The following is a 55,479-nucleotide window of genomic DNA, read 5'->3' as shown; positions in this document are numbered from 1 at the left end:
ACCAGGCGTCCACGGCTGGTGGCCAGGCGATCCAGAACCTGGTGATCACGGGTTCGCTGATCACGATCATCCCGTTGGTGATCGCGTTCCTGTGTTTGCAGAAGTACTGGCAGTCCGGCCTGGCGGCGGGCGCCGTCAAGGAGTGACCGGTCCCGGGAAGTGAGCGGACCCCCGTAGCCCCTCTCGCGAATATGTCTCTGTGACTTGTCGTCAGTGAGTCATTTTCACGGGAGGGGTGAGGAGCACTGGCGAGGGCCGGCTGCAGAGGACAGGGGATGCCGTGAAGCGGGTGGGGGAGAGAAGCCTGAGCAGCGCGTGAGCTACTGCGGGTCATACCGCATTGGCCAAAGGTCGATTCCGATCTGTCCGCCACAAAATCGTTATAAAGGATTCAAGCATTATGGAACATAGAGCGTTCAACTGGCCGCAGCCTCTTGCCGGCAAAAGTCCGCGCATCTGGTACGGCGGTGACTATAACCCCGACCAGTGGCCTGAGGAAGTCTGGGATGAAGACATCGAACTGATGAAGAAGGCCGGAGTCAACTTGGTCTCCGTAGCCATCTTCTCCTGGGCCAAGCTTGAGCCGGAGGAAGGCGTCTACGATTTCGACTGGCTCGACCGGGTCATCGATAAGCTCGGCAAAGCCGGCATCGCAGTGGATCTCGCCACTGGTACCGCATCCCCGCCGATGTGGCTCACCCAAGCTCACCCGGAGATTCTGTGGGTGGACTACCGCGGTGACGTATGCCAGCCCGGTGCCCGCCAACATTGGCGTGCCACCAGCCCGATCTTCCTGGATTATGCGCTGAATCTCTGCCGCAAAATGGCCGAGCATTACAAAGACAACCCGTACGTGGTCTCCTGGCATGTGAGCAACGAATATGGCTGCCACAACCGCTTCGACTACTCCGAAGACGCCGAGCGTGCATTCCAGCAGTGGTGCGAGAAGAAGTACGGCACCATTGACGCCGTCAACGACGCTTGGGGCACCGCCTTCTGGGCGCAGCGCATGAACAACTTCTCCGAGATCATCCCGCCGCGCTTTATCGGCGACGGCAACTTTATGAACCCGGGTAAGCTGCTCGACTGGAAGCGATTCAGCTCGGATGCGCTGCAGGACTTCTACAAGGCCGAACGTGATGCGTTGCTTGAGATCACCCCCGGCAAGCCGCAGACCACCAACTTCATGGTGTCCGCCGGCGGCACCGGTCTTGACTACGACAAGTGGGGCTACGACGTCGACTTCGTCTCCAACGACCACTACTTCACCCCGGGCGAGGCGCACTTCGATGAGCTGGCCTACTCGGCCTCCCTCACCGACGGCATCGCTCGCAAGAAGCCGTGGTTCCTGATGGAGCACTCCACGTCGGCCGTCAACTGGCGTCCGATCAACTACCGTGTGGAGCCCGGCGAGCTCGTGCGCGACTCGCTGGCACATCTGGCCATGGGTGCCGACGCCATCTGCTACTTCCAGTGGCGTCAATCCAAGGCCGGTGCCGAGAAGTGGCACTCCTCGATGGTGCCGCACGCGGGCCCGGATTCCCAGATCTTCCGCGATGTATGCGAACTGGGTGCCGACCTGAACAAGCTTGCCGACGAAGGCCTGTTGGATACGACTCTGGTCAAGTCCAAGGTCGCCGTCGTGTTCGATTACGAGTCCCAGTGGGCCACGGAGCATACCGCCACGCCTACTCAGGAGGTACGCCATTGGACCGAACCGCTCGCATGGTTCCGTGCGCTTGCGGACAACGGTCTCACCGCCGACGTGGTGCCGGTTCGTGGTCCCTGGGACGAGTATGAGGCCGTGGTGTTGCCAAGCCTGGCCATCTTGTCCGAAGAGACCTCGCGCCGCGTGCGCGAGTATGTGGCGAACGGCGGCAAGCTGTTCGTGACGTACTACACCGGTCTGGTGGACGAGAAGGATCATGTCTGGCTTGGCGGATACCCCGGCTCCATCCGAGACGTGGTCGGTGTGCGCGTGGAGGAATTCGCCCCGATGGGCAACGACTTCCCGGGTGCCATGGATCACTTGGATCTGACCAATGGCGCGGTGGCGCATGATTTCGCCGACGTAATCACCTCGGTTGCGCCGACCGCTCACGTGGTGGCTTCCTTCAAGGCCGATAAATGGACCGGTTTCGATGGTGCTCCCGCCATCACCGTGAACGAATACGGCGACGGCAAAGCTGCATATGTCGGTGCTCGCTTGGGTCGTGAAGGCTTGGCCAAGTCCCTGCCTGTTTTGTTGGAAGAGCTTGGTATCGAGACTCCGGCCGAGGACGATCGTGGCGAGGTGTTGCGCGTCGAGCGCGCGGACTCCACTGATGAGAACCACTTCGTGTTCCTGTTCAACCGTACGCATGATGTTGCTGTCGTTGATTTGGAAGGTGAACCTTTGGTTGCGTCCTTGGCTCAGGTCAATGAGTCGGAACACACGGCCGCCATCCAACCGAACGGCGTACTGGTGGTGAAGCTGTAGGCCGTAGTCGGTAGCTTAGCGCCAGCGCAACAGCCATACAGAGCCTCGTCAGACAATTCGTCTGGCGGGGCTCGTTGCGTTGTTGGACGGTATGGCAGAGCGTCGAGATCGTTGTTCGTTGTCACCGACGTCGTGCCATGCGATGTGGGTGTAATTGTTTGCGATAACACGCCGATTGGTTGCGTTTGCGATAGGAAACAAACTGTGTATACTTATAAATGTTATCGCAATCATAGGTTTTGGAAATGGCGAGAGGAGCCACTTCTCGAAGTTGAGGAGAATTCCAAGGAATTTGAATCAACTGGAAACGATGATTACGAACGACATAGATATTTGAATCGTTCTGGACGATTCGAGGAAGGAGAACAGAACGATGAAGTTCACCACCGCCAAGAAGGCCGTCGCGCTCACGGGTGCCGTCGCCATGCTGGTTTCCGTTGCCGCCTGCGGTTCCGACAACGCGAGCAGCCAGCCGGCTCAGGAAAAGGACGTCACCGAAATCACCGTCTGGGCTTGGGAGCCTACGCTGACCCAGGTTGCCAAGGACTTCACGAAGAAGACCGGCATCAAGGTCGACCTCAAGAACGTCGGCACCAACACCAAGGAATACACCCAGCTTGATAACGCCATCGAGGCCGGCAACGGCGCTCCGGATGTGGCTCAGATCGAGTACTACGCCATCCCGCAGTACGCCATCAAGAACAACCTGCTGGACATCACCGACAAGACCTCCGGCTTCTCCGATTTCTACACCCCTGGCCCGTGGGCCTCCGTGCAGTTCGCCGGCAAGGTCTATGGTCTGCCGATGGATTCCGGCCCAATGGCCTTCTTCTACAACAAGGAAGTCTTCGACAAGGCCGGTGTTGACGCCGAGCAGATCAAGACTTGGGACGACTACTACGAGGCCGCCAAGAAGATTCACGCCCTTGGCGACAACTACTACATCACCTCCGACACCGGCGACGCCGGCTTCTACGACTCCATGACCTGGCTTGCCGGTGGCCAGCCGTTCAAGACCTCCTCTGATGGCTCCGAAGTCACCATCAACCTGACCGGTGACGAGAACGTGCAGAAGTTCAACGAGTTCTGGCAGAAGATGCTGGACGAAGGCCTGCTCGACACCAAGACCGCCGGCTGGTCCGAGGATTGGTTCAAGGGCATGGTCGACGGCACCATCGCCTCCCTGCTCACTGGTGCTTGGATGCCTGCAAACCTTGCTAACTCCGCTGCTGGCGGTGCCGGCAAGTGGCGTGTGACCCAGATGCCGACCGCTGACGGTTCCGCAACCAACTCTGAGAACGGTGGTTCTTCGCTGGCTGTGCTCGCCTCCTCCAAGAAGGCCGATGCCGCCTATCAGTTCATCGAGTACGCCAACCACGGTGATGGTGTAGCCACCCGTGTGGCCGGCGGTGCATTCCCGGCTGACAAGGCCTCCATGGAATCCGATTCCTTCAAGAACGCCACCACTGTGAAGAACGCCGATGGCGAGGATGTGGACTACTTCGGTGGTCAGAAGTACAACGAGGTCCTTGCTCAGGCTGCTGAGAACGTGTCCTCCGACTACCAGTTCCTGCCCTTCGAAGTCAAGGCCCGCACCATCTTCGGCGACTACGTCGGCAAGTCCTACACCGGCGACCAGAAGCTCTCTGATGGCGTGGCTGCTTGGCAGAAGGCCCTGCAGGATTACGGCAAGGATCAGGGCTTCACTGTGAAGTAAGTCAAGTAGGTCACGACTGACTCAAGATTGACTACGGCATAGTCAACCGGAACCCCGCTCGCATCCGATTGTGAGCGGGGTTCCTTGTTTTCCACCTTCCATACCCGGCAACTAGTACACTCGGCACCATGCGCATGATTGGACGGCACATCAGAAGAACGGCGGCTGCGGCACTGGCCGCTATCCTGACCGTGGCTCTGGCTGCCTGCGGACAGGCCGAGACGGACAACCGTACCGTCATCAGCGTGTGGAGCTGGGAGCCCAGCATGGGCAAAGTCATCCAGCAATTCGAAAAAGCCAATCCGGACATTCGTGTCGAATGGACCAATATATCCGGCTACGACAACCTCAACGCGGCCATTCAGGACGGATACGGAACGCCGGATGTGGCGCAGATTGAGTACTATGCGTTGATGCAGTACGCCGTTTCCGGACAGCTGCTCGATCTGACCGATCGCATCGGATCCGATTATCCCAACTTCTATACGTTGGGTACCTGGTCTTCCGTGCAGCTTGCAGGGCGCACATACGGCTTGCCGATGGATTCCGGCCCCATGGGCTTCTTCTACAACAAAGACGTGTTCGATCAGGCCGGCGTGGACGCCAATCAGATCAAGACTTGGGACGACTATTACGAAGCCGCCAAGAAACTCAAGCAGATAGGCGTATATATCGCCGCCGATGCCGGTGATGGTAGCTTCTATGACGCGATGATCTGGCTCGCCGGCGGTCGCCCTTTCCATACCTCGCTCGATGGCAAAACGGTGACCATCGATTTGGACGAGGACGCCGGTACGCAACGGTTCACTGAATTCTGGCAGAAAATGATCGATGAAGATCTGGTGGACACCACGACTGCCACATGGTCCGACCGATGGAAGCGACGAGTGGGCACCGGCACCATAGCCTCTGTATTTTCAGGTGCATGGATGCCTTCGCTGTTGCTGGCCAATGTGCCCGGTGCCGCAGGCTTATGGCGAGTGGCTGCCATGCCTACCCATGACGGGACTCCCACCAATGCTGAGAACGGCGGTTCGGCGCTGGCCGTGTTGCAACGGACACGCAAGCCTGATGCGGCCTATCGATTCGTGGATTTCGTATCCCATGATGCTCAGGGCATCGCCACCCGTGTGGCCGGCGGCGCATTCCCCGCGGATTACACCACGCTCAATTCATCGGAATTCCTGAATAAGACCACGATCACCAATGAAAACGGTCTGGAGATCCCTTACTTTGGTGGGCAGAAATTCAATCGTGTGCTTGCCGAGGCGGCTGAAGACGTGTCCGCCGGCTATCAGTATCTGCCGTTCGAGGTATACGCCCGTTCCGATTTCAAAAATACGGTAGGCAAGGCCTACAGCTGGGCGTCGAGCTTCCAGGCGTATCAGCGCCGGGAAGCTCAGATTGAGCAGGGCATGAAAGACGCGAAAGGCAATCCGCTCAAATCACTGGATGACCCCGGTGCAAAGGTCGCTCTTGCCTCAGGTTTGGCGCGATGGCAGAAAGACCTCAAGGAATACGGTTTCAATCAGGGCTTTACCATCAAATAGCCTGCCATTGGCATAGCCAGCCCGATCTACTGCACGTTGCACCTGCTGCACCTACTGCACGTTGCGCGAATAAATATGCGCCATACCTTTGAAAATAAGGTCCGGGTCGTACACGTCGATGAGATCCGTATCGTTGGCGAAGACTCGTCCAAGGCCTCCGGTGGCGATCACCTTGAACCCTTCGTCGTCCAATTCCTTGCGGAATTGCCGAATCGTGCGCTCCACTCCGCCAAGGAATGTGTAGTACAAGCCGGCCTGCATGCATGTTTTGGTGTTCGTGCCCAGGATTGTGCTCGGACGGGTGATCTCCACCTCGGGCAACTGCGCGGTATCTCCCCACAATGCGGCCGCTCCGGTCCGTATGCCGGTGGTGATCACACCCGAGTCGATGACACCGTGTCCGTCCACGTGAGTAAACGTGGTGGCCGTACCGAAATCAGCCACAAGAGCGGGCCCACCATATTCGTAGTATGCGCCGGCGCAGTCGGCGAGAATATCGGCACCCAACGATTTGGGATCATCAATACGCACGTTCATACCGGTTTTAATACCCGGCCCGATCACCATCGGCTCCAGATCGAGGAATTTGATAATCGAAGAGCGGAAGGAGTGCATAACTTTAGGCACCACGGAACAGATGATCACATCATCCACATCGTCGGGAGTGAACCCGCTCATTCGCAGAAATTCAGTGAGAAACAGTCCGTATTCGTCGGACGTGTGATTGGCCTTGGTGGTGATTCGGTAAGTGCCGGCAATCTCACCGCCGTCATCCAGAAAACCAAGCACGATATTCGTATTGCCGATGTCAACAGCGACCAGCATGATAACCCTCCCTAAGCCAAGATGGATTTCACCGGCCATCCTACCGCAATGCAGGATGCGTCTGATGCAACAGAAGCCAAGAATTACAGTCCCGCGTCTATGATTGGGCTCTGGTGGTCGACCCGGTTCGGGCGGCCAACCAATCGCAACAATACATGCATAAGGAATCACAGAGGAAGAACCATGTCTCAAGACAATGGTGCGCACGCTGAAAGCGGCGCAACCGGTGCAACTACGGACGCGAGCCTGGCCTCGCGCGCCAAGAATCCAAAGAAGAACGGCCCGAAGTGGTGGCTGATTTCACTGATCGCCGTCATCGTGGCGGTCGCCGTCGTGATCGGCGTCACGCTGGCCTACGCGAAAAAAGACAACGGCACTGCTTCCGGCAACGGCGCTGCACAGGCAAGCACCGTCACCATCGGCCTTAAACTGGCCCCCACCAACCTTGACATTCGCAACACCGCAGGCTCCGCACTCGATCAGATCCTGATCGGCAATGTGTACGAAGGCATTGTGGCCCGCGACTCGAAGAACCAGGTGACCCCGGCCATCGCCTCCAGTTGGGAGGAATCGAAGGACGGCCTGACCTACACTTTCCATCTCAACAAGAACATGGTCTTCTCCAATGGCGATACGCTCGACGCTGAGGACGTGGCCTGGTCCATCAACGAGCTGATCGCCAAGCAGTACCACGACGCCGACGCGCTTGAAGCCGTCAGCAAGGTGGAGGCCAAGGACGCCGACACCGTGGTCATAACGCTCAAGACCCCGAACTCGAACCTGCTGTGGACCCTGACCGGCCGCGCCGGCTTGGTATTCGACAAGGATGCCAAGTATGACTTGAAGACTCAGGCCGTAGGCTCCGGTCCGTACACCGTGGCCAAGTTCGTCGAAAACGATTCGATCACGCTCAAGGCCAATGAGAAGTACTGGGGCAAGAACAAGGCCAAGACCCCGACCATCGTGGTCAAGTATCTGGCAGACGATAACGCTGCGGTGAACGCGCTGAAGTCCGGCGACGTGCAGGTGCTCGCGCCGATCACCGAGAATCTGGCCGAACCGTTCACCTCCGACCCGTCCAAGTACGTGGTCAAGGCCGGCGATGGCACCGACAAGTACGTGCTCGGCTTCAACAACGCCTCCGGTTCCAAGCTTGCCGACAAGCGTATCCGTCAGGCCATCCGCTACGCCATCAACCATGATGAGCTCATCGCTTCCCGCGGCGGCGCGGATAAGGCCTTGGGCGGCCCGATCCCGTCCCTGGACCCCGGTTACGAGGATCTGACCGACCTCTACCCGTACGATCAGGACAAAGCCAAGTCGCTGATGGCCGCAGTGGGGTACTCCGAAGACAAGCCGCTGGAACTCACTCTGACCTACGCCAACATCTACGGCACTGAACTCGGCGACCAGCTGCGCTCGCAGTTGAAGCCCATCGGCATCGACCTGAAGGTTAACGTGGTGGAGTTCTCCACGTGGCTGCAGGACGTGTACACCAACCATGACTTCGACATCTCGCTGGTGGACCACAACGAAAGCCATGACTTCTACACGTGGACCGACCCCACCTACTACTTCGGCTACGACAACAAGGACGTGCAGAAGCTGTACGCGGAAGGCATCGCCGCCACCACCGACAAGGAACGCGACGCCAAGTTCGCCGAGGCCGCCAAGCTCATCTCCGAGGACGCGCCCGCCGACTGGCTGTTCAACTACCGCATCACCACAGCCACGGCCAAGGGCGTGGAAGGTTTCCCGTTCGATCTGAACCAGACCGTTCTGCCGCTGTATAACGTGACGTATACGAAGTAGGTCTCCCTCGGCTCCCCTCCCTGAGGGGAGCTGTCCACGACAGTGGACTGAGGGGAGCGAGAAACGTACTCCAAGGGGAGCCGAGGTCATCGGCGACTGGCAAGCCCAATAGAAAGGAGCTCAGCGATGCGATTCGTCGTCCGCCGACTGCTGCTGTTCGTGGCGGCGCTGTTCGGCCTGTCCGTCGTGGTGTTCGCGGCGCTGCGCATCCTGCCCGGCGACGTGGCCTCCATCATGGCCGGCGTGAACGCCCCGCCCGAGAAGGCGGCCCAACTGCGCGAGCAACTGGGACTCAACCGTCCGCTCGCCATCCAATACCTCGACTGGATGGGCGCGCTCCTGCACGGCGACTTCGGCACGTCGATCCTGACCGGCCGCTCCGTGACCTCGCTGGTCGCCTCCCGCGCCTCCATCACCTTCCCCCTGATCATCCTCGGCCTGCTCATCGCCCTCGCCGTCGGCCTGCCGCTCGGATGCGCGGCCGTGCTGGCCCGCTCGGCCCGCGTGCGAGCGGCGTTCCACGTACTCGCCATCATCGGCGGTGCCGTGCCCGCGCTCTGGAGCGGACTGCTGCTCATCCTCCTGTTCGGCAAGGGAACGGGCCTCGTCGGCATCCTGCCCTCGCAGGGATTCCCGATGGACGGCTGGACCACGCCTGGCCGGGCGCTGCTCGCATTGATCCTGCCGGCCCTCTCGGTCGGCATCATCGTCGGCGCTTCCCTGATGCGTTACACGCGCGCGGTGTTAGGAGATCTGGCGAACTCCGGCTACATCGACATGGCGCGTTCCTGCGGCATGACCCGCACCCAGGCCGTGCTGCGCGTCGGATTGCGGCTCGCCACCCCGCAGCTCGTCTCGGTGATCGGCCTGACCTTCGCTTCGATGATCACCGGGGTCATGGTCATCGAGAACCTGTTCGCCCTGCCCGGCATCGGCAACGGGCTCGTGACCGACGTGGGCAACCGCGACCTCATCGCCGTGCAAAGCGAGCTGTTCCTGCTCGCCGCGTTCTTCCTGGGCGTGGGCCTTGTGGTGGACGTGCTGCACCGCATCCTCGACCCGCGGCTCAAATCCGCGGATACCGTATCGGAGGTGGCCGCATGAGCAACACCATGCGGAAAGTCCGCTCGCCCGGTGCCGGCGAAACCGCTGCGCACACCGTTGCACACAAGCCCCTGCGTCGTTTCTCCATCGTTCTGCAGTCCATCTGGCGGCGCGGCGAAGGCAAATTCACGCTTATCGTGCTGACGTTGTGGCTCGCCGTGGCGCTGGTCTCCCTCGTCTGGACCCCGCAATCCCTATGGACTACGGACGGATACCACGTGTGGGCCAAGCCCTCCGCCTCGCACTGGCTCGGCACCGACGGCACTGGTGCCGACGTATTCAGCTGGCTGATGGCTGGCTCGCGCACCAACCTGCTCATCGTGGTGCTCACCGTGGTGCTGTCCGCTGTATGGGGGCTGGCCCTGGTCGCCGCGATGGTGGCCCGCACCCCCGCGCTCGCCGGCACGTCCGTGGTGGTGGTCGACGCGCTCATTTCCATCCCCACCGTGCTCATCGCCCTGATTCTGGCCGTGCCGCTGGGCGCATCCATCGCCGTGATCGTGGTGGCCTGCGGGTTCGGCTACGGACTCAACCTGGCCCGCGTGGCGCGTCCGGCCGCCCTGCTCGCCGCCCGTTCGGCGTACGTGGAATCGGCGAGGGCCAATGGCGCGAGCGGCTGGCGCGTGCTCGTCAGCCACATCATCCCCAACATCCTGCCCGTGCTGGCCGTGCAGCTTTCGCTGTCCGCGGGAACGGCGGTATTGGCCGAATCGGGCCTGACCTACCTCGGCATCGGCGTGCCCTCCGGCGTGCCGAGCTGGGGCCATTCGCTGGCCACGTCCGTCAAGCTCATCAACGTGTTCCCGCTGACCGTGCTGTGGCCGGGTCTCATCGTCACCATGGTGGTCGTGGCCCTCAACGTGTTCGGCGACGTGCTGCGCGATGCCGTCGATCCGGTGGCCAGTCCCGCGCTGCGTCAGACCGTCGCCGTCGCATCGGACGCGCGGAATACGGGCGTCACGGAAACCGCTGAAGCTGATGGGGAGGAAGACGAACGATGACCATCGCGGTACACGGCCTGACCATCACCATCGGCGGCAGGCACATCGTCTCCGGCGTGGACCTCGACATCGCGGACGGCGAGCGGGTGGGCCTCATCGGCTCGTCCGGTTCCGGCAAATCCATGATTTCCAAGGCGATGCTGGGACTGCTGCCGCGGAACGCCACGGCATCCGGCTCCATCGTCATGGGAGATACCGACGTGATCGGCCTGCACGAACGCGCGCTCGCTGACCTCCGTGGCCGGTATGTGGGCACGGTGTTCCAGAATCCGGCTGCCTCGCTGAACCCGGTGATGACTGTGGGCCAGCAGATCGCGCTGCCCCTGAAACTCCACTACGACCTCACCGAGGCCGAACGGGCCGAGCGCGTGGCCGCGATGCTCGCCAAGGTCGGCCTTGACGGGGAGGTGGCGGGCAAATACCCGCACGAGCTGTCCGGCGGACAGCAGCAGCGCGTCGGCATCGCCACAGCCCTGATCACCTCGCCCCGGTTCATCATCGCCGATGAACCGACCACCGCGCTCGATTCCGTCACGCAACGCCAGATCGTGGACTTGCTGACCTCGCTGGTGGACGACGCCGGCGCTTCGATGCTGTTCATCACGCACGACTTCTCTGTGCTCGCCCGCGCCACCACGCGCTGTTACGTGCTGGACGCCGGACGTATCGTGGAATCCGGACCGACCGCGGAACTGCTGGCCTCGCCCGCGACCGCGCAGGCCCGCGAGCTCGTCTCCGCGGCCCGTCTGCTCACCCTCCGTGCCGGCGGGAAGGAGGAATCCCATGACTGACCGTGCTTTGACCGCTTCCGTCGAGACTGCTGACGGCCGTAGGCTGACCGGGAGAGCGGCCGCCGTGACGGAACGCCGTGATACCGGGACGGCCGAACCGTTGCTCGTCGCACATGACATCAACGCATCCTTTGCCGACCGTGCCATGCATCGCGCCCTGTTCGACTTCGGCCGGTCCCATGTTTCCCGACGTCAGGTGCTGTTCGGCGTCTCCGCCGAAGTGCATGCGGGGGAGTGCCTGGCCGTAATCGGTGCTTCCGGCTCCGGCAAGACCACGCTCACCCGCATCATGCTGGGCTTGGCCGCCGCCGATTCCGGCAGCATCGAATACCGCGGCGAGGAGGTCGGCCGCGGTTCGGCCGGCAGCCGCGCGCTGCGCGCCGAATCGTCCATCGTGTTCCAGGACCCGTTCGGCTCGCTCGACCCGCGCTGGACCGTGGAACGTTCGGTGTCCGAACCATTGTGGCTGCGTCGGCGCGCCCTCGGGTTCGCCGTGGACGAGGTGGAGGGCAAGACCGCGCAGGCGCTCGCCCGCGTGGGACTTGACCCGCGCGATTTCCTCGGCCGGTACCCGTGCGACCTGTCCGGCGGCCAGGCGCAGCGCGTGGCCATCGCCCGCGCCATCGTGGCCAACCCGCGGCTCATCCTGGCCGACGAGCCGATGAGCGCCATCGATGTGGCCGCCCGCGTGCAGATTCTGGAAACCTTCCAATCAATTCTCTCTGGAGCGGGTGCGCGAACTGTAGACCCAACTACCGACCAGCCCGTCAAACCGGCCATTATCATGGTTTCCCACGATCTTGGTGTGGTGCAGCACATCGCCGACCGCATTCTGGTGCTGCGCGAAGGCAAAATAGTCGAATCCGGTACCGCCGCAGCCGTGCTCGGCCATCCCCAGTCCGACTACACCCGCCAGCTCATCGCCGCCGCATCGCTATAGTCGGTGCTGGAACAGAACCAGCGCACGCGTCGTATATCCGTATCGTTTCTGTTCTGGGCATATCCGTACCACGAAGCGGCTGATTCATGCCTCCTCGTGGTGGGTATATGCCCAGAACCTGCTTTATGGTGGCCTTATGCCCAGAATATCTGGTGGGTATATGCACAGAATCGGTTTCTTCGGCCGTCCGTGGCGGCCATATCCGAGAAAGCGGAGCGAATCGGCTCAGGAACGGGATTCGGCCGCCGCATCTTCCGGCATATGAACGCATGCGACACGCGGATGTCCAGAGGCGTGCTATGGTATGAGGCATGCAGATTTTCTCATGTTGTTGTCGCTAACCGACGCCCCCGGGCGCACGGTCAGTGACGCATAACTTGAGAGAAGAGCATTCGAATCGCGGTGGTTCTGCCGCGAATCCTCCATGAATCCGATGTACCGCGGAGTCGACGCGACCGCGGCGGGTTGCCAAACCGCATAAGACACTGCATCGGATGGTTCGTAACACATGGAACAGCGCATAGCCCTTGAGCAAGTGAAGGGTCGGGTGCTCCAATCAATCACAGGTCAATGGCCGCCCGTCCGGGAACGTCGGTTCACGAAAACAAGAGATCGCATCATCAGCCCAATCAACCCCGGACAAAGGACTTCACTATGACCGTGTACAACAGCCTCGCGGAAATCATCGGCAACACCCCGCTCGTCAAGCTGAACCACATTCCCCAAGCAGCCGGTGTCAAGGCCACCATCGCCGTCAAAGTCGAATACTTCAACCCAGGCGGCTCCTCCAAGGATCGTATCGCCGAACGCATCATCGATGCCGCCGAACGTTCCGGACAGCTCAAGCCCGGCGGCGTCATCGTCGAGCCCACTTCCGGCAACACCGGCGTCGGTCTGGCGCTCGTCGCCCAGCAGCGCGGCTATCGTACGATTTTCACCCTGCCGGACAAGGTCTCCGAATCCAAGCGTGCAGTGCTGCGCGCCTACGGTGCCGAAGTCATCGTGACCCCCACCGATGCCGGCCCGGACGACCCGCGTTCCTACTATCAGGTTGCCGAACGCCTCGCCAGCGAAATTCCCGGCGGTTTCCGACCGAACCAGTACGACAACCCGAACGGTCCGGAAAGCCACTACTACACCACCGGTCCGGAAATCTGGGAGGCCACAGACCACAAAGTCACTCATTTTGTTGCCGGCATCGGAACCGGCGGCACCATCTCCGGCACCGGCAAGTACCTGAAGGAAGTCTCGAACGGCGCGGTCAAGGTGATCGGCTCCGATCCGGAAGGCTCCATCTACTCCGCCGACTCGCTCGCCGACGTCCACCAGTATGACATCGAAGGCGTGGGAGAAGACTTCTACCCCAAGGCCTTCGACCGCAACATCACCGACGACATCGTCAAGGTGGGCGACGCGGAAGCCTTCGAAATGACTCGTCGGCTAGCCGGTGAGGAGGCGCTGCTCGTGGGCGGTTCCTCCGGCATGGCCGTGGCCAGCGCCATCAAGTACGCGCTCGCCAACGATCTCGACGAAAACCAGCTCGTCGTAGTGCTCGCGCCGGATTCCGGCCGCAGCTATCTGGAGAAGATCTTCAACGACGATTGGATGCGCGCCAACGGTTATGGTGATGTGGTGGATCGCACCACCAAGCCTTCGCTGGCCGAGCAGTACTTGTAAATCGCCGTTATGCTACTGCTGTTATTGCGCCGTAGCTCGTCGACGTATCATCCGACCCATTCAACCAACGACCATCAACCAATAGCAGGAAGGAATACTCATATGTCCGCTGAATACAACGCCAAGTTTGCATCCGCCGCTCTCGCCACCCGTGCCATTCACGCCGGTCAAGAGCCCGATCCCACCACCGGTGCCGTGGTGACTCCGATCTTCGCCACCTCCACCTTCAAGCAGGATGGCGTTTTGGGCCTCAGAGGCGGCCACGACTACTCGCGCTCCATCAATCCCACCCGCACCAGCTTCGATGAGCAACTCGCTGCCGTGGAAGGAGCCAAATACGCATTGAGCTTCTCCTCGGGCCTGGCCGCCATCGATGTGCTGCTGCGTTCCACCATCCTGCCCGGCGATAACATCCTGCTCGGCAACGACGTGTACGGCGGTACCTACCGTCTGCTCGCCAAGGTGTTCGTGCCGTGGGGCGTAGGCCTTGACGTAGTGGACATCACCGACACGGCCGCTGTAGAGCAGGTGCTGGCCGCCAAGCAGTACAAGTACGTGTGGGTCGAGACGCCATCCAACCCACTGCTCAACATCACGGATATTGCTGCAACTGCGGAAGTGGCGCACAAATACGGCACCAAGGTGGTGGTGGACAACACCTTCGCCTCGCCGGCGCTGCAGCATCCATTGGACGAGGGGGCGGATGTGGTGGTCTACTCCACCACCAAATACATCGGCGGACACTCCGACGTGGTGGGTGGCGCCGTGGTGTTGAACGACGAGGAGACCCGCGAGAAGGTGGCCTTCCTGCAGAATGCCGCCGGTGCCGTACCCTCCCCGTTCGATTCCTGGCTGGATATCCGCGGCCTCAAGACCCTGGACTTGCGCGTCAAGCGTCACAGTGCCAACGCGCTGAAGGTGGCCGAATGGTTGGAATCCCAGCCGGCTGACGTGATCGAGCGCGTCTGGTACCCAGGTCTTGAATCCCATCCGGGCCATGAGATCGCCGCCCGTCAGATGCACGGCGGCTTCGGCGGCATCGTGTCCGTGCAGTTGGCGGCGGGTGCCGAAGCCGCCAAGCGGTTCGTGGACCACACCGAGATCTTTACGCTGGCTGAATCGCTCGGTGGCGTGGAAAGCCTGATCGAAGTGCCCGCGGCCATGACTCATGCCTCTGTGTCCGGCACCACGTTGCAGGTGCCCGCCAATCTGGTGCGCATCTCCGTGGGCATCGAAAACGCGGACGATCTCATCGCCGATCTCAAGCAGGCGCTGGATCGACTGTGAAGTAAGCCGTACAGCAACGTACAGCAAATTGATGTGAGATTTCTGATATGAAAAATCCCTTGTCCCACATGGAGCAAGGGATTTTTCATGGTCCGCTCTAAAGGTCAGGCTCCCTGCCAGTTGGTCGCATCCGCGCCGGCCGCACGCAATGGCTGACCAGAGGTAGGCGTCGTGCCATCGACCACTACTCGGGTGCCGATCACCGCCCAGTCATACATCCACTTGGCGTCGGCAATCTGCATATTGATGCAGCCGTGTGAACCGGGGATGCCCTGCTGCACGTAAATCGGGTGATCGCCCCACATGTACGGGGGAACGGCATGCAATGCCTCACCGCCGTTGTAGTAGGAGATCCACGGGGTGGGCTGGGAGTAGCCGGGGCCGGTCATCGTCTGCTGTTCGTATTTGAGATACACATAGAATGTGCCGGTGTCGGAAATACGATCCGGCGTGGGCAGACCAGAGGCGATGAGGAACGTCTTGACCGGCGTAGTACCCTGATAAGCGGTGGCGGTCTGATTGGTCAGATCCACGTGGACCCATTTGTCGCCGTTGGCCACATCGAAGTTATGCGGCACCTCGACTTGCTTGACGTCATATGGATCATCCTTGACCGCTACGGTCGAATCGGAAGATTGATTGGATTCGATGGCGCCGGCCAGCTGGTCTGGGGCATTGCCCGGGCCGGTCACCGTAATGCCATCTACGCCGAGTGTCTTATCGGCGCCGATTTCCACACCGCCTTCGGACTTCGGGGTGATGTAGGTTTCGCGGGTCACCTTGCTTACTGTCAGTTCCTTGGTCACCGCTTCGCTGGACACGTATTGGGTGATTGCATCGCGATTGATCGCCAGGCTCATCGCACCGGTTTTCTTGTCAATGTTCGTGGTGATGAACGAGGCAATGGTTTCCGCCGGGATCGTAACGCTTCTGTTGACACCATTATCCACGGTCAGATTGAGGGCTAGCTTGGCGTTGGCGTCCGCCTGAGCCTGTTGTGCGCTGGCGTCATCTACCGGATTTTGCGCGGTTACCAGTTTCGCGGAGACCGCATGCGTCTCTCCCGGAGCGGCTATGGCCTGCTCCACAGCGGACTTGACCGTAGAGGGATTCGGCTCCTGACCATCCTTGCCCTCCACCACGTCGAACTGTCCGGATTCCCGATTGTATGACAGGCTGGTATTCTGCGCGCGCTCGGCCTCATCGACCAGACTATTGGTGGCGAACTGTTCGGCGGTGTCGTTGTTCGTGGTTGCGACAAGCGCCACATGCGCACGATTGAAGACGTTCAGCTTCGCCACGTCGCCGGTTTTGGCGTTCAGCAGCGAGTCCACGGTTTTGTTCTCGTCTACGCTTACGCCAAGGTCTTTCAGCGATGCGGTCACCGTCTTGCCGTTGGCGCTGAACGTCACGGACGTGCTTTTCATCTGCTTGGCGACCGTATCCTTGAGCTCCTCGCGAGTCTGACCGGTTACGGAAACATTGCCCAGATATACGCCGGGTGCCGCCTTGTCTTGGAAATACCAGCGGCCGACGAAGAAGTAGGTCACCAAGGAGGCCAACAACAGTGCGAAGATCGCGGCGGCGGTGATTACGCCGACCTTGACCCCGCTGCTGCGACCTTTGCCGCGTCGTGCGGCGTGTGCGCCGACATATGGGGCGTCTTTGGCGTTGGCGTCTGCAATGCCGGATGCTCCGGTGAAAACGGCGTCGGCGATCGCACTCATGCCGTCCGCCTGAATCGGCTTGATTACCGCAGTTTCCTGATTATCCGGGAGATCGTCCGGAAATGAGAATGAAGTTGTTTCGCTGGCCATAGGTGCCCCACTAAACTCTCTTTTGACTGCATGTCCTTTGCCGCATCATAATACCTGCAGGCTACGAGGTCGGCGGTTTTGTTTGGCCACGCGCGGAAATCGGTGAGCATGACGGGCTTACGTTACGCATACACTGGACAGTTATGACATCGCAACAGGCGGCGCTGGGGGCGCTCAAACGGTATTTCGGCTACGATTCGTTCCGGCCGGGGCAGCAGGGGATTGTCGAATCCTTGCTGGAAGGCCAGGATGTGCTGGGCGTCATGCCGACAGGTGCAGGCAAATCGGTGTGCTATCAGGTGCCTGCCGCCTTGTTGCCGGGTATCACTATCGTGGTTTCTCCGCTGATTTCGCTGATGCGTGATCAGGTGGACGCCCTCAACGATCTTGGCCTTACCGCCGCTTTCGTCAACGCGACCCAAACGCCGGACGAGCAATCGATGGTGTTGGCCCAAGTGGCCGCAGGTCAGGTGAGGTTGCTGTACGTGGCTCCGGAACGTTTGGAAACCGGACGATTCCGCGATTTCGCCGTGCGCACGCCGATTTCGTTGATCGCCGTGGATGAGGCGCACTGCGTTTCCCAATGGGGGCAGGATTTTCGCTCATCATATTTGGGTATCGGTGGTTTCATCGCTTCGCTGCCGACTCGACCGACGATCGGGGCGTTCACCGCCACCGCCACCGAGCGCGTGCGCCAGGATATCATCACGATTCTGGGACTGCGTAATCCGACCGTGACCGTGACCGGTTTCGATCGGCCGAATCTGTACTTTGACGTGGTCAAGCTGGAATCAAAATATAAGGCCGCATGGATTGCCCGATACGTGGCCGATCATGAGGACGAGTCCGGCATCATATACTGCGCCACCCGAAAGGAGACCGAGGCGTTGGCTGCCGCCCTGAATCAGATGGGGCATCCGGCAGTCGCCTATCACGGCGGCATGTCGCCGGAAGTACGGGAACAGGCGCAACGTGACTTCATTACGGACCGGGTGCCGGTGGTAGTGGCTACGAACGCTTTCGGCATGGGCATCGACAAATCCAATGTGCGGTTCGTAATCCACCACAATATGCCTGAATCCATCGAAGCCTACTATCAGGAAGCCGGGCGTGCGGGGCGTGACGGTGAACCCAGCCGTTGCACGCTGTTGTGGAATGAATCCGATATCGTCACCCGACGCAGACTGCTGGACACTGATTATGAGAACGAACGATTGACTCCTGAAGAGCAGGAGATCGTACGCCAGTCCAAGCGGCGTCTGCTTGACGGCATGGTGGGGTACTGCCGTACCACAGACTGTCTGCACCGGTATATGACGCGGTATTTCGGGCAGGAGTTGGAGGATTCGTTCGATCGCACGGATCATGCGGTAGGTGGCGATGCCCATTGTGGCGATGCGGATCGTGATACTGGCGGTGATCGTGGGGCGGCGCCACATAAGTGCGGTGCCTGTTCGAATTGTGAAAGCACATTTGAAACCATTGACGTGACTCGCGTGGCGCGAGCCATCAGCCGTTGCGTACATGACGTGAACCAGCGCGTGGGTTCCGGTAAGATCGTCAAGATTTTGCGTGGCTCCAAAGCTCAGGATTTGGCGTGGCTGAACCCTGAGCAGATGCCCACGTTCGGCATGTTGAAGGATGTGAATGAGGCGCGTATTCGTGATGTATTGAGTCAGATGGCCACAGACGGGTTCCTGTTCATCGCGGAGGGGCGTTTGCCCATCGTGATGTTCGGCAAACGTGCCGCAGAAACCGCCGCAGCCGATTTCCATTATGAAATCAAACGGGTGGAGCGTAGGAGCGTGGCGGCTGGCAGCAGCGCTGGGGCGAAACGGAATCGTCTTCACGGCGGCGCTTCCGTCATATCCGCTGATGCGTTGGCCGGTTCGGCGCTGGGCTTGTACGTCCCGGATGATGACGAGGAGGCGCTGTTCCAGAAACTGCGCGACTTGCGCCGTACCATCGCCCAAGAGATCGGCAAGCCGCCGTACATCGTGTTTTCGGATAAAACTCTGCGGGATATGGCTCGCATCAAGCCGGTCACCAACGCTCAGTTCCTTGCCGTCAACGGCGTGGGCCAGCATAAGCTTGATCTCTACGGTCAACGATTCATGCAGACCGTTGCCTTGTTCAATGCAGGGAATATGCAATAACTATCTTGTATAGCGGTTTACGGGGTGTTTCCGGACCTTCCTATGGAACCCGACTACGATTGCTTACCATATCCGCAATACTGGGATCCGCAATACCGGACAGATCGGTTCATCATATTGATCAACCATACAGAACCCATGCGGAATACGGAAAGGAATGAAGGAATGGCAGACGAGACGAGTGCGCAGCCGGCCGGCAAGCCGGTGGTGGAAAGCTTCCAGCTGGACCACACCAAGGTCAAGGCGCCGTATGTGCGCTATATCGATACGGAAAAAGGGCCTCACGGAGACGTGATTTCCAATTACGATCTGCGACTGACCCAGCCGAACAAGCAGGCAATTCCCACTGGCGGCTTGCATACCATCGAGCACACGATTGCCGTGTTGCTGCGCGAACGCATCCCCGGTTACATTGATTGCTCGCCGTTCGGATGCCGTACCGGTTTCCACCTGCTCACCTGGGGCGAGCACCCCACCGAGGAAGTGGCCCGTGCGCTCAAGGAATCGTTGGAATTCATCGCCTACGAAGCCACTTGGGATGATGTGCCTGCTACCACCGAAGTCAGCTGCGGCAACTATCGCGATCACAGCCTGTTCACCGCCAAGGAATGGTGCAAGCAGATTCTTGAGGAAGGCATCAGCTCCGACCCGTTCGAGCGCAAGGTGGTGTGAGTCTTTTTCTCTCCCCGTCTCGTGGCTCGTCGTTCCTCGCGCTCTCCCTCCGTCCTGTGGTTCGTCGTTCCTCGCTGTTGTTACCGTCGGTTGTTCCTTGGTTGTTCCTCGGTTGTCCCTCGGTTGTCCCTCGGTTGTCCCTCGATCGTTCCTCCCCGTCGCGTGTTCCTCGCGAATATGTTCCACTGCGGTTGTATCAGTGAGTCATATTCGCGGAAGGGGGGCATCCCAGCGAAGGGGGATGACCGTATCTCGCGAATATGTTCCACTGGGTTCGAATCAGTGAGCCATATTCGCGAGGGTGTCCGTTCCCTGCGAAGGAGATAGACGTCCTTGCAACGGGGGATTGACCATACCCCACGAAGGGGAATGACCGTATCTCGCGAATATGTTCCACTGGGTTCGAATCAGTGAGCCATATTCGCAAGGGGGAGACGAGGAGCCGTAGCTTTGTGCCTATGACATGGTAGGTTTGCCGTCAGTTGTGCGTCAGTTATTATTGGCTGGCAGCCGTCATTGTCGAGAGGTGGAGATGACTCATACCACAATGGTTCAGTCCAATGATGCAGGCAAGGCCGCGAACCGCCGCTTTCGCCACGCCACCATGCGTGATTTTCCTCAGATGCAGCGCATCTATGCGCATGCTCGTGCATTGATGGCCTCCAATGGCAACCCGACGCAATGGGGCACTCAGTTTCCCCGCGAGTCCGTAGTATTGGACGATATCGTCAACCAGCGCGCCATGCTGCTGGTAGATGAATATGATGGCCATGAGCGCATTCTGGCGCAGTTCGCGCTCTGCCCGGGGGAGGATCCCACCTATCTCAACATTGATGGTGCTTGGCTGGACAACAACGCATATGTGACTATCCACCGCATCGCATCCGCAGGACTGGTACGCCATGCCGCTCGCGACTGCATCAAGTGGGCATTAAAGCATTATGGCAATGTGCGCGCCGATACCCATCCCAACAACAAAGCGATGCAGCATGTACTGGAATCGGCGGGATTTGCCCGTTGCGGGCTGATTCAGCTGATTGACCGACCGACTGATACCACTAGAATCGCCTATCAGCGCCACGAATGGTGAGTTGAGCGCGGAGTAACGGAGCGTCTTGATTGGTGCCGCGCGTGTTATTCCACGTTCAACTGGCGGATATGGGAAAGGCTCCTCGTGAAGAGGAGCCTTTCCCATATGCAATGCCTGTATGCTCTATGCAACAGACCAGTTCGGTCTGATCAGGCCTTGACCTCAGCGTTGACGTTCACTGGGTCAAGCTTGGAACGCTTGCGGCTGTAGCCGAAGTAGACCAGAAGTCCCAAGCCGAACCAAATGGCGAATCGTACCCAGGTCTCCCAGTTGAGGCCTGCGATCAGCACGAAGCAGAACACAATGGAGATAATCGGCGTGAACGGCACGAGCGGAGCCTTGAAGCCGCGGTGGGCGTCCGGCTGAGTCTTGCGCATCCAGAGAATACCGGCGGACACGATGATAAACGCGGAGAGCGTACCGATGTTCACCAGCTCGAACAGCACATTGATGTTGATGAATCCACCGGCGATGGCGGTCAGGATGCCGAAGAACCAGGTGCCCTTGAACGGTGTGCGGTACTTCTTGTGTACGTGGCCGAAGAACTCGGGGAAGAGGCCGTCGCGGCTCATGGCGTAGCAGATGCGGGACTGACCGTAGAGCTGCACGAGCATCACCGTGGTCATACCGATCAGAGCGCCGAGGTTCACGATCACGGCCAGCCAGTTCAGTCCAGTGGCCAGAATCACACCGGCGACCGGGGCATCGATAAAGTTGGCGAACTCCTTGTACGGCACCACGCCGGTCATGATGAGCGTCATCACGATGTACAGCACCGTGGAGATGGCCAGGGAAAGCAGAATACCCTTGGGCAGTGTCTTGTTCGGGTTCACGGTTTCCTCAGCGGAGGAGGAGACGGCGTCGAAGCCGATGAAGCTGAAGAACACAATAGAGGCGGCCGGCACAATGCCATATGGCTGAGTGGAACCGGGCTGGAAGGTGTAGATGCCGTACGGGGAGAACGGATGCCAGTTGGCTGGGTTCACAAACCACACGGTGCAGACGATGAACAGCACGATAATGATGAGCTTGATCATCACCATGATGTCGTTGGTGCGCTTGGTCTGGTTGATGCCGATGGACAGCACCCAGGTGATCAGCAGCACAATCACGAAACCGGGCAGGTTGAAATACGTAGTGACGCCGGGGGTCGTGCCATAAGCGGCGGTCAATTCAACCGGTAGATGCAGACCGAAGTCTTCAAGCAGTTTGTTGAAATAGCCAGACCAGCCGGCAGACACGGTAGCTGCCTGCAGAGCGTATTCCAAAATCAAATCCCAGCCGATGATGAAGGCGATCAGTTCGCCGAATGCCAGATAGGCATAGGAATAGGCAGAACCGGAAACCGGTGCCATGGAAGCGAATTCGGCGTAGCACAGACCTGCAAAACCGCAGCAGATGGCGGCGAGCAGGAACGAGACGGACAGTGCCGGGCCGGCGGTAAGCGCACCCTTGCCGGTAAGCACGAAGATACCGGTACCGATGATCGCACCGATGCCGAGCATCGTCAGATCAAAGGTGTGCATGGTGCGCTTGAGCGGAGTGGATTCGGATACGAGCTGATCCACGCTTTTTTTGCGGAAGAGATCCATAGTTCTTCTCTCATGAACTTGGTTTATGGGGCTAAACCGGACGGATTTCCGGGATCCCGGCACGCCTCAACGCCGGGAATCAGACAACAGTTCGCGTAATCAAGCAATTATGCTTAAGAGCTGTATAGTTCGGATAGTCTACGCTTGACTTGCGGACAACAATGCCTCAAGTCCGCGATAAGAGCCGCGTATGTGTAACTTTTGGGTTACTTTTCGTTCAAAGTTCGCTGGAATGTGGCCTCTTCGTTCACACGTCACATTGTCGCGCAAGAATAGGGAATCATGAGCATGAATGCAGCACCCGAAATTAGTTTCTCCGGCGAACAGGGCAAGGCCAATTACGCGGCCGCCCTGCGGCAATACCCCGCGCAGGCCATCGTGGATCTTAAAGCCATGCGAGACAATATGGCACATTTGGTTTCCGTGGTCGGTGGCCCTCATTCTGGTACGGCGGTGATGGGTGTGGTCAAGGCCGATGCTTACGGCCATGGTCTGCTGCCCTCTGCGCTGGCTGCGCTCGCCGGTGGTGCCACATGGCTTGGTACCGCGCAGTCTCATGAGGCGTTGCTGCTGCGCAAGCTCGGCATCGGTCCGGAGCGTTGCCATATTTTGACTTGGGTCTACAACGGTACACAGGTGCCGTTCGATGAGTTGATCGCTGCCGACATTGATGTGTCCGTCGGCTCACTGCCCGGTATTGATGCCGTGGCCGCTGCCGCGCGTAAGCTTGGCAAGCCGGCTCGTGTGCATGTCAAGGTCGACTCCGGTTTCGGACGTAACGGGTTCACTCCGGCCGGGTTTGATGCGGCGCTCGCCAAGCTGGTGCCGCTCGCTAAGGAAGGCGTGATTGAGATTATCGGCCAGTGGAGCCACTTGGCTGTAGCCGATTCGCCGGATGTCCCTGAATTCGTGGCCTCCACCGACCGTCAGATTGAAACGTTCAAAGACTTCACCCGGCGGATGGAAGCGGCCGGCATTGCGCCTCAGATTCGTCATCTGGCGAATACCGCTGCCACGCTGGACCGTCCGGAAATCCATTTTGAACTGACTCGTCCTGGTATCGGGCTGTATGGTTATGAGCCTGATCCCGCCATGGGCACTCCGCGTGACTGGCATTTGACGCCGGCCATGCGTCTCCAGGCGCAGCTGGGCACAGTCAAGGATGTGGAGGCCGGTCATGGCATTTCATACGGCCGTACGTACCTCACCCCCGACAACACCTCTACCGCCATTGTGCCGCTCGGCTACGCCGACGGCATCCATCGTTCCGCCTCTGGTTTCGATATGGAAGGTGCCAAGCATGTGGAGAAGCACGGCGGTCCGGTACGTATCATGACCACGCAGGGGCCTCGTCTGCTGCGCGTGTGCGGTCGTGTGTGCATGGACCAGTTCATTGTGGATCTGCACGGTTCCGCCGATGAACTTGGTGTACACGAGGGTGATACGGTCGAGCTGTTCGGCCCGGGGCGTGGCGAGGACTTCGCTGAACCTACCGCCGACGATTGGGCCCGTGCTGCCGACACTATCAGCTACGAGATCTTCACCTGCCTGAGAAACCGTATCCCGCGCCTTTACGAGCATGCCGCCGAAGTGTTGCCGCCCGAGGATTTGGCCAAGCTTGACGCTTCGACGCTACTGTGAAGCCATGAGATGAGGTTCCTGAGAAAAAGCCGCGCTGACAACTGCTCAGCGCGGCTTTTTCTCGAAATGGGGCTTGAGCGCGAGAATTTGTTGCACTGAGAACCGATCAGCGCGGCTTTTTCTCGCGATGGGGGATCGTTTCGTACTATGGTCTTATGGAAATGACGCGGGATGGGGAACCGGTATTGGTCAACGAGGGGTATAACGCCTGTGATGAGGAGCGTTGGGCTCCAGAGCCGCCGAAGTCCAAATCGCGCACCGCTTTTGAACGCGATCGCGCTCGTCTGATTCATTCCTCGGCGCTTCGCCGCCTCGGGGCAAAAAGCCAGATCTTGGTGGCCGGCACCGATGATTTTGCCCGAACCCGTCTGACGCATACGTTGGAAGTCGCTCAAATCGGCCGCCAGATCGGCGCTCTGTTGGGCTGTGACCCGGACGTGGTGGATTGCTCTTGCCTGGCCCATGATCTGGGGCATCCGCCATTCGGGCACAACGGGGAGCGCGCGCTCGCCGAAATCGCCAAAAACATTGGTGGATTCGAAGGCAACGCCCAGACCATGCGTATCCTGACCCGATTGGAGCCCAAGATCTTTCATCCGGATGGTCGTTCGGCCGGCGTGAATCTCACCCGTGCGGCATTGGATGCAGCGGTCAAATATCCATGGACCTTGGCCGAAGCCGACCAGCATCCCAAAGGGGAGCGGTCCAAGAAATTCTGTGTCTATCCGGACGATGAGCCGGTATTTCGCTGGCTGAAGCAGCATGCACCCAAGGCGGCCAAGCCAATGGAATGCCAGATCATGGATTTGGCGGACGACATCGCCTACTCCGTGCACGATGTGGAGGATTCCATTGCCACAGGGGCGTTCGATCCGATTGTCCTGAGCGATCCGAAAGTGCTGGATCATATCGTGGAAGCCACGCGTGCCTGGTATGGAACACGGTGGAATCCGGACGAATTGCTCGCCGCCTACCGCAGATTGCGTCAGGAACGGCTGTTCCCCGCTCACTTCAACGGGTCTCGTTACGCGCTCGCACAGTTGAAGAACATTACCTCCGACCTGATCGGACGTTTCTGCTGGTCCGTTGAAACCGCCACGCGCGATACATACGGCGCCGGCCCGTTAACACGGTATTCCGCGAATGTGGTGATTCCCGAAGCCACCTCATACGAAATTGTGGCACTGAAAGGCATCGCCGTGTACTTTGTGATGGAGCCGAGGGAGCGAGAGCCGTTCCATGAACAAGAGCTGAAGATCGTGGAAGATTTGGTGGATGTGCTGATGGCCGCTTCGCCTCGGCCGTCTGATGCGCTGGAGAATCAGTTTTTGGATGACTGGCATGAGGCGACTAATGATGACGAGCGCTTGCGCGTGGCCATCGATCAGGTCGCATCGTTGACTGATAACTCGGCACTGGCACTGCACTCGATTCTGTGTTGAGCCGACAGCCGGAAACGGCTTGCCTGTGTCGCTGACGGTAAAATTTTACCGTGTCCCGGTTCTGGCGGTAGTCTAGTGAGCTATGGTCGGGATGATTAAGAAAGAAGACGTTGAGAAGGTGCGCGCCGCCGCGGACCTGTATGACATCGTATCCGCGACCGTGACGCTCAAGCCTTCGGGCACCGGCACCTATGTGGGGTTATGCCCATTCCATGATGAAAAGACCGGCAGCTTCAATGTGCGGCCTTCCTTGGGGGTGTGGCATTGCTTTGGTTGCGGCTTGGGCGGCGATGTGTTCAAGTACGTCGAACAGGTTGAGAACATCGACTTCCGTGAAGCTGTAGAGCTTCTGGCGGATAAATACCACATCGAGCTGCATTACGAGAATTCCGGCAATGCCTCTGGACGGCCGGACGGCACCGGCTCCAAACGCACTCGACTATTGGAAGCCTGCGAGGAAGCCCAACGCTTTTTTGTCGCCCAGATTTTCACCAAGGAAGCGCTGCCAGCCCGAAAGTTGCTCGGAGGCAGGAATTTTTCGCAGGCGGATTGCGAACGATTCGGTTGCGGATATGCGCCGCAAGGTTGGGATAATCTGGTCCGGCATCTGTCGTCCAAAGGCTTTACACAGAAGGAGATTCTGGATGCTGGACTCGCCCGGCAGGGCCAGCGGGGCATCTACGACTATTTCCGCGGCCGTGTGACATGGCCGATCCGCGATTCGACCGGCCGCACGCTCGGTTTTGGCGCTCGCAAGCTGTATGAGGACGACCAGATCGCGGCGAAGTACATCAATACGCCTGATACGCAGCTGTATCGCAAAAATCAGGTGCTGTACGGCATTGATTTGGCCAAGTCCGCCATTGTCAAGAAACGTCAAGTGGTGATCGTCGAAGGTTATACGGATGTGATGGCCATGCATTTGGCCGGTATCGACACGGCCATCGCCACCTGCGGTACGGCGTTCGGTGCCGAGCACGCCAAAATCGTGCGCCGGCTCATTGCCGATGATTCGCTGGGGGCGGTGCAGCTGGTCGGTCCTCTGAAGGTCAAGGATCAGCCGCTGAGCTCGCGCATCGTGTTCACGTTCGACGGTGATGCGGCCGGGCAAAAGGCGGCATTGCATGCTTTCGGGCTGGATTCGGCGTTTCTGTCACAGACCTTTGTCGCGGTGGCGGACGGCAACCTCGACCCTTGCGATTTACGTATCGAGCGCGGCAACGAAGCGGTGCGTTCGTTGATCGCCGGTGCCAAGCCGCTGTACGATTTTGTCATTGATGCGGCCATCAATCGTTTCGACCTGACCTATACTCCCGGCCAGGTGGGTGCCATGAAGGCCGTGGCGCCGCTGGTGGCGCAGATTCGCGATCGCTCACTGTGGGACGCTTATGCGCGCAAGGCCGCTGGACGCATCGGCGTGGACTTGGAGGTGATGCGCCGCGAGGTCATGTCCGCACGCCGTCAATTGCGTGTGCGTGATGAGGATGCGTATGCGTCTCGCCGCAAATCTGTCCGTGAAGATGAGCCGCGCATGGAGCCGGGGTCCAACCCGTACGCCAATCCGGCCGTTCGTAAGGCTTTGGAACGCCGTGATGCCGCCGAGCAGACATATTTCAAGATTGATGATGCCGTGTTCATCGCTGAGCAGCAGTTCATGGCCACGCTTATTCAGGTGCCGCGCGCCATTGACCGCACCATGTTCAGCCAGCTTACGTTGGATCATTTCATGAGTCCGGTGTTTCGCACGTTGTTCCAAGCCATTGTGGCCGCAGGGGGATTGCCGAGCGATGACACTCCTCAAGGGTTGTGGATGCATAATCTCACCAAGGCCGGCGGACCGATGCTCAATCAGGTGATCAACGAGCTGGCAGTCATGCCGTTGCCGCTGCCTGGCGATGACAAGGGCAGCGGAGCCCAGCCGATACCGCCGAACGCGCAGGGCATGGCAGGAGAAGCGGCCGCTGTGCAATTGCGTCCCGCCACCAAGGAAGAACAGCGATATGCCGCTGAACTGCTCACCCGTCTGCTGGATATGGGCTTCATGCGTCAGATCGGCTTGGCGAGGCGTCGTATGGCCCAATTGCCGGATGGCGAGGAGAAAATCGCGCTGCTTGGGCAAATCGCCCGTATGGAAACCGCCCGCAAGGATCTTCAGGCGCAGGTGTATGGCAATACCGTTGGGTAGCGGTGTACGTCGGCTCCCGCTTGACCTGTGTGCTCATGTCTCGTGCGCGAATGTGTTCCTGCCGATTGCGACAAGAGTTACCTGAGGACATAGGTGGAGAGCCGAAGATCGTTGACCCATCGACTGTCTTATATTCGTTGTATCATTAAATACTTAACGATAAACGATAAATTATGCTATAATGATGCCAATATAATCCGGTTTTTTCTCTTTGAGGCGACGTCAACTGAACGACTTTCGTCTCTAGGGAAAAGGGTTGAACGGAGAACATCATGGCCACGAAAAACGGCAACTCCACTTCCACGCAAACCGAGTTGTTGGGGCGTGCGGGTACGGCGGCTCTTGTCATTGCGCGTATCGGCACAGTATTCCTATGGGTGGCGGTTGCGACGACGGCTGTTGTGCTGGTGACCTTTATTGTGGCGTCCGGGGCGTTGACCGCCGACTATAACCGGCTGAGTCTCAATGTCGGCGGCGTATTCAGCATCAGCATCACCGGTCAGGTGCTGGACTATTCGATATACCTGCAGCAATATGACGGTAGTCCGATCAACACCGTGGCCGTCATTGCCACTGGCGCGTCCAGAACGGTCATCTATGCTCTGCTGGCGCTGGCGTTCGGCCAGATTGCGGCTCTGTGCGATGAGCTGAACACTTGGGTGAGGCATGCCGAGCAGTCGTCGCCGTCGCCATTCCGTGCGGTGATTTCCGAACGACTCTCCCGTATGGGGTGGTATCTGATTGCGGTTCCGGTTGTGGCGTTGACCAACTACATCGTGTGTACGCTCGTCGGAGCTTCCGGCAGTGCGGGGATATGGCTCAGTGGTCTGCTGGTGATGATCGGCATCATGTTGCTGCTGCTTTCGCGCATCTTCGACTATGGCATGTCGTTGGAGCAGGAAGTGGATGGCCTGTTATGAGCGCAGTGAGTGAAGATGGCGGGCTTCGTGAGCTGCATGAACCTGATGCGTCGGATCGTGAAGATGATGGACGTATCGTGCTTCGGCTTGACCGTATCATGGTGGAGCGTGGGCGCTCGCTGAACTGGTTGGCCGCGCAGGTGGGCATTACGAACGTCAATCTGTCGAAAATCAAGAACAACCGTGTCTCCGCCATTCGTTTCTCCACCCTTGCCGCCATCTGCGAAGCCCTCGACTGTCAACCCGGCGACATCCTCGAATACGTGAGGGATTGAGTCGAACGGCATGGTTGCTTGGTGAATAATCGGATGATGCGACATTCAACGTGGATTCAGAGTTGTGCGCTTCTGTGTGCTTCGGACATTATATGAATTGGCTATATGGATTGGATGGGTGCAGAAGTTACGAATTGGCCCCATCCAAATTGGACTGGTTTGGGTGGTGCTCGTTCAAACCGTTCGATAATGAAGCGCGTATCAAGCAGCGTCGAACGAAGGGAAACTCATGACGCAGAATCGTGCGGAACTCAATCGTAATCTTGCCCAGATGCTCAAGGGTGGCGTGATCATGGACGTGACTACGCCCGAGCAGGCGAAGATCGCCCAGGATGCCGGCGCATGCGCGGTGATGGCGCTGGAGCGTATCCCCGCCGACATTCGCGCAGCCGGTGGCGTCTCCCGTATGTCTGACCCGGCCATGATCAAGGGCATTCAGGAAGCCGTGTCCATCCCGGTCATGGCCAAGGTGCGTATCGGCCACATCGCCGAGGCTCGCATTCTGCAGGCCATCGACATCGATTATATCGACGAATCCGAGGTGCTCTCTCCCGCTGACGATGTGTATCACATCGACAAGAACCAGTTCGATGTGCCGTTCGTGTGCGGCGCAAAGAACTTGGGCGAGGCGTTGCGTCGTATCGCCGAGGGCGCTGCCATGATTCGCACCAAGGGCGAACCTGGCACCGGTGACGTGATTCAGGCCGTACGTCACATGCGCACGATGAACAAGCAGATTCACGAGCTTGTCTCCCTGCGTGACGATGAGGTTTACGAAGCGGCCAAGCAGCTGGCCGTACCGTACGATCTGGCCAGGTATGTGCACGACAACGGCCGTCTGCCTGTGGTGAACTTCGCGGCGGGTGGCGTGGCGACTCCGGCCGATGCCGCCCTGATGATGGAACTCGGTGCGGAAGGTGTGTTCGTAGGCTCCGGCATCTTCAAGTCCGGGGATCCGGCCAAGCGTGCCGCTGCCATCGTCAAGGCCACCGCCAACTGGCAGGACGCAGACCTGCTTGCCAAGCTTTCCGAGAACTTGGGAGAGGCCATGGTCGGTATCAACGAGGACGAAATCCAGACCATCATGGCCGCTCGCGGCGAGTGACCATGGCGCTTCCCTCCGGCTCCCCCTGGGGGAGCTGTCAGCTTTGCTGACTGAGGGGTTACCGCAAAAGAGGACACAATGGTTGTAGCTGTTGAATACATTTCCAAAGAGGAATCGGACGATGCCGAATCCGCGGCCCATGGCGTAACCGGCATTCTGGCAGTGCAGGGCGCGTTTGCCGAGCATGCCGCTGTGTTGGATAAGCTCGGAAGCCCGTGGAAGCTGCTGCGCGCCGCCGAAGATTTCGATGATTCTATCGACCGTGTGATTTTGCCCGGTGGCGAAAGCACTACGCAAGGTAAGTTGTTGCGCTCCACCGGTCTGTTCGACAAGATCGATGCGCATATCAGGGCCGGCAAGCCCGTATTCGGCACCTGTGCCGGCATGATCCTGCTTGCTCGGGAACTGGACAACGATCCGAACGTGTATTTCGGCGCGTTGGATGCCGTAGTGCGCCGCAACGCGTACGGCCGCCAGTTGGGCAGTTTCGCCGCCACCGCCGATTTCGGCAAGCCCGAAGACGGGAAGGCATATATAGCCAATTTTCCGCTGGTGTTTATTCGTGGACCATACGTGGTCTCTGTGGGCTCGGAAGCTACGGTGGAGACCGAGGTGGATGGCCATCCGGTGGCCTTGCGGCAAGGCAATATTCTCGCCACCGCGTTCCATCCCGAGCTTACGGACGACACCCGCATCCACGAGCTATTCCTTTCGTTGTAGAACCACACTTTTCGTGCGAAAAGTACGCAAATAGCCTCCAGAAAATCGGTTTAACGTACGATTCGTGCGAAAAGTGCGGGAATGGGGTGGCTCGCGGATGAATCGTGCGAAAAGTACACAAGGTGCGCAAGGTACGGGAAATGCGCAAAGTGCGCAAAGTGCTTGGTAGGTATGATGTGGTGCGGTATGGGAGGTGATGTATGCAATTGCAGCTGAACCGTCGCAGCAGCGTGCCGATGTATCGGCAGCTGGCCACCCAACTGCGTGAGCAGATTATCTCCGGAGAACTTGCCGAAGGTTACCGTTTACCGCCTGAGCGTGAGCTTGCCGCACGTCTTGAAGTCAACCGCACCACCGTATTGCAGGCCTATCAGCAATTGAAAGATGAAGGCCTTATCGCTTCCAAAGTAGGTAAAGGCACGTTCGTGCTGCCTCAAGCAATTGCGCCTACTTTGTCGGCATCTTCGGAACAAGCGTCGTTGACTTCTCCGATTTCGGCGGCAATCCCGAACATCGGTTCGTCCGCACATACGCAAGTGCAGGTTATGCGGCGTGTGTCATCGTTGGATCACGTCGAACCGATTGTTGTTCGTCCTCCGTGGTCCGTATTGTTCTCCGATTACTCCAACCGATTCACCTACCATGACATCGCTTCCGCGGAACGCGCGCAGCGGGGCGATACGGTAATCGATTTCGCCACCGGATCGCCCAATCCGGACGATATTCCGGATGACCTGCTGCGTTCGGTGAGTATCGAGGCCTTCGCTTCGCACGAATTCGACGGTCAACCCGAATCGCCTATAGAAGGTTTCGAGGAGTTGCGCGCCCTGCTGGCCGAACATATGCGCGCTCGCGGTGTGCAATGCGACGTACATAATGTGATGGTGCTCTCCGGCTCTGAACAAGGCATCGATTTATGCGTACGTGCGTTCGTTAACCCCGGCGATTGTGTGCTGGTCGAGCAGTCCACGTTTTTCCCGGCATTGCAGGCTTTTCGTTCCGCTGACGCGCGTATTATCGGCGTGCCGGTGGATGAGCATGGCATGCGGACTGATTTGTTGGATGGTTATTGTGCACGCTACCATCCCAAACTCATTTATACGATTCCCACGTTCCAGAACCCCACCGGCACTACCATGCCGGCGGCACGTCGACGTGAGCTTATTGATGTGGCTCGTCGCTACCAGTGCCTCATCATTGAAGATGATGCCTATGGTGAACTGTGGTATGGCAAAGACAGTGACAGTTCCACTCGCCGAAAAACGGATGTGGACACGGGGGTGTCTGCGCGTCAGGAGAGTCGCCCGGTTCCGCTCAAGGGGATGGAAAATGCGGGTTATGTGATGTATTTGTCCACGTTCTCGAAAACCGTGACTTCGGGATTGAGGACCGGATGGATTGTCGCCGACCCACATGTCATCGACCGATTGGCGGCTCTGCGCCGTATGGTCGACCAGCATACAAGTACCTCGTCGCAGCGCATTTGCTTGGAATTGTTGAAAGAGGGCCGTATCTCCGAGCATGTTCGCAAGCTGACCGCTGCATATCGGGAGCGTCGGGACACAGCTGCAGAAGCGCTGAAACGGTTCGCCCCGGTCGGTACTCATTGGATCGTGCCGGAAGGTGGATATTACATCTGGGTTGCGTTGCCGGAGGGCGTTCGGTCATTGGATGTGCTGGACGTCTGCCGGGCGAAGGGCGTCACCTTCATGCCAGGTGGCGTGTTCGATGTGGATGAGATGGACGACTCGCATATTCGTCTCAACTTCGTTCGTCCAGCTGTCAACGATATCCGTCAGGGCATCCGTATCATCGGTGAGACGGTAGCATTGCTCTGATACGCACATTGTGCCCCATACAGGCTTTTTGGAAGGGCGGTCCCGATGTCCCGGGAATGCGTCAAGTCTTGAACGCGGATATCTCGCTTACAAGGGGTTGATTTCCGCTTTCGGAAACATCCATCTGTGTTACAAGGGGTCCCGAAAACGGGAAACCCCGGGTATGAACAGTGCGATTGCAACGTTCATACCCGGGATTGCTGCTCGGGAAAACCCCTTGTAATGCAGATAGATGTTCTCGGTAACCCGAATCAGCCCCTTGTAACGCAGATAAGGTCAACCTCAGGCGATCTGGGACAGCAGCGTAGGCAATTCGGCCATTGTGTCGATGACGGCGTCGGCGCCGGCGTTGACGAACGCTTCACGTGCAGCGGCGCGAGCGGCAGCCTTATCGGCATCGGACAACGCATTGAACTCATCCTCGGACAGCGCCATCTGGGAGCTGCCTTCGGTGACGCCAATCGTGAAGACACCGGCGTTCTTGCCTTCTCGGATATCGGAAAGGGTATCGCCTACCTTAGCTGCGCGTCGGACGTCGGTGACGCCAAGCTTTTCGAGGTTCTTGAACACCATGTACGGGTAGGGGCGTCCGAAACCGTTGGTGCCGTCCGGGCTGATCCAGCAGTCCGGGGCGTAGCCGTTTTCGGCAGCCTTCGGTACTACGATCTCCATCATCTTGTCCGTGTATCCGGTGGTGGAACCGATCTTGATGCCGGCTGCGCGCAATGCGGCGACAGCGTCCACCACGCCCGGTTTCGGGTCGGCGAAACCGTCGAGGATGGAGAGCAGCTTCGGCTCGAAGTGACTGTAAACGGCGTCCACGTCAGCATCGGTGGGGGCGGCGCCATGCTCATCCTCCCAAGCGCGGGCGATGCGGTTCATGTGCAGCATCGTATTGATGTGGTCATGCTTCAGCATGCCCATCGGCTTGCGGGTCTCAGCCATCGTAGGTTCGATGCCGAACTCCTTGAACGCCTCCTGGAAGGCGCGGACCGGGGCGAAGCAACCATAATCCACAGTGGTGCCGGCCCAATCAAAAATAACAGCTTCAAAACGGTTGGTCATTGTATATGTACTTTCATTGCGTGCGATTGGCGGAAAGTCTGGCATATGTTGTTCGGCACACTCAAGGCCGTTTGGCCTCGCTCCGGCGCGTGCTCGCAGAGCTTAGCACGCGCCTTCGCTGCTTATAGCCTCTCAACACATGCCAGACTTCCCGCCATCCGTATTGTCAAATAGTTAAGGACTGGCTTATTGAGAATCAGGCGACGAGCTTGACTCCGGCGGGGGCGGCGGCCTTGATCGGAGCGCCCGCGGCATCCATGGCGGCGATGGCTTCCGGCACGGAGTCGGAACCGGTTGCCGCGGCGAGCAGTCCGCGCTCGCCCATGTAGAGGGCCAGCAGCTCGGTCACCTTTTCGATGTCGTCGGTGTAGATCTCACCGATGTTGCCCAAGCGGAAGGTGTCTTCGTTGGTGAGCTTGCCCGGGTAGATGGCGTAGCCGCGTTCCTTGATGAACTCGTACATGTCATGGAAGTCGAACTGGGTGCCTTCCGGGTAGAGGAAGGTGGTGATGATCGGTCCCTGATGGTCCTTGAGGAACACGCGGAAGCCGAGCGCCTTCATACGGGCGATAAGCAGATGGTTGTTCAGCGCGTAGCGGGCGGAACGGGCCGGGATGCCGCCTTCGGCGAACATCTCGTCGAGGGCCTTGGAGAAGGCGAGCACCACATGGGTGGGGGAGGTGTAGCGCCACTTGCCGTTGGCCTTTTCAAGAGTGTTCCACTGATCCCACAGGTCGAGGGAGAGGGAGCGGGCCTTGCCCTTGGAGGCTTCCAACTTGGCCTTGTTGCAGATGATGAAGCTGAAGCCCGGCACGCCCTGAATGCACTTGTTGGCGGAGGAGACGAGGAAGTCTATACCCCAGTCGGCCACCGGGATGTCCACGCCGCCGAAGGAGCTCATGGCGTCCACCATGAAGGTGCAGCCATGCTTCTTGGCAACGGCGGCTACGGCCTGAATGTCGTTCAGCAGACCGGAGGTGGTTTCGGAGTGGATCATCGAAACATGGGTGATGGTCGGATCGGCGGCAAGGTATTCCTCAACCTTGGCGGCATCCGGGATACGGTCGTAAGGCTCGGCGTACTGGGTGTAGGCGATGCCGGCGTGATCGCAGATCTTGGCCTGGCGGTCGCCATATGCGCCGTTGGTGCACAGCAGCACCTTCTCGTCCTTGCCGATCACGGAGGTCAGCACGCTTTCCACGCCGAAGGTGCCGGAGCCCTGCATGAGCACGGCGGTGTAGTCGTCGGCGTTCACGTGGGCGAGTTCAAGCAGCTGGCGACGAATCTTCTGGGTGATCTGCTGGTAGTCCTCGTCCCAGGTGCAGTGGTCGAAGAGCATCTCTTCCTTGACCGTGCGGGTGGTGGTCAGCGGACCGGGGGTCAGCAGCTTGTATTCGTTTGCCATTGGTGGATTTCCTTTCTTGGATGTTCTGCGGCCGAGTCTAATCAACTGCGTAGTTGCTGTAATCTTCTACGTAGTTTGTAAGGCACAATCGGAGTGTCGTATGTAGTTCTGTATGTGATGAGTGTTGACACGTTTGGTTGGCGTGTATGATGCCCGACACGCTCAAGGCCGCTCGGCCTCGCTCCGGTGTGTGCTCGCGGAGCGTAGCACACACCTTCGCTGCTTACGGTCGGGCATCACACATCCCAACCAAACGCTGCGCAATGCATGATTTGTAGAACCGGACCTGTGATTACTCGCCCTGCGCTATGCGCTTGCATTCGGACGAGAAGTCCTGATGCTCTTGCAGCAGGTCCACGGTCAGGGGCTTCGGGAAGGTCTTGGAACGCTTGGAGGCGTTGGCTGGTGCCTGCTCTCCCTGATAGAGCGGCGTCGGATAGGTCTTCAGCAGCTCTTCGCGGCCCTTGTCGATGATCACGCCGGCCATCTTCTGCGCTTTCGGGTTGGTAGCAGCGCCCTTGTCCAGCACGGCCACCGATTCGGTCAGCGAGTAGTTGCCTTCCTCCGGATCCACATAATCGATCGGCAGACCCTTCTTCTTGTCGGCTACGGCCTGATGACGCAAGCCGAAACCGATCGCCACCTCGCCGGAACGTACGGCCTTCAAAGGTCCGGAGCCGGACTGTTCGAGATGCGGTCCTGCGTTGCGATAGATCGCCGTAAGAATCGCTCGGCCTTCATCACCGGTGCCATAGGCGTCGGCGATGGCCTGAATCATCAGCCAACCGGTGGAGGAGCCCTCCATGTCCGGCACGGAAATCAGACCCTTGTACTGCGGATCGGCCAGATCCTTGAAGCTCTTCGGCTCAGGCACGCCGGCCTCCTTCAGCACGGTGGTGTTTACGATAATCGCGCCTTCCTGAGCGGTGGTGGGGGAGCGCCAAGCGGGAGCCTTGGAGTTTTCGGAGGTGCCGAGCAACTTGGAACGCACATCGGTCAGATCGGCGAACATGTGGTTGCGCTCTTGGGCGGAATCAATGTAGTAGGAGCTCATCGTCAGCATGTCCGCTTCCAACGCCTTGCCTTCGGCCAGCATCTTGCCGCCGAGCTCGGAGGTGCCGAAGCTCTGGATGATGTACTGGTCCTTGAACCCGTTGTTATCCAGCGCGTGCTGGAAGGCCACTACGGCCTCATCGTCGGCGTTCGTATAGATCACCACCTGACCGTTCGTGCTGGCGGTGGCGGTGGAACCGAATCCGAAACCGACCAGCAGCACAGCGAGTACGGCGGACAATCCAGCGGTGAGGATATTACGCGCCTTGCGATTACCGGAAGTCGGCAGCGGGAAGTCCGGCGTGCCGTTATGCGCAGTTTGGGCGGCAGCGGTCAGTTTGGTATCGGCTGCCACCGTGGAGCGGACGGCGGCGAGCTGCGGGGTCTTCACGGCTGCGCGCGCAGCCGCACGAGCACGCTCGGCGGCGCGATCGCGCGTGACGAAGGCAATCACGCCCTTGACCACCAGATTCGTCACCAGAATCAGCAGCGAGAGCACGAACACGTCATCGAACTTGGCGATGTGCTGTAGCGCGGAGATCTTGGTGGTGATGACCTGCGTGCGGGCACCGGTCAGGAAGACCACCGCGGAAATCGTCACCATCGCGTTGACGAAGTAGTATCCGAAGACCTGCAGAATCGTCGGCCACGCGTTCGGCGTCACCACGCGCACGATCGTCTTGATCCAGTTGTCTCCCATGAGCTTGGCCGTGGTCTCCCACCCGGCGTTCATCTTGGACAGCGAATCCTTGATCATCTGGTATGGGGTGGCGAAGTAGTGGATGATGTTCGCGATGATCAGAATCCAGAACGTGTTCTGCAGCGAGGAACCGGAGAATGCGAACAGGAAGGCGATGCCGAGCACCATGCCAGGCACGGTGTTGATGATCGCGGAGATCGCGTCCACCGAACGCTTCGCCCAGTTCGGCAGCTTGGAGCGGGAGGTCACCAGGCCCGCAGCGTAGGCGAACAGGCATCCCACGATGGCGGTCATCACGGCCACATACAGCGAGTTGGTGAACACCTGCGTGAGTTCGGAATCGGTGAACATGTTGGTGATGTGCGAGAGGGTGGGCGCCACGTTGAACGGCCATTCGGTGACGAACGGGATCAACAGGATCACCGCAAACACCGAAAGCGTGCATACCAGCACCACCACGGAGGCGATGCCGCATGCCCAGTCACGCCTCGGGCCTTTCGGCAGCTCGACCTGGCTGATCTGCTTGTAACGGATGGCGAAACGCTCCAGCACGGTCATCAGAATGATGGAGATGATCGAGGGAATGAGCATGAACACGGCGATCACTGCGCCACGGTTGAAGTTCGGTATGGAGCCGAGCATCTGGTTGAACAGGGTCATGGCCAGCACGTCGTATTCGCCACCGACCGAGGTCGGGATGCCGTAGTCGGTGAATGCGAGGAAGAACGACTGAATGAACGCCACGGCAAGTGTACCGATCAACGGGCGCAGCACGGTGTTGAGGAACGTGGTCAGCGGCTTGTCTCCCATGATGTGCGAGACGATGATGAACTTCTTGTCCACGAACTGGAAGCTGTTGTTGATCAGTAGGAAGCAAGTGGGCAGCGTGTAGATCACATAACCCATCAGGAGGCCGTTGAACCCGTAGATGTCGAACAGCTGGTGGCCGCCGAGCAATCGGGTGATCAGGCCCTGCTTGCCGAACGAGTAGATGATGGCGAAGCCGTACGTGATGGTCGGCAGCAGCATCGGCAATTGGGCGAGCAGTCCCACGGTTTTCTTGAATCCGGCTGGTACGTTGGTGCAGTTGATGGTGTACGCCAACAGGAACGCGAGCAATACCGCCACCAGTGCGGACGTGGCCGAAACGGCCAGAGAGTTGGTGATCGAGCGTACGAATTCAGGCTGGGAAAGCACGACCGCGTAGTTGGACAGCGTGGCCGAACCGGAAGCGGTGGTGAACGAGCGGACGATGACCAGCACCATCGGCACCACGAGGAACACGGCGAAGCAGAAGGCCACTATGGTCAGCAGCGTCCATAATTCGGTCTGCTTCGGCTTGGAGGGGCGACGTTCGTAATTGACGATCTCCGGACGGATGTTGGGCAGCTGCTTGCCCGCTTGGATGGATTCGACGGACATGACTCAGGCCTCCTGCCCGGCAAGGGCATGAGCCGGGACGCCGTTCGCGGCGGCCGCTCGGCTATCGGCTTCGGCCTCGCTGAACAGTGAGTAGATGTTGTTGCGCTTGACTTCCAGCTGGTGCAGGATGAACTTCCTGACGAAGTCGGATGCCGGGTGTTCGATGATGTTCTCCGGCGTATCGTACTGGGCGATTTTGCCGTGATTGATGATGAGCACCCGGTCGCTCATCGTGCAGGCTTCCTCCGGGTCGTGGGTGACCATGATGGTGGTGAGCTTGTACTGGTCCACGATCTGCTTGATCTTTGCCTTGATGGATTCCTTGATCACGCCATCCAATGCGGACAACGGCTCGTCGAGCAGCAGCAGCTTCGGCTTCATCACCAGCGTGCGGGCCAGTGCCACACGCTGTTTCTGGCCGCCGGACAGTTCGTCGATGCGCTTGCTCAGATGTTCTTCAAGTCCCAGCAAGCTGATCAGTTCCTTGATCTCCGCTTCGGAGGAGATGCCGGGGTTGTTCCTCAGGCCGTAGGTGATGTTCTCGTAGGCCGTGAGATTCGGGAACAGGGCGTAATCCTGGAATACGATGTTGAAGCCGCGTTTCTCCATGGGCACTTGGGTCAGGTCCTCGCCGTTGTACAGGATCTGGCCGCTGGTGGCGTCCGTGATGCCCAGAATGATGTTGAGCAGCGTGGTCTTGCCGCCGCCGGAAGGGCCGAGAATGGACATGATCTGGCCATCTGCGAGCGTGAGCGAGATACCGTTCAGCACATGGGTGTCACCGAACGATTTGGTGATGTTTTTCAGTTCGAGCATATTTCGTCAACTTGCCTTCTGGTCGGGCTGCCGTGAACGTTCATGAATGTCCGCGTGGGCGGTCCGCTTGATTGGTGCCGCGTGAATTGTCGGCATCGGGATTGATGTTCGGTCGTAATGGATTGAGTTATCGTTTTTCGGTTATCACGGCTGAACCTCACGCCGTACTTCCATAGTCGGGCAAAGACAGGCGACGGGAATCTTACGTGAGAGAAAGTTGAACGAAGCGATAGTGAACAGCGAGTAAAACTACAGATTCGGCATGTAGTCGGCGTAGTTTTGCCCTGCTCTGAGCCGTGTGTGATTGAGATTTGTGATCGAGATTAAGAACAGATTGATGCCGGCGGCGCTGGGGAGGACAGTGACGGCATTGCGCTCGGAACTCGGTGAGACAGACGGCGGTCAGAGCCTCTGCATATGTGAAATTAACCGTCAGTTCATGATGGTGTAACTCTGGTATCGGTCAAAAAGTCGGAAGCGAAGCCCAGAAAGCAGTAGGTATCAGCGGCTGATTCGCTTGGAAGCCGTCGGAAAACAGCACGCCGATACTACGTACTAGGAGGCGTGTTCCGATACTATGGACACCGGTAAACGGCTGAAAAACGGAGGAATCGATGCGGCGTTGGCTCATCAATCTGGCCAAAAGTGAAACGATTCTCATAGTCGCCGCAGCGCTTGCGCTGATCTCCTGCTTCATCGTTCCCCCGGACGCTGATTACAAGGACTACATCCATGCCAGCACCATCAGCCAGCTCATCTGTCTGATGATCGTGGTGTGCGGCTTCCAGCGCATCGGTGTGTTTCGCATCATCGGCTCGCGCCTGCTGGAGAAGACCAGCACCATGCGCGGGCTCGTGATCACTCTGGTGGCGCTGACGTTCTTCTCTGCGATGCTGATCACCAATGACGTGGCGCTTGTCACCTTCGTGCCGTTCGCCGTGGCCGTGCTCATCATGGCCGGGCAAGGTGAGAAGACGATTCTGGTGGTCACGTTGATGACTATCGGCGCGAACGTGGGCAGCATGCTCACTCCGATCGGCAACGCGCATAACCTGTATCTCAAAGCGTTGACCGGCATGCCGGCGATGGAGATGATCGGCATCATGGCCCCATACTCATGTACGGCGGCCGTGCTGCTGGTCATCGTGATCTCCGTGGTGTTCGGCCGGCAGGAGGTCGGTAATCTCGGCAATCTCGAAACCGGCGTACTGGCCCCCGAACGCAGCAAACATCAGCCGGATGAGATTCGCATCACCGGTTACGGTGCCGGTTATGGCGGTTGGCGCACCGTCGTCTACACACTGCTGTTCGCCGTATGCCTTCTGGCCGTTTCCGACATCATTCCGCTGTGGGCGATGTGCGTGATCGTGATCGCCACCTTCCTGTTCACCGATCGCCGTGTATTCCGTTATGTCGATTGGGGTTTGCCGCTCACCTTCTGCATGTTCTTCATCTTCATCGGCAATATGAAGCGTGTTCCGGAATTCTACGAGTTGGCGCGCTCGCTGGTCGGTGGTCATCCGCTGGAGGTGGCGGTGGTCTCCAGCCAGATGATCAGCAACGTGCCCACCACGATTCTGCTGTCCGGCTTCTGCGATCAGTGGCGTGAACTGATCATCGGCACCAATCTGGGCGGTATGGGCACGCTGATCGCCTCGATGGCTTCGCTGATCTCGTACAAAAACGTGGTACGCCAATATCCGGATCGCAAGGGCCGCTATCTGGCTGTCTACTCCGCTGTCAACGTATTGTTCCTGGTGGCGCTGGTGGGTTTGAGCTGGGTGATCGAATAATCCGCGCAAGACCGATCCCGTTGTGTTGTGTGCCTTCCTGGTGCGGCTCGGTTCTTGGGATGCAGAATTCAACCATCGTTCACGTGGAGGTAATCCACGGTGCGATGCCGTGACGTTCGACCCGGTACGCTCGGATAACGGAAACACACCATACTTCAAGGCCAAAGTCAGGAGTGAGCCGTGCAATCCTCAGTGGGTATACGTGAACGGATTGACCATGTCTATCCGACGTTGCGCCCGGCGGAGCGTGCGGTGGCACAGTATATTCGCGACCATCTCGATGAAGCCGCTGAACTGACGGTAGGGCAACTGGCGGACGCTGCGCACGTCAGCCAGCCTACGGTGATTCGATTCTCCCGCAAGTTGGGATTCGGCGGCTATCGTGAGTTGCGTTATGTGCTGCGTCATCCGTTGGCCGAGCATCAGGTGACGTTCGACCCGTTGGTCGGATTCGATCTCAATCCGTGGGATACGCTTGATGCCATTGCCGACAAGGCGGCGGACGGTGCCAAAGCCCTGATCGACGAGCTGCGGCGCACGGTGGATGACAAGGCCTATCGCAAGGCGGTGTCGTTGATTGCCCAGGCGAATCTCGTCGATATTCTCGGTGTGGAGAATTCGATGGTTCCGGCGATGGACTTGTTCACCAAGCTCAGCTATTTGGGGCTGTCTTGCCGACTCAATACGGATGCCTACCTTCAGCAGATTGGAGCCGGGCATTTGCAGACGAATGATGTGGCCGTTGCCTTTTCCCATTCCGGCAGTTCGGCAGACACCGTGAAGGCGTTGCGCTTGGCGAAATCCCGGGGCGTGCATACCGTGGCCATCACCAATACCGCCAATACGCCGCTCGCCGGGTGGGCCGATGTGACGCTGCTGACCGGCCGAGACTCGCATACGATTTACGGAAACGCCATTTTTTCGCGTATTCCGGATATCGCGTTGGTGGACATGCTGTATATGGGCGTGATTCTGTCCGACTACGGACGGTTCTCCACCGCGCTGGACGAGTCGGGCCGTATGATTCGCGACCGAGTGTTCGAAGGCTAGTGCAAGTGTCGTGAGGCCTATCTACGAAACGCAAATGGAATTGCGCACATGCGAGCGATTAGAGCGCTCAGGCCTGTGAGGCCAATGAATATGTGGTGGCGCGGGAGCGGCCGTGTCGTTCGATTTTGCCGTCCAATTCCAACTGTCGCAACAGATGTGCGGCCTGATCACGGCTGAGCCCCAGTTGCTGCTCGATGGTTTTCCGACTGAGACTCACGCCACTAGAAGCCAGCAGATTCAGTGTGATCTGTTCCAATGTCTCATTGGCATGGTTGATCAGCGCGGTGTCGATGGCGTTCTCCCGTGACTCCTCGCCCGACGCGGTATCGATTGGTGCGGGCAGCTCGAATCCGTAACTGCCTAACGTCACCATCTGCAGTGGGGCACAGCCGCAGATACGGGCACCGGCCAACGCATCCGGGATGTAGTCGGTCATGCGTTGAATGGCCGGGAACGAATAGAGCTTGGCATGTGTTCTTTGCTCGCCAGTCTGCTTGGAGGTCGTCTTGGAAGGCGCGTCAGAGGAGCCGGTGCCGTTTTCGTCTGACGTTTCCGCATGAATCACGGATGGCAGCACGATAGCCACGGAAGTCGGTCCGACGCGCAATTGCGGACTGATGTCATTGCCGGCGTAGGAATCCATGATCCTTTGCATGCCGGTGCCGCAATTCTCGGCAAGGCTCAGATCGGCGAATGCGGCGGCTAGCCGGGGATTGCGTGGCAGGCATACGCCGTTGAGCAGGTCGTTGACGGCCATGCCGTCGGCCAGTCCACCCAGAGAGACGATTTCCAGTCGTGAATCAAATATGTTGATCAGTGTCGGACCGGAATAGGTGTAATCCCGATGCTCCAGCGCGTTGACCAGCGATTCGCGCAGCGCAGTGGCCGGGTATCGGCCATCGTTGAGTTTGGCCAACAGGATACTGGCCTCGTTGAGTTGACGAAGTACCGATCCGGTGAACGTATGACGTTCGCGAATGATGTTTTTGTCATCTCCATCGAACACCACGGCCTTCACCGTGAACGGGCATTGATCGGCAAGCAGCAAGTCGAGGGGAGCGGAATCGTTGCCGGAGCCGGCGGTGGACGGGAAAGAAGTTTTGAGTCGATCGGCAGTCCAAGTCAGGCCTGCACTGGCAAAACTCTGCTGTGCGTATTGGAATGTCAGCACAGTTGCATTGGGTTCGGCATCATGATCGGTGCCATAATCGGCGTTATCGGTGACTGTATGACGATCAGCGGTGGCTGTGTCGCCAGAGACATCAGAGATGTGGGGCGAACCGGTGGCATGCCCGTCCTGTCCGTCTACGGTGCGATACGCTGCATCTGTTCTTGTCCCCATGATTGCGATGGTATCGTTGCGAGCAGACACGCGGATTTGCTCGCAACGATAGGGGCGGTGTGCGGATTGTCTTGTCGCCGTCCGCTATTCGTTGTTTTTAATGGCGTCCAGCGCCGGTATCTTCACGGCTTTGTTGGCCGGTCCGAAGCCGAAGAGCAGACCGATCAAGGTGGAGAAGAGAATGGCGAACAGGAACAGCCACCACGGAATCACCGAGAAACGCGTGACATCCTCTCCGCCGACCAGCATCTGCCAGACCCGTTGCCCAAACGACAATGAATCGGCGTCGCGTGTACTGACCCCGTACATTGACGCGAACAATGTCATGCCCACCAGATTGATGCCCAACGATATCAGTCCGCTGAGTATGCAGCCGATGACGCCGCCAAGGAAGCCGATCGCACCGGCCTCAGTCAAAAACATCACGCGAATATCTCGCACGTAACATCCCAGCGCTTTCATGATGCCGATTTCGCGTGTGCGTTCGGTTACGGACATCACCATGGTGTTGGCGATGCCGATGGCGGCCACCAGCAGCGATACTGCGCCGATGCCGCCCAGAATAAGCTGAATCGAACGTGACTGTTCCTCCATGCTCTTACGCATGTCCTCATAGGAAGAGGTCTCGTATCCCATCGCTTTGAGCTGCGACTCCACTTCCGGTACGGATGACAGGTCGGATGCTTTGACGAACACCTGATCATATGTGGTGGTTTTCTTGGCGGCAGAGGGATCCACTTTCGCGATCAGTGCCTTGAGATCCTTCAAATCCATGACCAGACCGCTGGAAGTGGCGTATCCCTTGCTCTGATCGGCTTTGGTGAGTCCTGAGATGGACAGGGTCTCGTTGATGGTTTCCGATTGCGTGGCGGAGCCTGAGCCTCCTCCCTTACTGCCGTACATCTGCATTGTGTACGAATCGCCCTGATAGTCGGTGCCGGTGACCAGAGTGATCTGGGTGTTCATCGGGTCGAAGAACGGATCCTGATCTTCAGGCTCCTCGCACTGCCCGGTGGCGGCATTGTACGTGCATGAGTAACCGCCGTCGCCGCGGTTGGCGTAGCGCATGTCGCCGCCGTGCAGCGTATCCATGAAGTCGTAGGCGAGCCACTCGCCGGCCATGGCCTGTCCGGTTTTGGTTGGCTGCGTACCCTCGACGACCTTGTAGCCCATCTGATCGAACTGAGTCATGTCGATGCCCATGACCTGCACGTAATCGGCGATGTAGCGCCCGCCCGGACCGGCCTTGAGCGTCACATTGTATGGGAAATTCATCATTGGGGTCACGCCAGAGACGTTGCTGAGCGTGCGGAAGGATTCCACGGCCTTGTCGTCAAGTTTGACGCTCTCCGTGCCGGAACCGGTGTTCACCATGCCGCTGCCGGAGGTGTAGACGGTCACGATGGACAGGTCGCCCATGGATTGAATCGTTTTTTCGTTCTGTTCGTTGATGCCTTGACCGAGGGAAATCATCAGCACGATGGAGCTGCAGCCCACGATGACGCCGAGCACGGTCAGGATGGTACGGGATTTGCGCCGCCAGAGGTTCTGGCGGCAAAGTCGCAGAATATCGCCGAATCGCATGGCATGGCCCTTCGTCAGGACTTGTGGGCGGCAGGTTCGATCACTTCGGTGTTTGCCGAACCGGAAGCCGTAGAACCGTCGTCTTTGCCGGCTTCGCTGGAGCTGTTGACGGCCGACCAGTCGTCCCACTCCTCGTCGATGTCGCTTTGAGCCTTCTTCTTGCGCTTGCGGCGCACCAGTAGTGTCAGCACTGCGATCACCGCGATTGCAATTACGGCGACTACAGCCCATACCCACCATGGCAGACCCTGATTGGCGTCCATCTCCATATTCGGATCAACGGCGGTGCCGTCATCGACAGGCATTGGATCGGATACGGTGAGCTTGACCGGGAACTCCTTGGTTTTGGACTGACCGTCGGAATCCTCGTACGTGACTTTGAGCTTGGCGTCGAGCTCGCCGGAAGCCTGAGGTGTGAACGCGTAGCCGATGGACCCGGTCGTACCGGAAGCCACATTGCCTACATACTGGGTTTTCATAGTGGCATCGAAGCCTTCGCCCTCCATCGTGGCTTCGACGTTCGAAATATCGCCCTTGCCTTTGTTCACGTAATCCAACGTGATGGTGGTCTCCTCGCCGGCGAACGACTGCTCGGGCATCACCGGATCGTTGACCTCGAAACGATCCGGTTGACTGATCGGCACGGAAATCTTGATATCGGATTGGCTTGAGGAGCGGACGTTCGCGTCCACATACTCATATTTGAAGCTTACGGTTACCGGCTGTGCACCGGACTTGGCGGAGGACAGCGCCTGCATCGGTACGGTCTGGGTCATCGCATACCCGGCCCACAGTGCGTCCACATAGAACGTGTTCGTGCCGCCTGCGATGGCGAAGCTTTCGCCGCCATCGACAGTGATGACCATGTTCGTGACGGCAACCTGACCCATGTTCTGGAAGGTGAAATCGAGATTGAAGTTGGCGCCGGCCGCCACCGAATCGCCGCCATAGGTGAAATTGGAGATGATGATATTGGGCACGGGGCCGGCCGTCGGCGTGGCATCTTCGCCGTCGGTCTGTGCCGTGCCGTCGCTACCATCCACGGCATATGCCTGTGGAGTCGGCAAAGAAATGACGGTCATCGCCAACGCGATGGTTGCAAGCAGCGCGACGATGACGGCTAGAGTGCGGTTGGTCAGGTGTTTCATCGTTGTGTGCTCCTCGGGTTTGCGGTTGGTTCGGTTGACGTTATCGGTTTGATCGGCGGCGCTGATATGTCGGACGCGCTGGTGATTGACCGTTGATGTGGCATGTTCAGCCGGTCGTCCACAATCCGTCCGTCAAGCAGGGTGACGATGCGGTCCGCGTAGGAGGCCATCTGCGGATCATGCGTGACCAGTACGATCGTCTGATGGAAATCCCGGGCGAACGCACAGATCATATCCATGACTTCGGTTTTGGTTTTTGAATCAAGGTTGCCGGTCGGCTCGTCGGCGAACACCACTTCAGGACGGGTGACGAATGCGCGGGCGATGCCGACGCGCTGCTGCTGTCCGCCGGACATCTGACGTGGATAGTGGTTGAGCCGGTGTCCGAGCCCGACGCGCTTCAGCACGCCGCGAGCCGCACGCTCCCGTTGTTGTTTGGGAACGCCTCGGAACATCAGCGGCATCGCCACATTCTCCACTGCGGTAAGATTCGGCAGCAGATTGTAGGACTGGAATACGAATCCCAGATGCTTTTGACGGAATGCGGCCAATTCACGTTCGCTCAGGCGACTTACGGGCACTCCGCCGATGCGCACCCCACCTCGCGTGGGCTTTTCCATGCCTGCGAGCTGATTGAGCAACGTTGATTTTCCGGACCCGGATTCGCCGAAAATGCAGCAGATCTGGCCTTGGGGGATGGCAAGGTTGACACGGTCGAGCGCCACCACCGTCTCATCCTCCACGGGGTATTCCTTGCGCAGGTTTCTCACTTCGATAATCGCTCGCGACACGACCCCTTCTTCCCTGTTCGTCGCCATTGGCGGGCATGAGCTGCGCCGGGTGTCCAGCGCATCTTCAGCCAGTCTATAGTCGTTGCCAAGGATGCGCACCCCCTAAGGGTGTTCCCGGAGATTCGCCGGTTCCGGTTTTTACACCCCAACGGTTACAATGTTGCAGGTTTGGCCCCGTAGCTCAGCTGGATAGAGCATGTGACTTCTAATCTCAGGGTCGCCGGTTCGAGCCCGGCCGGGGTCACGATCCTAACCCTTGGAATTGCAACGATTCCAAGGGTTATTCTTTTGCTTCCATGCCGCCCCTTGAGACAACATTAGGCAACATGAGCGCGGATGCTCGCTGCCGATCCAAGGCGTCCGCCACCTCATCCAACCTGTCTGCTGGTCCAGTCTGTCCGCCCCGTTCGGCCGCAGCACAGCATTTTCCCTGGGCCCACGCCGCGTATTGCTTTCCGGTCTTTTGTATTCAGCGACTTGCATTCAGCGACGTGCGATGGCATCAGCGATGGTGCTCACCAGATGTTCGACCGTCAATCCGTAGCGTGCATTCAATTCGGCCAATGGAATACGGTCGGTGAACTCCTTGGACGCTCCGAAGTTCAGTACTTGGGGGTTGCGGGAATGGTCGTTCGAGGAATTCGCGTAATACGCGGTGATCTTCTCGCCCCATCCGCCTTCCAACTGCCCGTCTTCAAGAGTGACAATCAGACTATGCTCCGCGCGCAGAGATTCCAACGCTGAAATATCCAGCGACGTACACTGCCTCGGATCAATTACGGTGGCGACGATGCCATGGTCTGCGGCCAGCGCCGCCGCAGTGCGTTCGGCCAACGGATACGTATTGCCCAAGCCCACGATTGCCACCCGCGAGCCAAATTGGTTGACGCGCCATGCCAGCATGTCGGCGGTCGTGAATTCGGATCGCGCAACCTCATGTCCGCCGGTAATGGGCAACAAATTCGGATCGCGTTCCGCCGCCAGAATACCTTCACCCGGTACGCGAATCACCACGGCACCATCGGGGGCATCGGCATCACCGGCAGGCAACGTAGCCCAAGCCAGATCATCCAGGTAATCGCGGCCGGAAGTCGGCACTAGCATCGTCACCTGAGGAATGTTGGCGAACATCGACAAGTCATAGGCGCCAGAGTGGGTGTTGTCGGAGCCGGACAAGCCACCGAGAAAATCAAGCACCGTCACACGCGAGCGGTTCAGACTCATCTCTTGGAAGAACTGATCGTAAGCGCGCTGGAAGAACGAAGCAGTAGTGGCCACCACCGGAGTGCCGCCGGCGCGTGCGATGCCAGCGGCAAACGCCACCGCATGCGATTCGGTGATGCCGGTGTCCACATAGTGTGCGCCCGCGCGTTCGCGGAACTCGTGCGTAATGCCGTTGGAGCCAGGGGTTGCCGGAGAGATCACCACCAAGCCGGGCTCTGTTGCGAAGCGTGGCTCAAGCGCCGCCATAGCCATTTTGCCGTAATACTTGCGCGGATCCTCGGGCTTGCCGAGCGATGCATCCGGATTCTGCCAATGGGAAGCCTCGCACTGGCCCTCGTGGGGCTCGTGGTCGGACAGGTTGCAGTGATCGGAATGCCATGGCTCGGCATGCAGCACATTGTCCGTGGCGGGAATGCCTTCGACCTGCTGTGCCGCATCAGCGTGCCGAAGCGGCTGATCATTGCCGGCCGAGCCTTCATAGCCCGCACCCTTCAACGTATGGATATGCACCACCACCGGATGATCGATGTCGCGGACCTCGGCGAAAGCTTTGACCAGTGCGTTCACGTCGTTGCCGGCTTCGACGTAACGATAATCCAAACCGAACGCGTTGAACAGGTTCGGCTGCGCGGTGCCGCCGGATGCGCGCAGCCGGGCGAGCGGACCATACATGCCGCCAAAATCACCGGCGATGGACATCTCGTTGTCATTAAAGATGATGATGAGGTTGCCGCCTTGCTCGGCAGCGTTATTGAGGCCTTCGAATGCCACGCCGGAGCTCAAAGAACCGTCGCCGATCACGGCTACGACATTGCCGATGTTGCTGGTGCCATTGCCGGCGAGTTCTGCATCGCGCGTTTTGGCGATGCCGCAGGCCAAAGAAATCGATGTGCCGGTGTGACCGAGCACGAATTGATCATGCTTGCTTTCGTCCGGATTGGTGAAGCCCGTCACGTCCTGAAAATGGCGTGGGTCGAGATAGGCGAGAGCGCGGCCGGTGAGCATCTTATGCACGTAGCTTTGATGGGAGACATCGAAGACGATACGGTCGAGGGGAGAGTCAAACACGCGGTGCAAGGCGACCGTGGCTTCCACCATGCCAAGATTGGACCCGATATGTCCGCCGTGCGTGTGCCCGTAGGACAGCAGCGTGTTGCGGATTTCGCGGCACAGCTCTGTGAGTTGATCGGCGGGTAATGCCTTGACGTCGGCAGGGGAGCTGATGTTGTGCAAAAGCGGAGCGTCGGTTGCGGGGGCGGGCGTGCCGTTCACGTCATCGAAATCGGCTGTATCAAGCTCTTTACCCAGCACATCGCTCATACTTGTGTGGCTCCCCTCTCGTAAAACTTCCGAATTCGACATGCTAGTGCCACGTGCCGTCTAACGCCTGAACGATGCGGCAATACCCCCAACATCTCCGTATATCTCTGATGCAGCGGAAATCAGTCCCTTGTAAGCGAGAAGTCCGCGAGTGGAGGACGTGCAAAACCGTGTGTTGTGGAAGAATGAATGGTAGCTTGCCGTTGCCGCCTAATTGTGAAGGAGCGTAAAGCCAATGAAGGCTGTGTTTGCATCCACCGTTAATAATGACGAGCCACTTGCCGCACTTTCGGTGGGTGATCTGCCTGAACCGGAAGCCCGACCGTTCTGGTCCGTCATCGAGGTCAAAGCCGCCACCGTGAATCATCATGATCTCTGGTCGCTGGCCGGTGTGGGCCTTACTGCTGCGCAGACGCCGATGATTCTCGGCACCGACGCATCCGGTATCCTCGCCGAGGACATCCCGGGTAAGCATGGTCTGAAGGCTGGTGCCGAAGTGGTGCCGTATACTTTCATCGGCACCGATGGTGCAGGCGTAGCTCCCGGTGAACGACGTACGATTCTTTCCGAGAAGTACCCCGGCACGATGGCTGAACGCGTGAGCGTGCCATCGGCCAACATCTTCGCCAAACCGAAGAACCTTGACTTCGTGGAAGCTGCTGCTTTGGGCACCAGTTGGCTGACCGCGTATGCTCTGGTATTCACCTCAGCCAACGTCAAGCCCGGCGACACGATTCTTATCCAAGGTGCCGGCGGCGGTGTCTCCACGGCGGCGATTCAGCTCGCTCATGCGGCCGGGCTTGAGGTATTCGTCACCTCTCGGGATGAGAACAAGCGTGAACGGGCGTTGCGGCTCGGAGCTGATGCTGCATTCGAAGCTGGCGTGCGGTTGCCTCGCAAGGTGGACGCGGTTATTGAATCCGTTGGGGCGTCGACATGGAGCCATTCGGTCAAATCCGTGCGACCCGGCGGCACGATTGCAATCTGCGGTGCCACTACGGGAGACCAGCCCGGTGCCGAACTGACACGTATCTTTTTCCAAGATATCCGCGTACAAGGCAATACGATGGGCTCGCGCGAAGATTTCGCACGATTGTTGCGATTCGTGGAACATGCCGATATCCATCCGGCGATTGACAGCGTTTTCACCGGGCTTGGCGCAGCACCTGCAGCGTTCGCCAAGTTGAACAGTGGCGATGTATTCGGCAAGGTGGCAATTGAGCTGTGATTGTGGCTGCGGTTGAGTTGCGGCGGAGGCCTTTTCGTGATTTCGCCGCACCGGCACTGCGTCACGCACCCTGCAGTCGCACTTCGCGGTCGGCGCAATCGTACTCCCATCGCTGAGCGCGGCACATTCTCGACAAGAGTGGTATCTTCGCGAATTTGTCTCGCTGACAGGAAGTCAGTGCGACTTTTTCGCGAGATTAAGGAATAACCCGAAAATTTGTTGCGCTGGAACATACTGAGCATACCGATTTGGACCTCACCTTGGGCTGGGGCCGGGGAGGGCGGTGCCGTGTGTGGTGCCGTGGTGATGACCCGTGAGAGACGCCCCGTAAGAGAGCTGCCCCGTAAGAGAGCTGCCCCGATGCTGCACTTTGTAGGAGATGCTGCGTGCGGTGCTGCACCCCATAGACTCCCCATACTTTCCGAGGCTTGCGCGAACCGTGCTCATGCAAGTTCGTAACGAGGGAGTACAGTGAAACCATCATTCTCAATAACTAGGGAGTAAATGATAATGGCAAACGAATCCAAGCCTGAAGTCGCCGTCGTGATGGGATCCTCCAGCGACTGGGAGACCATGAAGCGCGCCTGCGATATCCTCGACCAGTTCGGTGTGGCCTACCACAAGCAGGTCATTTCTGCCCACCGCACCCCGGAACTTATGGCGGACTTCGCACACAACGCCCGCAAGAACGGCCTCAAGGTCATCATCGCCGGTGCAGGTGGTGCTGCTCATCTGCCGGGCATGATTGCCGCTCAGACCACGCTGCCGGTGATCGGCGTTCCGGTGCGCTCCCATGCCCTCTCTGGCTGGGACTCCCTGCTGTCCATCGTGCAGATGCCCGGCGGCATCCCCGTGGCCACCACTGCCGTGGGCAACTCCGGGGCTACGAACGCCGGTCTGCTCGCAGTGCAGATGCTGTCCGCGTTCAATGAGGATCTTGCCTCCAAGTTGGAGGATTACCGCAACGAACTGAAGGAAAAGGTGGCCGAGTCCAATGCCCAGCTTGTTTGAGGAAACTCATGGCGCGGTGCAGATGCTGCAGCCGGGCTCCACGATCGGCATCATCGGAGGCGGCCAGCTTGGCCGTATGATGGCCCTGTCCGCCCGATACATGGGGTTCCGCATCGGGGTTCTTGACCCAACGCCGGACTGTCCGACTGCCCAAGTGGCGGATTTCCAGATTGTTGGCGAGTATGACGACAAAACCGCCATTCATGATCTGGCGGAGAAGTCCGATGTGCTCACCTACGAATTCGAGAATGTGGATGCCGAGTCCATCGATGAGGTGCGTCATCTGGTCGCTGCGCCGCAGGGCACCGATTTGCTGCGCGTGACGCAGGATCGCATCAACGAGAAGACCTTCATCAACCAGCACGGCATCGAAACCGCGCCTTGGCGTGAAGTCAACGACTTTGATCAGCTGGAATCGGCCATCGATGAAATCCATTACCCGTGCGTGCTCAAGACGCGTTCCGGAGGTTATGACGGGCATGGACAGCATGTGTTGAAAAACGATGCCGATCTGGAGAAGATTCGCGCCCGCTCTGACCGCGGCGGCGGCTTCCCGCCCTCGATCCTCGAAGGATTCGTGGACTTCGCGTTCGAAGCCTCCATTCTGGTCTCCGGCAACGGCAAGGACTATGTGACCTTCCCGATTGTGCGCAACGATCACCGAAACAATATCTTGCATATGACCATTGCCCCGGCTGAAGTCAGCGCTGAAGTCGCTCGTACCGCGCATGAGATGGCGATGGCGTTGGCCAAGGGCTTTGAACTGGCCGGCACGCTCGCCATCGAGCTGTTCGTTACGAAGGACGGCCGTGTCATCGTCAACGAGCTCGCGCCGCGTCCGCACAATTCCGGTCATTACACCATCGAAGCCTGCTCGATCGATCAGTTCGATGCGCATATTCGCGGTATAGCCGGCTGGCCGCTGATTCAACCGAGACTGCTCAGCCCCGCCGTGATGGTCAATGTGCTTGGACAGCATGTGGCTCCCACTCGTGCGCTGATTGCCGACCATTCCGAATGGAATGTGCATGATTATGGGAAGGCCCAAGTGCGTCATGACCGCAAGATGGGGCATATCACCGTGCTTACGGACGACGCCGCACGTACCGTGGCCGAGCTGGAAGCGACCGGCTGCTGGGATGATTTGAAGCCGTACGCGCGTCCGTTCGTTGAGCCCACGACTGCCGCAACCGGTGAAGGCCTGGCTGGTCAGGAGGCGTGAACCGTTTTGGCTGAACATATAGAACGTCAGACCAAACAGAAAGATGCCATCCGTGCGGCGCTCGCCGGTTGCGAGGAGTTCATCTCCGCGCAGGATCTGCATCGTCGGCTGGAGGATGAGGGGCTGAAAATCGGGTTGGCTACGGTATATCGGCAGCTTAATGCGCTGTCCGATGCCGGCGCGGCCGATACGATTCGTCTCGATGGTCAGCAATTGTTCCGTTTGTGCGGCGACGACGGGCACCATCATCATCTGGTGTGCAAGAAGTGCGGCAAAACGGTGGAAATCGATCCGCCCAGCGAAGCATGGTTGCGAAAGGTGGCCGAAGGGCATGGCTTTACCGTGGAATCACATACGCTGGAGGTTTTCGGTCTGTGCCCTGAATGCCGTCAGCACTGAGGGCGACCGAGACTGACGTTTGAGTCAGCGCTGGTGAAAGCCGGGCTCCGTTTGATGCGGAGCCCGGCTTTTGCATTGTGCGGGGGTTGCATGACACGCCATCGATATGAAAATGAAAACGGTTCTCAATATGTGTTACACTGCATTGCGTCAACCGAATTAAACGTGATGTAGAAGAGGAACAACGGTATGACTGCATGGAAGAAAATCACAGCGATGATGGCATCTGCGGCGTTGATGGCCGGTATGGCGGGTTGTGGCTCGAACGGTGCAAATAACAGTGCTGATACCGGCAAGCTTGAAGTCGTGGCGTCGATTAATCAATGGGGGTCTGTGGCGCAGGAGCTCGGCGGTGAACATGTCGATGTCACCAATATCATGAGCAAAACCAATGTGGAGGCGCATGACTACGAGCCGACCAGTCGGGACATCGCGAAATTCACGTCGGCCAAGGTCTCCGTCGTGAACGGTGCCGATTACGATTCGTGGGCGGTCAAGGCCGCGCAGTCAACCAAGGCGAATCTGGTGAACGCCGCCGAATCGGCCGGCATTGAGGACGGGGCCAATCCGCATGTCTGGTTCTCCTCCAAGGTCCGTGTCGCCGCTGCGGATGCAATTACCGCCGCCTATCAGAAAGCCGATCCGGATCACAGTGACGAATACGCCGAACTTAACAAGGCATGGCACAGCAAGGAGGATCAGCTGGAGGCGAAGATTCATGAAGTCGCCGGTACGGTGAAAGGCCTGAAGTACGCCGCTACCGAGTCCGTGGCTTGGTATTTGGCCGACGATCTGACCATGGACGACTCCACTCCGCAGGGGTACGCTCAGGCCGTGGCCAATGAAAGTGAACCTACGCCGTCCGATATCAAGGATTTCCAGGATGAGCTGAAGCAGGGCGGCATCACAATGTTGATTTTCAACTCCCAGGAGGCCAGTGCCGCGACCGATCAGATCACCAGCGCCGCCAAGGATGCCGGTGTGCCGATTGTGGATTTGACCGAACAGATGCCATCCGAGTACAGCAATCTGCTTGATTGGATGGGCGCGCTGGTGGATGGTTTCGCCGCTGCCGCCAAGTAGGTCGCTGATCGATCGCCGGTCGATTGGCGTGTAGGAAGGGCCTGCTGGCAGACTATTGTCCGGTTAGCGCCGATCGTTGTGAAAGAATGGCACGCTATTAGGGACATTTCAGGGTGCTTCGGGGTGATCCGAGGCACCCTTTGCGTTAGGGTGAATAGTGGGCAAACGTTAGGAAACGGTAAGGACTATCTTGGGAATATGGATTTTCCAAGGTTGCATGGCAACAATATGCCATGGGAATGAACAATTACACATGGTAGAGACTGTAGGCGAATGAGCGAAAATATCAGCAAAACCACATCGAAGTCGCATTGGCGGCTCTGGATAAACCGTGCCGAAGCGGATGAGGTCACTCCGAAGCACCCGCATAAGCCTTTCCCGGGCTGGCTATATGGCGTGCTGTTTGTCGTATTCGACATCATCACCGTGCTTACGCTGGAGGTAGGTGTTTCCGCCAGTGCCGATCGTGTGCAGCTCTCTAATCCGGGAGGTACCGGTTTCGACTTCATCACCAAACTATGGACTAACGGCAATTGTGTGATCTTGCTTAACGTCCTGTTGATCGGATTGCTGTATTTGGCGGTATTGATGCTGTGCAACCGGTTCTGGACTGCCAGTGCGATCATCATGGGTGCCGGAATTTTCGTGGCCACTATCGAACACTTCAAGATAGAAATTCGTTACGAGGCCATTCTGCCTGCGGATCTCGGATTCCTCGGCTCGAATACTGGCAATATGCTCACCTTCATTCCCGCTGGTGCCCATGTGGCCATTCTTGTTGCGCTAGGTGCATTTGCTGTTGTTCTGGCGTTGGTACTGGTATTGCGTTATTTCGATGGACGTAAAGGCCGTATGATTCGTACGGCGAACGTCGGATTGAACATATCCACGCGACTGATTCTGATATTGCTGCCGGTACTCGGCTTCTCGTTGTACTGCTTACAGGTAGGCGTCACCGATTCATGGGCCAACAAGCTCTCCTCCGTCATGGGAGACAAGCCTTCCGTGTGGGATTCGGTGTACGATGCCCAGCGTAATGGCCCTCTCGTGTCGTTCACGCGTCAGCTCAATCCGAAAGTCATGGACAAGCCGGCGGATTATTCCGAAGAAACTATGAAAGAGGTGGCTGCGCGCTATAAGAAGGCGGCTGAAAAGATTAACGCCACCAGAGCCAACGATCTCAATGA

At 58.7% G+C, this 55,479-nt stretch carries 41 protein-coding genes, 1 tRNA gene and 1 pseudogene (1 of these 43 cut by a window edge); 31 read left to right on the top strand and 12 right to left on the bottom strand.

Going from position 1 to position 55,479, the window contains the following annotated elements; all coding sequences use genetic code 11:
• From G1C97_RS08750 to G1C97_RS08735, 4 genes and pseudogenes are all read left to right on the top strand, one after another.
• Positions 1–146, top strand: a pseudogene (locus G1C97_RS08750) (carbohydrate ABC transporter permease); the annotation flags it as partial.
• A 254-nt stretch (positions 147–400) separates the two neighbouring features.
• Positions 401–2,479 carry a beta-galactosidase gene (locus G1C97_RS08745; RefSeq protein ID WP_169241432.1) on the top strand — a complete coding sequence of 693 codons (2,079 nt, stop codon included), beginning with the start codon at positions 401–403 and terminating at the stop codon, positions 2,477–2,479.
• A 373-nt stretch (positions 2,480–2,852) separates the two neighbouring features.
• Positions 2,853–4,196, top strand: coding sequence for an ABC transporter substrate-binding protein (locus G1C97_RS08740; RefSeq protein WP_169241431.1), 1,344 nt, complete (start codon positions 2,853–2,855; stop codon positions 4,194–4,196).
• Positions 4,197–4,324: 128 nt separating this feature from the next.
• Positions 4,325–5,746, top strand: a complete 1,422-nt coding sequence (locus tag G1C97_RS08735; protein WP_165775888.1) for an ABC transporter substrate-binding protein — start codon at positions 4,325–4,327, stop codon at positions 5,744–5,746.
• Positions 5,747–5,797: 51 nt separating this feature from the next.
• On the opposite strand, the gene G1C97_RS08730 is transcribed toward G1C97_RS08735, so the two are convergent.
• Positions 5,798–6,571, bottom strand: coding sequence for a type III pantothenate kinase (locus G1C97_RS08730; protein ID WP_100496751.1), 774 nt, complete (start codon positions 6,569–6,571; stop codon positions 5,798–5,800).
• 183 nt (positions 6,572–6,754) lie between these two features.
• Between G1C97_RS08730 and G1C97_RS08725 the strand changes: the two genes are divergently transcribed.
• From G1C97_RS08725 to G1C97_RS08695, 7 genes are all read left to right on the top strand, one after another.
• Positions 6,755–8,383 carry an ABC transporter substrate-binding protein gene (locus G1C97_RS08725; protein ID WP_169241430.1) on the top strand — a complete coding sequence of 543 codons (1,629 nt, stop codon included), beginning with the start codon at positions 6,755–6,757 and terminating at the stop codon, positions 8,381–8,383.
• Between the two features lie 126 nt (positions 8,384–8,509).
• Positions 8,510–9,487, top strand: a complete 978-nt coding sequence (locus G1C97_RS08720) for an ABC transporter permease (protein ID WP_169241429.1) — start codon at positions 8,510–8,512, stop codon at positions 9,485–9,487.
• Positions 9,488–9,588: 101 nt separating this feature from the next.
• Positions 9,589–10,488, top strand: coding sequence for an ABC transporter permease (locus tag G1C97_RS08715; RefSeq protein WP_417852225.1), 900 nt, complete (start codon positions 9,589–9,591; stop codon positions 10,486–10,488).
• Positions 10,485–11,279, top strand: coding sequence for an ABC transporter ATP-binding protein (locus tag G1C97_RS08710; RefSeq protein WP_169241428.1), 795 nt, complete (start codon positions 10,485–10,487; stop codon positions 11,277–11,279). The genes G1C97_RS08715 and G1C97_RS08710 overlap by 4 nt, the downstream gene beginning before the upstream one ends.
• A 145-nt stretch (positions 11,280–11,424) precedes the next feature.
• On the top strand, positions 11,425–12,219 hold the full coding sequence (locus tag G1C97_RS08705; RefSeq protein ID WP_169241446.1) for an ABC transporter ATP-binding protein: 795 nt from the start codon (positions 11,425–11,427) through the stop codon (positions 12,217–12,219).
• 654 nt (positions 12,220–12,873) lie between these two features.
• Positions 12,874–13,896 carry a pyridoxal-phosphate dependent enzyme gene (locus tag G1C97_RS08700; protein ID WP_169241427.1) on the top strand — a complete coding sequence of 341 codons (1,023 nt, stop codon included), beginning with the start codon at positions 12,874–12,876 and terminating at the stop codon, positions 13,894–13,896.
• Positions 13,897–13,998: 102 nt separating this feature from the next.
• Positions 13,999–15,183, top strand: coding sequence for a cystathionine gamma-synthase (locus G1C97_RS08695; protein WP_169241426.1), 1,185 nt, complete (start codon positions 13,999–14,001; stop codon positions 15,181–15,183).
• A 104-nt stretch (positions 15,184–15,287) separates the two neighbouring features.
• Here G1C97_RS08695 and G1C97_RS08690 read toward each other — a convergent pair whose 3' ends face one another.
• Positions 15,288–17,000 (bottom strand): L,D-transpeptidase, encoded by a 1,713-nt coding sequence (locus tag G1C97_RS08690; RefSeq protein ID WP_169241425.1) that lies wholly within the window; start codon positions 16,998–17,000, stop codon positions 15,288–15,290.
• Positions 17,001–17,143: 143 nt separating this feature from the next.
• Between G1C97_RS08690 and G1C97_RS08685 the strand changes: the two genes are divergently transcribed.
• From G1C97_RS08685 to G1C97_RS08675, 3 genes are all read left to right on the top strand, one after another.
• A complete protein-coding gene (locus G1C97_RS08685; protein WP_169241424.1) occupies positions 17,144–19,156 on the top strand; it encodes a RecQ family ATP-dependent DNA helicase in 2,013 nt (670 codons plus the stop codon).
• Positions 19,157–19,321: 165 nt separating this feature from the next.
• A complete protein-coding gene (locus G1C97_RS08680) occupies positions 19,322–19,828 on the top strand; it encodes an S-ribosylhomocysteine lyase (RefSeq protein ID WP_100496741.1) in 507 nt (168 codons plus the stop codon).
• A 547-nt stretch (positions 19,829–20,375) separates the two neighbouring features.
• On the top strand, positions 20,376–20,918 hold the full coding sequence (locus tag G1C97_RS08675; RefSeq protein WP_169241445.1) for a GNAT family N-acetyltransferase: 543 nt from the start codon (positions 20,376–20,378) through the stop codon (positions 20,916–20,918).
• Positions 20,919–21,067: 149 nt separating this feature from the next.
• Here G1C97_RS08675 and G1C97_RS08670 read toward each other — a convergent pair whose 3' ends face one another.
• Positions 21,068–22,510 (bottom strand): APC family permease, encoded by a 1,443-nt coding sequence (locus tag G1C97_RS08670; RefSeq protein ID WP_169241423.1) that lies wholly within the window; start codon positions 22,508–22,510, stop codon positions 21,068–21,070.
• A 282-nt stretch (positions 22,511–22,792) separates the two neighbouring features.
• On the opposite strand from G1C97_RS08670, the gene alr reads away from it, so the two are divergent.
• The 8 genes from alr to G1C97_RS08630 all read left to right on the top strand — a co-directional run bounded on the left by alr (position 22,793) and on the right by G1C97_RS08630 (position 32,636).
• Positions 22,793–24,151 (top strand): alanine racemase, encoded by a 1,359-nt coding sequence (gene alr, locus G1C97_RS08665; protein ID WP_169241422.1) that lies wholly within the window; start codon positions 22,793–22,795, stop codon positions 24,149–24,151.
• Between the two features lie 155 nt (positions 24,152–24,306).
• Positions 24,307–25,593, top strand: coding sequence for a deoxyguanosinetriphosphate triphosphohydrolase (locus tag G1C97_RS08660; protein ID WP_169241421.1), 1,287 nt, complete (start codon positions 24,307–24,309; stop codon positions 25,591–25,593).
• Between the two features lie 82 nt (positions 25,594–25,675).
• Positions 25,676–27,778: a DNA primase gene (dnaG, locus tag G1C97_RS08655; protein WP_169241420.1), complete on the top strand. Its 2,103-nt coding sequence runs from the start codon at positions 25,676–25,678 to the stop codon at positions 27,776–27,778.
• A gap of 272 nt (positions 27,779–28,050) precedes the next feature.
• Positions 28,051–28,698: a hypothetical protein gene (locus tag G1C97_RS08650; RefSeq protein ID WP_169241419.1), complete on the top strand. Its 648-nt coding sequence runs from the start codon at positions 28,051–28,053 to the stop codon at positions 28,696–28,698.
• A gap of 74 nt (positions 28,699–28,772) precedes the next feature.
• Positions 28,773–28,973 (top strand): helix-turn-helix domain-containing protein, encoded by a 201-nt coding sequence (locus G1C97_RS08645; RefSeq protein ID WP_417852224.1) that lies wholly within the window; start codon positions 28,773–28,775, stop codon positions 28,971–28,973.
• Between the two features lie 229 nt (positions 28,974–29,202).
• Positions 29,203–30,078: a pyridoxal 5'-phosphate synthase lyase subunit PdxS gene (gene pdxS, locus G1C97_RS08640; RefSeq protein ID WP_169241418.1), complete on the top strand. Its 876-nt coding sequence runs from the start codon at positions 29,203–29,205 to the stop codon at positions 30,076–30,078.
• A 78-nt stretch (positions 30,079–30,156) separates the two neighbouring features.
• A complete protein-coding gene (gene pdxT / locus G1C97_RS08635; RefSeq protein ID WP_169241417.1) occupies positions 30,157–30,798 on the top strand; it encodes a pyridoxal 5'-phosphate synthase glutaminase subunit PdxT in 642 nt (213 codons plus the stop codon).
• A 200-nt stretch (positions 30,799–30,998) separates the two neighbouring features.
• The gene (locus G1C97_RS08630) at positions 30,999–32,636 is read left to right on the top strand and encodes an aminotransferase-like domain-containing protein (RefSeq protein WP_169241416.1); all 1,638 of its coding nucleotides are present in this window, start codon (positions 30,999–31,001) and stop codon (positions 32,634–32,636) included.
• A 282-nt stretch (positions 32,637–32,918) separates the two neighbouring features.
• Here the strand turns inward: G1C97_RS08630 and phnX are convergent, their stop codons facing one another.
• The 4 genes from phnX to G1C97_RS08610 form a co-directional block, all read right to left on the bottom strand.
• On the bottom strand, positions 32,919–33,701 hold the full coding sequence (gene phnX, locus G1C97_RS08625) for a phosphonoacetaldehyde hydrolase (protein ID WP_169241415.1): 783 nt from the start codon (positions 33,699–33,701) through the stop codon (positions 32,919–32,921).
• 196 nt (positions 33,702–33,897) lie between these two features.
• A complete protein-coding gene (gene phnW, locus G1C97_RS08620; RefSeq protein WP_169241414.1) occupies positions 33,898–35,106 on the bottom strand; it encodes a 2-aminoethylphosphonate--pyruvate transaminase in 1,209 nt (402 codons plus the stop codon).
• Positions 35,107–35,398: 292 nt separating this feature from the next.
• Positions 35,399–38,281, bottom strand: a complete 2,883-nt coding sequence (locus G1C97_RS12110; RefSeq protein ID WP_205832580.1) for an extracellular solute-binding protein — start codon at positions 38,279–38,281, stop codon at positions 35,399–35,401.
• A 3-nt stretch (positions 38,282–38,284) separates the two neighbouring features.
• Complete coding sequence (locus G1C97_RS08610; RefSeq protein WP_169241413.1) at positions 38,285–39,097, bottom strand: ABC transporter ATP-binding protein; 813 nt, start codon at positions 39,095–39,097, stop codon at positions 38,285–38,287.
• A 614-nt stretch (positions 39,098–39,711) separates the two neighbouring features.
• Between G1C97_RS08610 and G1C97_RS08605 the strand changes: the two genes are divergently transcribed.
• Together G1C97_RS08605 and G1C97_RS08600 are read left to right on the top strand one after the other, a co-directional pair.
• The gene (locus G1C97_RS08605) at positions 39,712–40,890 is read left to right on the top strand and encodes an anion transporter (protein WP_169241412.1); all 1,179 of its coding nucleotides are present in this window, start codon (positions 39,712–39,714) and stop codon (positions 40,888–40,890) included.
• A 180-nt stretch (positions 40,891–41,070) separates the two neighbouring features.
• Positions 41,071–41,940, top strand: a complete 870-nt coding sequence (locus tag G1C97_RS08600; RefSeq protein ID WP_169241411.1) for a MurR/RpiR family transcriptional regulator — start codon at positions 41,071–41,073, stop codon at positions 41,938–41,940.
• Between the two features lie 67 nt (positions 41,941–42,007).
• Here the strand turns inward: G1C97_RS08600 and G1C97_RS08595 are convergent, their stop codons facing one another.
• The 4 genes from G1C97_RS08595 to G1C97_RS08580 all read right to left on the bottom strand — a co-directional run bounded on the left by G1C97_RS08595 (position 42,008) and on the right by G1C97_RS08580 (position 46,805).
• Positions 42,008–43,282 carry an ATP-binding protein gene (locus tag G1C97_RS08595; RefSeq protein ID WP_169241410.1) on the bottom strand — a complete coding sequence of 425 codons (1,275 nt, stop codon included), beginning with the start codon at positions 43,280–43,282 and terminating at the stop codon, positions 42,008–42,010.
• An 84-nt stretch (positions 43,283–43,366) separates the two neighbouring features.
• A complete protein-coding gene (locus tag G1C97_RS08590; RefSeq protein WP_169241409.1) occupies positions 43,367–44,866 on the bottom strand; it encodes an ABC transporter permease in 1,500 nt (499 codons plus the stop codon).
• 14 nt (positions 44,867–44,880) lie between these two features.
• Entirely contained in the window at positions 44,881–46,014 is a 1,134-nt protein-coding gene (locus G1C97_RS08585) for a COG1361 S-layer family protein (RefSeq protein ID WP_169241408.1), read from the bottom strand.
• Positions 46,011–46,805 (bottom strand): ABC transporter ATP-binding protein, encoded by a 795-nt coding sequence (locus tag G1C97_RS08580; protein ID WP_169241407.1) that lies wholly within the window; start codon positions 46,803–46,805, stop codon positions 46,011–46,013. The genes G1C97_RS08585 and G1C97_RS08580 overlap by 4 nt, the downstream gene beginning before the upstream one ends.
• A gap of 170 nt (positions 46,806–46,975) precedes the next feature.
• On the opposite strand from G1C97_RS08580, the gene G1C97_RS08575 reads away from it, so the two are divergent.
• Positions 46,976–47,049 (top strand) — tRNA-Arg (locus G1C97_RS08575).
• A 239-nt stretch (positions 47,050–47,288) separates the two neighbouring features.
• Here the strand turns inward: G1C97_RS08575 and G1C97_RS08570 are convergent.
• Positions 47,289–49,349: a 1-deoxy-D-xylulose-5-phosphate synthase gene (locus G1C97_RS08570; protein WP_240951081.1), complete on the bottom strand. Its 2,061-nt coding sequence runs from the start codon at positions 49,347–49,349 to the stop codon at positions 47,289–47,291.
• A gap of 235 nt (positions 49,350–49,584) precedes the next feature.
• On the opposite strand from G1C97_RS08570, the gene G1C97_RS08565 reads away from it, so the two are divergent.
• From G1C97_RS08565 to G1C97_RS08540, 6 genes are all read left to right on the top strand, one after another.
• Positions 49,585–50,577 carry a zinc-binding dehydrogenase gene (locus G1C97_RS08565; protein ID WP_169241405.1) on the top strand — a complete coding sequence of 331 codons (993 nt, stop codon included), beginning with the start codon at positions 49,585–49,587 and terminating at the stop codon, positions 50,575–50,577.
• A 510-nt stretch (positions 50,578–51,087) separates the two neighbouring features.
• Positions 51,088–51,588: a 5-(carboxyamino)imidazole ribonucleotide mutase gene (purE, locus tag G1C97_RS08560; RefSeq protein ID WP_169241404.1), complete on the top strand. Its 501-nt coding sequence runs from the start codon at positions 51,088–51,090 to the stop codon at positions 51,586–51,588.
• A complete protein-coding gene (purK, locus tag G1C97_RS08555) occupies positions 51,572–52,810 on the top strand; it encodes a 5-(carboxyamino)imidazole ribonucleotide synthase (protein WP_240951080.1) in 1,239 nt (412 codons plus the stop codon). Before purE ends, purK begins: the two co-directional genes overlap by 17 nt.
• Positions 52,811–52,816: 6 nt before the next feature.
• On the top strand, positions 52,817–53,209 hold the full coding sequence (locus tag G1C97_RS08550) for a Fur family transcriptional regulator (RefSeq protein WP_169241403.1): 393 nt from the start codon (positions 52,817–52,819) through the stop codon (positions 53,207–53,209).
• 237 nt (positions 53,210–53,446) lie between these two features.
• On the top strand, positions 53,447–54,292 hold the full coding sequence (locus G1C97_RS08545) for a metal ABC transporter solute-binding protein, Zn/Mn family (protein ID WP_417852223.1): 846 nt from the start codon (positions 53,447–53,449) through the stop codon (positions 54,290–54,292).
• A 273-nt stretch (positions 54,293–54,565) separates the two neighbouring features.
• Positions 54,566–55,479 carry the beginning of an LTA synthase family protein gene (locus G1C97_RS08540; protein ID WP_100496718.1) on the top strand. The gene runs 1,162 nt beyond the window's last position, so only the first 914 of its 2,076 coding nucleotides appear in the window; the start codon lies at positions 54,566–54,568; its stop codon lies off the right edge, out of view.

The organism is Bifidobacterium olomucense, from assembly GCF_012932375.1.
Lineage (GTDB): Bacteria > Actinomycetota > Actinomycetes > Actinomycetales > Bifidobacteriaceae > Bifidobacterium > Bifidobacterium olomucense.
Note: the sequence above shows the minus strand (reverse complement) of the source record. Positions and strands in the feature narration are given on the sequence as shown.

What these genes read in the sequence shown, in the direction of transcription:
- G1C97_RS08720 (WP_169241429.1), top strand. Translation starts at nt 8,510, where the DNA reads ATGCGATTCGTCGTCCGCCGACTGCTGCTGTTCGTGGCGGCGCTGTTC.
- G1C97_RS08670 (WP_169241423.1), bottom strand. Translation starts at nt 22,510, where the DNA reads ATGGATCTCTTCCGCAAAAAAAGCGTGGATCAGCTCGTATCCGAATCC.
- G1C97_RS08690 (WP_169241425.1), bottom strand. Translation starts at nt 17,000, where the DNA reads ATGGCCAGCGAAACAACTTCATTCTCATTTCCGGACGATCTCCCGGAT.
- G1C97_RS08685 (WP_169241424.1), top strand. Translation starts at nt 17,144, where the DNA reads ATGACATCGCAACAGGCGGCGCTGGGGGCGCTCAAACGGTATTTCGGC.
- G1C97_RS08695 (WP_169241426.1), top strand. Translation starts at nt 13,999, where the DNA reads ATGTCCGCTGAATACAACGCCAAGTTTGCATCCGCCGCTCTCGCCACC.
- phnW (WP_169241414.1), bottom strand. Translation starts at nt 35,106, where the DNA reads ATGGCAAACGAATACAAGCTGCTGACCCCCGGTCCGCTGACCACCACC.
- G1C97_RS08680 (WP_100496741.1), top strand. Translation starts at nt 19,322, where the DNA reads ATGGCAGACGAGACGAGTGCGCAGCCGGCCGGCAAGCCGGTGGTGGAA.
- G1C97_RS08660 (WP_169241421.1), top strand. Translation starts at nt 24,307, where the DNA reads ATGGAAATGACGCGGGATGGGGAACCGGTATTGGTCAACGAGGGGTAT.
- G1C97_RS08725 (WP_169241430.1), top strand. Translation starts at nt 6,755, where the DNA reads ATGTCTCAAGACAATGGTGCGCACGCTGAAAGCGGCGCAACCGGTGCA.
- G1C97_RS08730 (WP_100496751.1), bottom strand. Translation starts at nt 6,571, where the DNA reads ATGCTGGTCGCTGTTGACATCGGCAATACGAATATCGTGCTTGGTTTT.
- G1C97_RS08605 (WP_169241412.1), top strand. Translation starts at nt 39,712, where the DNA reads ATGCGGCGTTGGCTCATCAATCTGGCCAAAAGTGAAACGATTCTCATA.
- G1C97_RS08705 (WP_169241446.1), top strand. Translation starts at nt 11,425, where the DNA reads ATGCATCGCGCCCTGTTCGACTTCGGCCGGTCCCATGTTTCCCGACGT.
- G1C97_RS08610 (WP_169241413.1), bottom strand. Translation starts at nt 39,097, where the DNA reads ATGCTCGAACTGAAAAACATCACCAAATCGTTCGGTGACACCCATGTG.
- G1C97_RS08710 (WP_169241428.1), top strand. Translation starts at nt 10,485, where the DNA reads ATGACCATCGCGGTACACGGCCTGACCATCACCATCGGCGGCAGGCAC.
- G1C97_RS08700 (WP_169241427.1), top strand. Translation starts at nt 12,874, where the DNA reads ATGACCGTGTACAACAGCCTCGCGGAAATCATCGGCAACACCCCGCTC.
- G1C97_RS08545 (WP_417852223.1), top strand. Translation starts at nt 53,447, where the DNA reads ATGGCCGGTATGGCGGGTTGTGGCTCGAACGGTGCAAATAACAGTGCT.
- G1C97_RS12110 (WP_205832580.1), bottom strand. Translation starts at nt 38,281, where the DNA reads ATGTCCGTCGAATCCATCCAAGCGGGCAAGCAGCTGCCCAACATCCGT.
- dnaG (WP_169241420.1), top strand. Translation starts at nt 25,676, where the DNA reads ATGGTCGGGATGATTAAGAAAGAAGACGTTGAGAAGGTGCGCGCCGCC.
- pdxS (WP_169241418.1), top strand. Translation starts at nt 29,203, where the DNA reads ATGACGCAGAATCGTGCGGAACTCAATCGTAATCTTGCCCAGATGCTC.
- G1C97_RS08595 (WP_169241410.1), bottom strand. Translation starts at nt 43,282, where the DNA reads ATGGGGACAAGAACAGATGCAGCGTATCGCACCGTAGACGGACAGGAC.
- G1C97_RS08675 (WP_169241445.1), top strand. Translation starts at nt 20,376, where the DNA reads ATGGTTCAGTCCAATGATGCAGGCAAGGCCGCGAACCGCCGCTTTCGC.
- G1C97_RS08745 (WP_169241432.1), top strand. Translation starts at nt 401, where the DNA reads ATGGAACATAGAGCGTTCAACTGGCCGCAGCCTCTTGCCGGCAAAAGT.
- purE (WP_169241404.1), top strand. Translation starts at nt 51,088, where the DNA reads ATGGCAAACGAATCCAAGCCTGAAGTCGCCGTCGTGATGGGATCCTCC.
- G1C97_RS08740 (WP_169241431.1), top strand. Translation starts at nt 2,853, where the DNA reads ATGAAGTTCACCACCGCCAAGAAGGCCGTCGCGCTCACGGGTGCCGTC.
- pdxT (WP_169241417.1), top strand. Translation starts at nt 30,157, where the DNA reads ATGGTTGTAGCTGTTGAATACATTTCCAAAGAGGAATCGGACGATGCC.
- phnX (WP_169241415.1), bottom strand. Translation starts at nt 33,701, where the DNA reads ATGACCAACCGTTTTGAAGCTGTTATTTTTGATTGGGCCGGCACCACT.
- purK (WP_240951080.1), top strand. Translation starts at nt 51,572, where the DNA reads ATGCCCAGCTTGTTTGAGGAAACTCATGGCGCGGTGCAGATGCTGCAG.
- G1C97_RS08735 (WP_165775888.1), top strand. Translation starts at nt 4,325, where the DNA reads ATGCGCATGATTGGACGGCACATCAGAAGAACGGCGGCTGCGGCACTG.
- G1C97_RS08630 (WP_169241416.1), top strand. Translation starts at nt 30,999, where the DNA reads ATGCAATTGCAGCTGAACCGTCGCAGCAGCGTGCCGATGTATCGGCAG.
- G1C97_RS08590 (WP_169241409.1), bottom strand. Translation starts at nt 44,866, where the DNA reads ATGCGATTCGGCGATATTCTGCGACTTTGCCGCCAGAACCTCTGGCGG.
- alr (WP_169241422.1), top strand. Translation starts at nt 22,793, where the DNA reads ATGAGCATGAATGCAGCACCCGAAATTAGTTTCTCCGGCGAACAGGGC.
- G1C97_RS08585 (WP_169241408.1), bottom strand. Translation starts at nt 46,014, where the DNA reads ATGAAACACCTGACCAACCGCACTCTAGCCGTCATCGTCGCGCTGCTT.
- G1C97_RS08565 (WP_169241405.1), top strand. Translation starts at nt 49,585, where the DNA reads ATGAAGGCTGTGTTTGCATCCACCGTTAATAATGACGAGCCACTTGCC.
- G1C97_RS08570 (WP_240951081.1), bottom strand. Translation starts at nt 49,349, where the DNA reads ATGAGCGATGTGCTGGGTAAAGAGCTTGATACAGCCGATTTCGATGAC.
- G1C97_RS08650 (WP_169241419.1), top strand. Translation starts at nt 28,051, where the DNA reads ATGGCCACGAAAAACGGCAACTCCACTTCCACGCAAACCGAGTTGTTG.